Raw genomic sequence first — 57671 nt, 5'->3', positions numbered from 1 at the left:
TCCGGCGACACCACCCGCAGCTCGAAGTTCATCATCGAGTGGTACGTGCCGCACAGCTCGGCGCAGCGGCCGACGAAGGCGCCCTCCTGGTCCAGGCTGCTGACCTGGAACACGTTGCGGACGTTGCCCGGGAAGACGTCACGCTTGAACAGCAGCTCCGGGACCCAGAACGAGTGGATGACGTCCCTGCTGGTCTCCTCGATCCGGATGCTCCGCCCGGTCGGCAGGACCAGGATCGGGATCACCTCGGTGGTGCCCAGCGTCGAGGCGATCGTGGTCGCGTCCACGCCCGGCCGGTCCCGGTAGTTGAACTGCCAGTTCCACTTGAAGCCGACCACCTCGACGGTGACGTCGGGGTTGTCCGTGACCTTGTTGACCCCGGTCTGGACGATCGCGGTGTAGTAGAAGAGCACCGAGACGACCAGGATCGGCGCGATGGTGTAGAGGAACTCCATCGGCATGTTGAACCGGGTCTGCACCGGCAGCGCCTCGCCCCGCTTCCGGTAGCGGATCACGCACCAGAAGATCAGGCCCCAGACGAAGACGCCGACCGCGAGCGCGGCGATGACGGAGCCGATCCACAGGTCGTACATCCGGTGGGACTCCGGGCTGATGCCGCCCTGGGGCCAGCCGAACCCGTCGAACGTCTGTCCGACGTCACAGCCGGTCAGCAGGACGAGCAGTGCGGCACCGCCGGCTCCGAGCCCGGCCAGCCGGCCGAGCGAGCGACGCTGGCCCCGTCCCCGGGAATCCCGGGAACTGCTCTGCCGTACGACCGACGGCGGTACCTCCGAACCCCTTGCGACCACCTGGTCCTGCCTCCCTAGCGCGCCGCACGCTGTCCGCTTTGTCGACACCGGCGGCAAAGGCGTCACCGACGGTCGCAGATTACTCGACCTGAGTCGGCTGGACGGCCTTGGGGTCCGCGTCCCCACTCCCCCGGGGGATCTTGCCCGGTCCACACCCGGGTTACCGTTCCCTGGTGAACGTGCCTCCGGCGTACTTCGACGCGGCCGCCGCCGCACCGTTACACCCCGTAGCCCGCCAGGCGATGCTCGCGGCGCTGGAGGACGGCTGGGCGGATCCGGCGAAGCTCTACACGCAGGCCCGCCGGGCCCGTCAACTGCTCGACGCGGCGCGGGCGGCCACCGCCGAAGTCCTCCGGGTACGCCCCGACGAGCTCTCCTTCACCCCGAGCGGTACGGCCGCCGCGCATGCCGCCGTGCTGGGAGGTCTGGCCGGACGTCGGCGGGTCGGCGCAACGCTGGTGCACTCGGCGATCGAACACTCCGCGGTGCTGCACGCGGCGGAGCGGCACGTCGGCGCGGGCGGCTCGGCGCGGCCGGTACCGGTGGACCGGTCCGGCCGGCTCGATCTCGACGCCTGGTCGAGCGCGGTCAGCGCGCCCGGCGTGGCGCTGGCCGCGCTGATCAGCGCCAGTCACGAGGTGGGCACCACACAGCCGGTGACCGAGGCGGCCCGGGCCTGCGGCACGGCCGGGGTGCCGCTCTACGTCGACGCCGCGCAGTCGGTCGGCCGGGTACCGGTCGCCGAGGGCTGGTCGGTGCTGTCGGCCAGCGCACACAAGTGGGGCGGGCCGCCCGGCGTCGGTCTCCTGGTGGTGCGCAAGGGCAGCCGGTGGGAGTCGCCGTATCCGGCGGACGACCGGGAGTCGGGTCGTACCCCGGGGGTGCCGAACCTGCCGGCGATCGTGGCGGCGGCGGCCGCGCTGCGGGCGGTGCACGCCGAGGCGGCCGACGAGGCGGCCCGACTCGCCCCGCTGGTGGACCGAATCCGGGCCACCGTTGCGGAGACCGTGCCCGACGTGGAGGTGGTCGGTGATCCCGTCGACCGGCTGCCCCACCTGGTCACCTTCTCCTGCCTGTACGTCGACGGCGAGGCACTGCTGCACGCGCTGGACCGGCGGGGTTTCGCGGTCTCCTCCGGCTCGTCCTGCACCTCCTCCACCCTGCGTCCGTCCCACGTGCTGGAGGCGATGGGCGTGCTCTCCCACGGCAACGTCCGGATCTCGTTGCACCGGGAGAGCACCGTGGCCGAGGTGGAGCGCTTCCTCACCGAGTTGCCGGGGATCGTCGCCGAGCTGCGTACCCAGGCCGGGGTGGTCGGCCTCTGACCGGAGCCCAAAAAACTTGACAGTCGCTTTCAGTTGGCATCTACTCTCATAAAGGGAGTCGCTGCCGAATAGATTGGCGCTGTCATGACGGAGACGGGTACCCGGAAGTGGTGGGCGCTCGGCGCGCTCTCCGCCAGCGGACTGGTGATCGGCCTGGACATCACCGTCCTCAACGTGGCCCTACCAGCCTGGCCACGGCGCTGCCAGCCAGCACCAGCGACCTGCAGTGGGTCGCGAACTCGTACAACCTGGTCTTCGCCGCGATGCTGCTCCCGGCCGGCCTGCTGGGCGACCGGCTCGGCCGCAAGCGGCTGCTGCTCGTCGCGCTGGCCCTGTTCGGGGTGGCCTCGCTGGCCTGCGCGTACGCCTCCTCGGCGGAGTGGCTGATCGGCGCCCGCGCGCTGCTCGGCCTGGGTGCCGCCTTCGTGGTGCCGCTGTGCATGTCCGTGCTGCCGGTGCTGTTCACTCCGCAGGAGCGGGGACAGGCGATCGGGCTCTGGGTGACCGCGAACGCCGTCGGCCTCCCACTCGGTCCGATCGTCGGCGGCTGGTTGCTGGACCACTACTGGTGGGGATCGGTCTTCCTGATCAACATCCCGGTCATCGCGATCGCCCTGATCGCGGTCCTGCTGTTGATGCCCGAGTCGCGCAGCAGCCAACGTCTCCGGCTCGACCTGGTCGGAATCCTCGTCTCCTGCGCCGGACTGGCCTGCCTGACCTGGGGCGTCATCGAGCTCGGCGATCGGGGCGTCGGCAACGGCACCCGGTCGCCGCCGTGGGCATCGGCGTCGCCCTGCTCGGCGCCTTCGTCGTCGGGGAACGCCGGGTCGGCCGGCGCCCCGACATCCGTCCCCTGATCGACCTCGCCCTGTTCCGCTCGGCCAGCTTCACCTAGGCGACCGTGCTGGCCACCGTGGTGACCTTCGCGCTGCTGGGCGCGCTGTTCGCTCTCCCCCAGTACTTCCAGGCCGTGCTTGACGCCGACGCCCTCGGGACCGGCCTACGGCTGCTCCCGTTGATCGGCGGCGTACTGCTCGGCGCCCGGCTCGGCGCCCGGCTGGTGCCCCGGCTCGGCGCCAGGGTGCCGGTCGCCATCGGGTTCCTGGTGCTGGCCGCCGGCCTGTTCGCGGGCACCGCGACCGGCACCGGCACCGGGTACGCGTTCGTCGCCGGCTGGCTCACCGCCGTGGGCCTGGGGATGGGACTCGTCCTGCCCATCGCCTCGGACATCGCCCTCGGCACCCTCTCCGTGGAGCGCAGCGGCGCCGGTTCCGCACTCATCCAGGCGTTGCGCCAGGTTGGCGGAACGATCGGGGTGGCGACCCTGGGTAGCGTGCTCAACGCCGTATACCGCGACCGGCTGGACCCGGCCGGACTGCCGGCACCGGCCGCGGAGGCGGCCCGGGACAGCGCCCCGGCCGGCGTACTGGTCGCCCGCCAACTGGACGCGCCGGCGTTGCTGGACTCCGTCCGGGATGCCTTCGTCGACGCGCTGGCCGCCATGCTCTGGGTGTGCGGTGGGCTCGGGCTGCTCGGCGCCGTACTGGCGATCGCCTTTCTCCCCCGGCGAACCGGGCCGGTCACCGCCGCGCCGGTTGGCCGGCCGGCCCCGGAGACCGGAGAATCGGGGCAGGTGACCGTCGGCTGAACAGGAGTACCCGAAGTGCCCGGGCTACGCGAACGCAACAAGGCCAGGACGAGGGCGGAGATTCGGCGCCAGGCCCTGCGTCTGTTCCGCGACCAGGGGTACGCCGCCACCACCGTGGAACAGATCGCGGCGGCGGCCGAGGTGTCGCAGAGCACCTTCTTCCGCTACTTCCCCAGCAAGGAGGACGTGGTGCTGCGGGACGACCTGGACCCGCTGGTCTACGAGGCCTTCGTCGCCGCCCCGGCCGAGCTGACCCCGATCCAGGCGTTCCGGTCGGCCATCCGCACGGTCTACCTGGGCCTGTCTCCCGAACAGCGCGCCGAGGAGTGGGCGCGGCACCGGCTGACCCAGTCCGTGCCGGAGCTGCGGGCCCGCAACCTGGACTCGCTGCTGCAGGCGATGGGACTGTTCACCGAGGCGGTGGCCCGGCGGGTCGGTCGGCAACCCGACGACCTCGCCGTACGGGCGTTCGTCGGTGCCCTGGTCGGAGTCGGACTCGCCGTGCTGCTCAACGCCGACCAGGACCCGTCCGGTTATCTCGAGTTGTTCGACGAGGGGCTCGCCCAACTTGAGGCGGGGCTTCCGCTGTGAGCGCCCCCGACGCCGTCGTCGACTGTCTCGGCCAGCGCTGTCCGCTGCCGGTGATCGCGGCGGCCCGACGGCTGCCCGAGCTGCCGGTCGGTGCGGTCCTCCGGGTGCTCGCCGACGACCCGGCGGCCGCGATCGACATTCCGGCCTGGTGCCGGATGCGTGGGCAGGAGTTCGTCGGCGCCTCGACGGTGGCCGGCTCTCCGGCCTACGACGTACGCCGCGCCCACTGACCCTCGTCGGCCGGGTCAGGGCCCCCACCGGCACGGCGGCCGCCGGCCGGAGCACTCCCACCACGGTCAGGGCGTCGGCGCCGGCCCGGCCGGACCGGCGCTCCTCCCCGGTGGCGCCGGGCTCCGACCGGTAGGGCCGGCCCGGCACCCCACCCGACTCGCCGGAGCACCGGCGGCGACGGTGTCAGCCGAGGTACGGCCGGACGTCCTCGGCGGCCTCGTCCCCGTACGACTCGGCGAGCCGCTTCACGAACAGGTCGGTACGGACCTCGTACTCCTGGGGGCCGACCGTCTCCAGCACCAGGGTGGCGAGCAGCGAGCCGACCTGGGCGGCCCGCTCCAGGCTGAGTCCCCAGGAGATGGCGGCGAAGAAACCGGCCCGGAAGCCGTCGCCGACGCCGGTCGGGTCGGCGATGTGCAGTTCGCGGGCGATCGGCACCCGGAACGGCGTGATGTCGCGGCCGGCGATCTCCACACCGTCCTTGCCGAGCGTGGTCACCCGGATCTTGACCCGTTCCAGCAGCTGGTCGTCGGTCAGGCCGGCCTTGCTCTGCAGCAGGGACTTCTCGTAGTCGTTGGTCAGCAGGTAGTCCGCGCCGTCGATCAGGCCGATCACGTCGCTTCCGTCCATCCGGGCGAGCTGCTGGGACGGGTCGGCGGCGAAGGCGTACCCGCGCTGGCGGCACTCCTCGGAGTGCCGCAGCATGGCCGCCGGGTCGTTGGCGCTGACGATGACGAGGTCGAGCCCGCCGACCCGGTTCGCGACCGGCGCGAGTTCGATGTTGCGGGCCTCGCTCATCGCCCCGGCGTAGAAGGAGGCGATCTGGCACATCTCGGTGTCGGTGGTGCAGACGAACCGTGCCGTGTGGGCCACCTCGCTGACGTGCAACGAGTCACAGTCGACGCCGTGCCGCTCCAGCCACGAGCGGTAGTCGTCGAAGTCGGCGCCGACGGCACCGAGCAGTACGGGACGCAGCCCGAGCTGGGCCATGCCGAACGCGATGTTGGCGGCCACCCCGCCCCGCCGGAGCACCAGCTCGTCGACGAGGAAGGAGAGTGAGACCTTGTGCAACTGGTCGGCGATGAACTGATCCGCGAACCGACCCGGGAAATGCATCAGGTGGTCGGTCGCGATCGAGCCGGTAACGGCGATCTTCATGTCGGCCCTCAGGATCGGGAGATGGAACCGCGGCCGGGTCAGCCTACCGGTCCGTCTCCTCCCCGCCCCCTATCGATCGGGTACCGGCCACCGGCATGTCACCAGGTCGTCGCCCGGAGTCACCGCGCCGGATCCACCGGAACGACCGGCCCGGGTCACGGAAACGAGAAACGGGCCGTCCGTACGCGGGTGGCGTGACGGAATTGTTCCGTCGTGCCACCCGCGCGGGACGGCCCGCTCAGGCAGAACCGTGGGTGAATCGGTGTGCGACGCCGATCAGTGGAACGAGTCACCGCACGCGCAGGAGTTCTGCGCGTTCGGGTTGTCGATGGTGAAGCCCTGGGCGTCGATCCGGTCGGCGAAGTCGATGGTCGCACCGCTCAGGTAGGGCGCGCTCATCCGGTCGACGACAACCTCGACACCGCCGAAGTCGTTGACGATGTCACCGTCGAGCGAACGCTCGTCGAAGAAGAGCTGGTAACGCAGGCCCGAGCAGCCGCCCGGCTGCACGGCGACCCGCAGCCGCAGGTCGTCCCGGCCCTCCTGCTCGATCAGGGCCTTCACCTTCTGCGCCGCCACGTCGGTGAGGACGATAGTGCTCGGGGTGGTTGCCGCGGTCGACTCGGTCTGCGCTGGCGTTGTCACGTGAAAATCTCCCCTGCGCCGGTGCGATGATTATCCGTAAGGGCCAACGCTAGTCGGATGGCCGATGATTCCCGATCCGGGTTCTCTTTGATTGTAGGTGTGCGCGCGGCAGGTCACCCGGCCTCGCGCAACTAAGCGGGTGTGGGCAGGACCACCGGTCGCAGAGTCTCCGCCAGCACCGCCCGCTGGGTCGGCCGGGCTTCGGCGTGTCGTTCCCGGCCCGCCTCGGTCAACGTGACGAACACCCCACGCCGGTCCTGCTCGCACAGCGCCCGACAGACGAGTCCGTCACGTTCGAGCCGGGCCACCGCCCGACTGAGCGCGCTCTGGCTGAGGTGGACCCCCTCGGCCAGCTCCTGCATCCGGAGCTTGCGTCCCGGGACGTCGGCCAGCCGGTCGATGACCTCGAACTCGCTCATGCCCAGGCCGTGTCGCTCCTGCAGCCCACGCTCGAGCGCGCAGGAGGTCGCCGCGTAGCAGCTTGCCAACTCCCGCCAGGCGGTGGCGAGTACCTGGTCCTCGGACACGCTCGGCAGCTTACCACATGCACAGGAAATAGCTGCACGAGCATTAGTTGCTTGCACATTAGATGCACATGCACGTAGGTTCGCCGGCATGGCTTCTTCCGCTCCACCCGTCACCGATCCGCCAACGCCCCGGTCCGAGGCCGTCGCCCCGGCGTACGACACCTCGACCGGCCCCCGGATGACCGCCCGTCTCTGGGGCGCGTTGATCGTGCTCTGTGGCGCGCTGTTCCTCGACGGCCTCGACGTCTCGATGGTCGGCGTGGCCCTCCCCTCCATCCAGGCCGACCTGGGGCTGTCCAACTCGTCGCTGCAGTGGATCGTCAGCGGCTACGTCCTCGGGTACGGCGGCCTGCTGCTGCTCGGTGGACGTACCGCCGACCTGCTCGGTCGACGCCGGGTGTTCCTCTGGGCGATCGCCGTCTTCGGCGTCGCGTCCCTGCTCGGCGGACTGGTCGACGATCCGAACCTGCTCATCGCCACCCGGTTCGCCAAGGGCGTGGCCGCCGCCTTCACCGCCCCGGCCGGGCTCTCCATCATCACCACGACCTTCCCCGAGGGGCCGGCCCGCAACCGCGCGCTCAGCTTCTACACCGCCTGCGGGGCCAGCGGCTTCTCCCTCGGACTGGTCTTCGGCGGGCTGCTGACCGAGGCCGGCTGGCGCTGGACCTTCCTGCTGCCCGCCCCGATCGCGCTCGCCGTACTGGCCGCCGGCAGCCGGCTCATCCCGGCCGAACGTCACCAGCGGCCGGCCGGCGGCTACGACCTCGGTGGTGCCGCCACCTCGACCGGTGCCCTGCTGCTCCTGGTGTACGCCGTCGTCTCCGCCCCGGAGGCCGGCTGGCTGTCGGCCCGTACGCTCGGCGCCTTCGCCCTGGTCGCGGCCCTGCTCGTGGCGTTCGTCGCAATCGAACGGCGGGTGGCCCACCCGCTGGTCCCGCTCGGCGTGCTGGCCCGGCGGAGCCTGGTCGGCGCCAACCTCGCCGCGCTGGCGGTGACCGGTTCGTACATCGGGTTCCAGTTCATCGGCACCCTCTACACCCAGATCGTGCTCCAGTGGTCGCCGCTGGAGATGGCGCTCGCCTTCCTGCCCGGCGGGCTGGTGGTGGCGTTCGGTGGGCCACGGGTCGGTGCCCTGGTCAACCGGTTCGGTACCGCCCGGGTGGTGGCCGCCGGCTTCGTCGCCTTCCTCGCCGCGTACCTGCTCTTCCTCCGGATCGACGGCGAACCGCGCTACCTCGGCGTGATCCTGCCCACCATGCTGCTGGTCGGCCTCGGCTTCGCCCTCGCCTTCCCGTCGCTCAACATCCAGGCCACCGCCGGGGTCGCCGACCACGAGCAGGGCCTGGCCTCCGGCCTGGTGCAGACCGCGTTCCAGATCGGCGGGGCGATCGTGCTCGCCGGGGTGACCGCGATCCTCGCCACCGACCAGGCGGCGCCCGGCCGGGTGCCCGACTCCTTCTACCCGGCGCTGGGTCTGGTCACCGGGGTCGCCGTGCTCGGGCTGCTCGTCGCGCTGATCTCCGGCGCCACCTCCCGCCAACCCCGCTGACGGTGCAAGGAAGGGCGCCCCTCCTATCGTTTTCTGTATAGGAGGGGGCCCTTCCTAACCACCCGTTGGCGACGGCCCGCGCGGCGGCTTCAGCGGCTCCACTGGCCGGCCAGCCGGGCGGCGATGGCCCGCAGCCCCTCCGCCGGCCGGGCCATCGCCCGTTCGACACCGCCGTGCGGCTCCCCGCCGAAGTGGTCTACCAGGCTGTGCGCCTCGGTCACCCCGACCGAGGCCGACTCCCGGCGGCCCGCGCTGACCCGGCCGGCGAGCACCACGCAGGGCAGACCCCGGTCCCGGGCCGCCCCCGCCACCCCGGCCACCACCTTGCCGCGCAGCGACTGGTGGTCGAACGAGCCCTCCCCGGTGATCACCAGATCGGCCCGGTCGAGCGCGTCCTCCAGCCCGGTCAACCGGGTGACCAGGTCGATACCGGATTCGCACCGCCCACCGAGCGCCAGCACGGCCGCGCCGAGCCCACCGGCCGCGCCGGCGCCGGGCAGCCGGGCCAGCCCGGCGGGGCAGCCGGGCAGGTCCCGTTCCAGTACCTCCGCGAAGCGCTCCAGCGCGGCGTCGAGCAGCAGCACGTCCTCCCGGGAGGCACCCTTCTGCGGCCCGAACACGTTCGAGGCGCCGGTCAGCCCGGTCAGCGGGTTGTCCACGTCGGTCGCGGCGACCAGTTCCACGCCCCGGGTCTGCGCCCGTCCGACCAGCCCGGCCACGGCCGCCAGCGCGGCGCCGCCGTACGGGAGGGCTGTCCCGGCGACATCCACCGGCACGGCGTTCAACGCGGCCAGCAGGCCCGCTCCCCCGTCGTTGACGGCCGAGCCGCCCAACCCGATCACCACCCGCCGGACGCCGCACTCGGCGGCCGTCGCGATCAGCGCGCCGAGGCCGTACGAGGTGGTGAGCTTCGGGTCCCGCTCGTCCGGGGCCAGCAGGTGCAGGCCGCAGGCCTGGGCGCTCTCCAGGTACGCGGTGCCGCCGTCGGCGGTGATCAGGATCTCCCCGTCGACCGGGCGTCCGAGCGGGTCGACGGTCGACACCGGCACCCGGCGACCGGGTACGGACGCGGCGAGCACCTCGACGAAGCCCGGTCCACCGTCGGCGAGCGGCCGGACCTCGATCTCGTCCGTCGGGGCGCTCTCCCGCCACCCGTCGACGATCGCGGCGGCCGCCTCGGGCGCGGTCAGGGTGCCGGCGAACTTGTCCGGACAGATCAGGATCCGCATGGTCGGCAAGTGTGGCAGCCCACATCCGTACGGGCGGAAAGCGGGCCCCGCTGTGGAAACATGGAGATCGTGACTTCGACGTGGGTAGAGCCGTCCAGCACCGCAACCGCCCTGCTGCTCCTGGGCCGGGGCGCCGACCCGTCCAGCGAGCGCGGCGTGGACTGTCCGGGGGAGCTTCCCCCGCCGAGTGACCCGAACCTGGTCGCCCGGGCGACGGCGGCGAAGGCCGCGCTGGGTCAGCGGGTGTTTGTCCTCGGTCATCACTACCAGCGCGACGAGGTGATCCAGTTCGCCGATGTGACCGGCGACTCGTTCAAGCTCGCCCGCGAGGCGGCGGCCCGGCCGGACGCCGAGTACATCGTCTTCTGCGGCGTGCACTTCATGGCCGAGAGCGCGGACATCCTCACCACCGAGGCGCAACGGGTGGTCCTGCCCGACCTGGCCGCCGGTTGCTCGATGGCGGACATGGCGGCGCTGCCGCAGGTCGAGGCGGCCTGGGAGACGCTGGCGGAGCTGGGCGTCGCCGACTCGACGGTGCCGGTGACGTACATGAACTCCTCGGCCGACATCAAGGGCTTTGTCGGACGCAACGGTGGTGTGGTCTGCACCTCGTCGAACGCGGAGCGGGCGCTGCGCTGGGCGTTCGAGCGCGGCCAGCGGGTGCTCTTCCTGCCCGACCAGCACCTGGGCCGGAACACGGCGGTGTTGGAGATGGGCTTCGACGCCGACGACTGCGTGCTCTACGACCCGCACAAGCCGGGTGGCGGGCTCACCGCCCAGCAGCTGCGGGAAGCCAAAATGATCCTGTGGCGCGGGCACTGCTCGGTGCACGGACGGTTCACGAAGAGCAGCGTCGACGAGGTCCGGATGCGGGTCCCCGGAGTGAACGTGCTGGTCCACCCGGAATGCCGCTACGACGTGGTGACCGCGGCCGACCACGTCGGCTCGACCGAACACATCATCAGGACCATCGAAGCGGCGCCGGCCGGTACGGCGTGGGCGATCGGCACCGAGCTCAACCTGGTACGCCGGCTCGCCAACGCCCACCCGGACAAGCAGATCATGTTCCTCGACCGGACCGTCTGCTACTGCTCCACCATGAACCGGATCGACCTGCCCCACCTGGTCTGGGCGCTGGAGGAACTCGTCGCCGGCCGGGTGCCGAACCAGATCACCGTCGATCCGGACACCGCGCACCACGCCCGGGTGGCGCTGGACCAGATGCTCGCGCTCCCCTGACCGATCCACTACTGACAGTAACTTTTGGGGTGCGGATTCCTGCCTCCGTCCCCGTTTCGTGCCATCCGTACGCTCTGAGCGCTGCCGCTTCCGTGACCGAGCGCTATGCTGCCGGGGCCGCGACAGACCCATGCCGCGACAGGGCCCCGCCGGGTACGGCCGTGCGCGAGACGGCGGTGTTGACCGGATGGCCCACCCTCGCTGGCAGCTTGACGTAGAGCAGCATTGACCCCGCTGGAGGTTGCGTTGACCGACGACGTCCTGGTCGTACACGGAGGTACGCCCCTGAACGGGCAGATCCGGGTGCGTGGCGCCAAGAATCTCGTCTCCAAGGCGATGGTCGCCGCCCTGCTCGGCGACAGCCCGAGCCGACTCTTCGACGTACCGCGGATCCGCGACGTCGAGGTGGTCCGGGGCCTGCTCGAACTGCACGGCGTCAAGGTCACCGACGGCGCCGAAGACGGTGAGCTGGTCTTCGACCCGGCCAACGTGGAGAGCGCGAGCACCGACGAGATCAACGTGCACGCCGGTTCGAGCCGGATCCCGATCCTGTTCTGCGGACCGCTGCTGCACCGGCTCGGCCACGCGTTCATCCCGGACCTGGGTGGCTGCCACATCGGTCCCCGGCCGATCGACTTCCACATCCAGGCACTGCGCCAGTTCGGCGCGGTGGTGGACAAGACCCCCGAGGGCATGCACCTCACCGCACCGACCGGGCTGCACGGTACGAAGTTCGAGCTGCCGTACCCGAGCGTCGGCGCGACCGAGCAGGTGCTGCTGACGGCGGTGCTGGCCGAGGGGGTCACCGAACTGCGCAACGCGGCGGTGGAGCCGGAGATCATCGACCTGATCTGCGTACTGCAGAAGATGGGCGCGATCATCAAGGTGCACACCGACCGGGTGATCGAGATCCAGGGCGTGGCGCGACTCAGCGGCTACACGCACCGGCCGATCCCGGACCGGATCGAGGCGGCGAGCTGGGCCGCCGCCGCGCTGGCCACCGGTGGTCGGGTCGAGGTGCTCGGCGCCGAGCAGGCCGACATGATGACCTTCCTGAACGTGTTCCGCTCGGTCGGCGGGGCGTACGAGGTCACCGACACCCGGCCGCCCCGGGTCGACAGCCCCGGCCAGGAGGGCGGCATCCGGTTCTGGCACCCGGGCGGCGAGCTGCGGGCGGTGGCACTGGAGACCGACGTACACCCGGGTTTCATGACCGACTGGCAGCAGCCGCTGGTGGTGGCGCTGACCCAGGCCCGGGGCCTGTCGATCGTGCACGAGACGGTGTACGAGCAGCGGCTCGGCTACACCGACGCGCTGAACAAGATGGGCGCGACCATCCAGGTCTACCGGGACTGCCTCGGCGGCACCCCCTGCCGGTTCGGCCGGCGCAACTTCAAGCACTCGGCGGTGATCGCCGGCCCGGCCAAGCTGCACGCCGCCGATCTGGTGATCCCGGACCTGCGGGCCGGCTTCAGCCACCTGATCGCCGCGCTGGCCGCCGAGGGCACCTCCCGGGTCTACGGGGTGGACCTGATCAACCGTGGCTACGAGGACTTCGAGGCGAAGCTCTCCGCGCTCGGCGCGCACGTCGAGCGGCCGTAAGACTCGTCACGTACCGCCGCACGGGCCCCCTCCGGCACCGCCTCCGGTGCGAGGGGGCCCGTCCGCGTAGGCGGTCGTGCACCGCGAGGTGCGGGGGCGGACCGGGGTTGGCTACCCTTCAACCCGTGCCGTCGCTCTTTCGCCGCAAGCCCGCCAACCTCGTCGAGGATGCCGTCACCGAGGTGACTCCCGAGACGCCCGCCACCCGTCCCCGGGGTTACACCCCGAGCAAGAAGGAGTTGGGGAAGCAGACCCCGAAGCGGCCCACCGCGGGACGGCGTCCGGCAGCGGACACCAAACCGCTCAGCAAGCAGGAACAGCGGGAGCGGCGGCGGCAGATCCGGGCCGAGGCGGCGGCCGAGTTCCGGCGCGAGGGCGGCCCCCGCGACCGGGCCCCGGAGCGTGGCCTGGCCCGGGACGTGGTCGACTCCCGGCGTACGGTCGGCACCTGGTTCTTCGGCGGCGCCCTGATCGTGCTGATCGGTTCGGCGAACACCATGCCGCCGGTGGTCCGGCTCGTCTCCAACCTGCTCTGGGGCGCGCTGGCCATCGCCCTGGTGATCGACTCGGTGCTGATCTCCCGGAAGATCAAGAAGCTGATCCGGCAGCGTTTCCCCAAGACCGACCAGCGGATGGGTTCGCTCTACCTCTACGCGATCATGCGGTCGATCACCTTCCGTCGGATGCGCGCTCCCGCGCCCCGGGTCAACCTCGGCGACAAGATCTGAGCTGACCGGCGGCCCTCGGCGATCGGGCGACGGAAGAGCAACAGCCGCGCGGTCGGGAGGTCAGGGGCAGCCCGACCATCCGGATCCTCAGGGGATGCCGAGCAGACGCAGCAGGGCTGTCGTAGCGGCCGCCGCCACGACAACCGCCGCGAACGGTGCCCGCCACCAGGCGAGCGCGGCGCCGACCAGCACACCGGCCGGCCGGGCGAACCCGGCGAACGCCCCGGCCTCGGTCAGCGCGGCGGTGGCCGCCAGTGCCGCGAGCAACGCGGTGGCCGCGACCGGCAGCAGCCGGGTCGCCCGGTCGGGAAGGGTGAGCCGCTCCCCGAGCACCACCCCGGAGAGCCGGAAGGCGTACGTGCCGAGGGCCAGGGCGAGGATCGTCGCGATCAGCACGCCGGCTCCCGACGTCGCCTGGGCAGCAGGAGTACGGCGAGGCCGGTCAGCGCGAGCAGCACCGGCAGACCGGCCGGCAGCAGCGGTGTCGCCAGCACCGCGACGGCGGCCCCGACCAGCGCCACCCGACGAGTCTCGGGTTTCCGCAGGGACGGCAGCAGCAGGGCGAGCAGCCCGGCCGGGAACGCGGCGTCGACGCCGAGCCGTAGCGGGTCGCCGACCTGGCTGGCGAGCAGTACGCCGACCACGGTGCCGAGGTTCCAGGCGACGAACAGCAGGACGCCGGCCAGCCAGAAGGCCCGGCGTCGCCCGGCCGGGTCGGGCTGGGCGAGGGCGAACGCGGTGACCTCGTCGGTCATCAGGTGACTGCCGAGCAGCCGGTCACGCCACCGTCGGCCCAGTGTGTCGCCGAGGGCCAGCCCGAAGGGCAGGTGTCGGGCGTTGAGCAGCAGTCCGGCGGCGACCGCCGCCAGCGGGCTGCCGGCCACGACCAGTCCGACGGCCATGAACTGGGCGCCACCGGCGTACACCAGGGTGGACATCGCGACGACCGCCGGTACCGGCAGGCCCGCGGTCAGGGCGATGGCGCCGAAGGACGCGCCCACCGCGACGACGGCGACACCGATCGCGCCGATGTCGCGCAGCAACGTCCGCCTCGCTGTTCGCTCTGCCGTACGCATGGTTCAGAATGATGAACGCGTGACAAGTGTTCGTCAAGTCGAACGGATTGGCCGATGGATCGAACGACCAGACCGGAAGGTTCACCGGTGGCCGTCATCGCCGCCGCCCTGCGACGGGAGCGGGACCGGGCCGGGATCTCCCTCGGGGAGCTGGCCCGCCGGGCCGGCATCGCCAAGTCGACCCTCTCCCAACTGGAGGCGGGAACCGGCAACCCGAGCGTGGAGACGGTCTGGGCGCTCGGGGTGGCGTTGGGCGTCCCGTTCAGCCGGCTGGTGGGCGAGGCGACGCCGACGGTCCGGGTGATCAGGGCGGGGGAAGGCCCCCAGGTCCGCTCCCAGCAGGCCGACTTCACCGGTACCCTGCTCGCCGCCGGCGCCCCGCAGGTCCGCCAGGACATCTACCTGATCGAACTGGAGCCGGGCACGGTCCGTACCGCGGAGCCGCACATCCCCGGCAGCGTCGAGCACCTGGTGGTGAGCGCCGGCCGGTTACGTACCGGGCCGGTCGACGAACCCGTCGTCCTCGAACCAGGCGACTACGTCGCGTTTCCCGGCGACGTGCCGCACCGGTACGAGGCGCTCGCGCCGCACACCTGCGCCGTCCTGGTGATGGAGCACCCGTGAACCGAGCACCCAGCCGACCGAGCGTGCAGGCCGGCCCGGCACCCGGCCGACCGGGATTCCGCCGTCGTCCGACGGCTCGGGCGTCCGTGGCCCGGGGGCTCAGTCCGGCTCCGCGCCGACCCGCGGATCATCGGCGACCGCCTCCCGGTAGAGCCGGGTGACCACGTCCTCGATGTCCGGCTCCACGATGGCGATGTCCCGGAGCGCGACCAGCCCGGCGAGTCGTGCCACCACCTCGGAGGCGGTCGCCGACTCGCAGGCGAAGACCAGCCGTCGCCCGTCGGCCTCGGTCCGCAGCAGCGGAGCACCGGCCAGCGTCGGCGGCACGGACGTCGGCTCCTCCAGGTCCGCCACCACCAGCCGACGCGAGCCGTACCGGGCGTGCAGCGCCTCGATCGAGCCGTCGTGCACCACCCGACCGTGGTCGATCACCACCAGCCGACGGCAGAGGCGTTCGATGTCGGCCAGGTCGTGTGTGGTCAGCACCAGCGTGGTGTCACCGGCCCGGCCGAGTTCGGCGAGGAAGGCCCGGACCGCCTGCTTGCTGACCACGTCGAGCCCGATCGTCGGCTCGTCGAGGAAGAGCACCTCCGGCCCGTGCAGCAGTGCCGCGGTCAGCTCGCCGCGCATCCGCTGGCCGAGGGAGAGCTGCCGGACCGGGATGTCGAGGAAGTCGTCGAGGTCGAGCAGTTCCCGGCAGCGGCGCAGCCGGGCCGCGTGCGCGGCGGCCGGCACCCGGTAGACGTGCCGGAGAAGGTCGAACGAGTCCCGTAGCGGCAGGTCCCACCAGAGCTGTGAACGCTGCCCGAAGACCACCCCGATCCGCAGCGCCAGCCGGGTCCGCTGGGCCACCGGCGCCAGGCCACAGACCCGCACCTCGCCGGCCGAGGGCATCAGCACCCCGGTGAGCATCTTCAGCGTGGTGGACTTCCCGGCGCCGTTCGGCCCGATGTAGCCGATCATCTCGCCCCGGCGGATGGTCAGGTCGATCCCGTCGACGGCGGTCACCAGCCGTCTCGTCCGGCGGAACCGGCCGGCCCGGACCCGGACCACGAATTCCTTGCGCAGGCCGGCCAGCTCGATCACCGGTTCGTCCGGCGGGGTCGCCGTCATGAGCCGGTGCTCCGGTAGTGCCGTACCCCGGTCCGCCAGAAGAGACCGGCGACGACCACGGCCGGCAACGCGACGCCGGGCGCGGCCCACCCCACCCAGTCCGGCAGGCCGAGCGGGTCGGCGCGGCCGAGCAACGCCAGCGTCGGGTAGTAGGCGACGAAACCGAAACCCAGCCCGTACGTGAAGACGGTTCGGAACCAGCCACTGTAGACAGTCATTGGATACGTGGTGAAGTCCCTTCCCCCGTAGGTGAACGCCGCACCGATCTCGCCGGAGTCGATCCACCAGAAGGCGAGGCTGGCGGTGGCCACGAAGATCGAGCCGAAGAAGACCACTCCGGCGAGCGGAGCGGCCACGACCAGGACGGCCCGCGCCGGGGTCCAGTCGATCCCGGCGGTCGCCACGGCGACGACCAGCACGGCGACACCGAACAACGCCCGGAGTGTCTTGCGCAGCGGAAGTTCCATCAGCAACAGTTGCGGCAGCGCGCTGAGCGGTCGGACCAGCACCGCGTCCAGTAGTCCGGTGCGGACGTACTGCCGGAGCCGCTCGATGTTGCCGACGGCCAGGTCGGCGGCGGCGAAGGCGGCGGCGGAGATGCCCACCATGACCATCGCTTCCCTCCGGTCGAACCCGCCCAGGGTCCCGGTGACCCGGAACAGCACCAGCACGGTGACCACGTCGAAGACGGTGGCCCCGACGTTTCCGAGGAGGTCGACGACAAACGACGCCCGGTAGGACGCCTGCGAGCGGGCCTGTCCGCGCAGCAGCGCCAGATAGGCCGGCAGCACCCCGGTCCGCTCAGCCACCCTGCACCACCAGCCGCCGCTCGGCCCGGCGCTGCACGACCTGACAGGCGAGCAGGATGAGGGCAGCCCAGGCCAACTGCACGACGACCAGGGCCGCCTGGACCGGCTGTGGGTCCCGCTCGACGACCACGTCCAGCGGCGTCTGGAGCAGGCTGGGAAACGGGGTGGCCAGCCAGAGCGGGACCGTCACCCAGTCCGGCAGGAAGCGCAGCGGAAAGTAGAGGCCGGCCAGTACTCCGGAGCCGAGCGTCCACAGGATCATCGGCCCGCGTACGTCGTACAGCCAGTACGCCGTCGCGTTGACCAGGTACCGGCAGCCGAAGCAGATCACCACCGCGAGTACGACGGAGAGCACGAAGAGCGGCAGCGTCGGCCACCGGGTCGGCAGCGCGAGGTCGAAGAAGACCAGCCCGGTCAGCACCGGCGGCAGGAAGCGGGTCAGCAGCGCGTATCCGGCTCGGCCCAGGTCGACGGCGAGGTAGCTGACCACCGGGTGGACCGGGCGCAGCAGATCGCTGGCCACGTCGCCGGTGCGGATCCGGTCGGCCAGATCGGTCCATCCCCAGAGGAGCACCACGGCGAGCAGACCCTGTCCGACCCAGACGAACGTGGCCAACTGGGCCGGCGTGTAGCCCGCGGCGACGCCGCCGGCGCCCCCCGCCACGGCGAGCAACACATAACAACGAAGAAAGCCGAAGACGGTGTTGGTGAAGGCGCCGGCAAGAGTAGCTTGCCGGTAGGTAGAGTACCGACGGAACCCTGATCCGGTTATGGCAGTAAATGTCCGGAACGATGTGGTGATGTTTCGGCCGATGGGTGGTGGCACAGTGGCGGTGACTGAGCCCACGCCGTTACCCTCCTTCCGCGACCACGCTGCCTCGAGCCGGGTGACTTTATCCGGTGCACCCGGCTGCCCAGCGAGAATTTTCGACGAGGTGACACCCCGTGAGTAAGCGACGCGAGCCGGCCTCCCCGGCCGCGTTGCGCGCGGCTCGCCACCCCGACACCGCCGTGGTCGCCCTGCGGACCGGGTCCGACAGCCAACTCGGCCCCATAGCTCATGACAACGCCGAGCGCAGCGAGGTGGTGTCGTGAGCGAGCGCAGCGAGCGAACCAGCCAACTCGGCCCCATAGCTCATGACAACGCCGAGCGCAGCGAGGTGGTGTCGTGAGCGAGCGCAGCGAGCGAACCAGCCAACTCGGCCCCATAGCTCATGACAACGCCGAGCGCAGCGAGGTGGTGTCATGAGCGAGCGGTACCCGAACCGGTGGGGTGAGTCCGCGGAACCGTCCTGGGTGGTCGAACCGACGGCCGAGTGGCGTCCGCAGTTCCCCGGGCAGCGCTATCCGGGCGACATCGGGCACCAGCGGCGTCGGCCGGCCCGGCCGAGCGGTCGGGCCTCGGTGCCGACCGGCCGGGCGAGCGTGCCGCCGCCGAACGGGCAGCCGGGCCAGCCGGGCGACGCCTACCCGTCGCACCGACCCGACGGTCCGGCGCAGCGGGACAGCCGGCTAGGCGACGGCCGGGTAACTCCCGCACCCCGGCGACACGACACCCAGGAGGGCTGGTACGACCCTCCGGACGGTTGGCACGACGGCCCCGACGGCTGGGACGACGCACCGGACTGGGATCGGCCGTCCAACGGTCGGAGTCGGCCACCGGTCGACCGCCGCGCCGACGGACCGGTGCCGATCGGCCGGGACGAGCGCCGCGCGCCCGGTCCGGTCGAGTCTGGGCGTCGTGGCGATTCCGCCGACGGCGTCGACCACCCACGGAATCGGCCGGAGCGTGCTCCCCACCCGGCCGCGGAGGAGCGGCCCCGGGCGGCCCGCTCCGGGCCACCGGAGTTCCCCGACCGGCTCCCGCCGGAGCGGCGGGGACGGTGGCTGACCGGACCGCCCCCGGAGGAGACCCAGCCGCTGCCCGACCGGCGACCGGGGCCCGCCGAACGCCGCCCTGGACCGGCCGGAGGCCGGGGACGACCCGGGCCGGGCGACCGAGGCGTACCCCATGCTCCGGCGGCGTTCGACGGACCGACCGGTCCGGACCGCGGCGACGGCTGGGGCGTTCGGCCCGGCGGCACCGCCCCACGTTCACCGGGCCACGAGCCGCCTCCCGGTCGGGTCCCGCCACGGACCAGGCCGGACCGGCCCGGTTCGGACTTCACACCGCCGCCACCGCCGAGCCGGCGGCCCGGATCCGGACCGCCGCCCACTCCCGGCTGGTCGGCACCGCGTGGCCCGGTACCCGGTCAGGAGCCGCCTCGCGACAGCCGCCGGTTCCCGGACCTGGGATCCGGTCGGCCACCCGGGCGCGACCCACGGACCGCACCGGACCAGGCCGCCCGCTCCGGCCCGATGCCGCCGCCGCCCGAGCGTCCGGGACGGCCGGCCCCGTTCGGGTACGACCGCCCGGGGAACGACGCGCCGCCGCCGAGCCGTCGGGCCGAACCGAACCGCCCGGACCGGATCCCCGCTCCGGGTGCCGAACGGAACGTGCCCCGTCCGCCGGAGCCCGACGACCTGACCGGTCGGCGGGACCCGGTCTCCCCCGGAGCGATCGGTCCGGTCGCCGGCCCGCGCGGGGTGCCCACCGGGCAACCCCGGCCCGGCGAGCCGCCCCGTGCCGCCGAACAACCACGGCCGGTCGAACCGGTTCGGCGGATCGAGCCGAGTCGGCCGATCGAACCCGTTCGCAAGGTCGAGCAGTCCCGGCCGGTGGACGCCCGTCCGGTCGACCCTGCCCGCGCCGGGCAACCGCCCCGCCCGGTCGAGCCCACCCGGCCGGCACCGCCGACGGAACCCGCCCGGCCGACCGAGCCCGCCCGACCCGCCGCCGCCGTGCCGCCGACCGGGCCGACCCGCCCCACCCCACCAACGGAACCACCACGCCCGGCACCGACCCACCCGGCCGAACCCACCCGACCGGCCGCCGCCGTGCCGCCGACCGGGCCGACCCGCCCGACCCCACCGGCGGACGCCGGCAGCGACGCCCGTACCGGCGAACAGGTGCGCGAACGGCCGACCGGCTGGCTGACCCCGGCATCGCCGGGCGAGCCCACGGCCCCGCCACCGGCGCGGCCCTCCGGCACCGACCAGCCTGTGCCGCGTCCGGCGCCGCCACCCACCCGGGGCCTGCGGCTGGAGTTCCTGCCCGCGCCGACCCCCGCCCCGTCCGGAACCACGCCGGTGGTGCCGGACCCCGTCCCGTCCCCCGGACCGGCCCCGTCGGTCCCCTCCACACCCGTCCCACCGACGGACGTGGCACCATCGGCCACTCCCGTCATCGAACCCGCCTCGCCCGCACCCTCGTCCGGGCCTCCGATCGAACCGGCATCCGCCGGTCCCCGACCGGAATCCGGCGAAGCGGCCGATCCAAGTGAGACTTCCGTACCCTTCATGCCAACCACCGGACCTGTCGCTGACCACGCCCAACCCGGGCCGCTGGCCGACGCCGCCCCCGCCACGCCACCACTGCCGGAGACCGGGCAGACATCCGGGCCAGCCCTGGCCGAGGAGGATGCCGCCGGTACGGCGGACCCCCCGGCCGGCGAACCGCCGGAACCGACCGCCGAGCCGGCGGCCCGGACCCGGCCGCCCGCCGCCGAACCGACCGCCGACACACCGCCGGCCGGCGAAGGTCTGACGTCCGAAACCCCGTCGACCGGTCAATCAGCCGGCGGGACGGCGTCTGCCGGGCCGGTCGACGACACGGCGACGACCGGGCAGGCCCCGGCTGCCCCGACTGCCGACACGGCAGCGCCGCCGACCACCGCCGCCGCCGCCGACACGACAGCCTCGGCGACCACCGGTACGCCTCCGGCACCGTCCGACGGCACCGCCGCCAGCTCGGCACCACCGCCCGAAGACCCCGGCCCGACCCCCGTTCCGGCACCTCCGGCCACCGACTCCGGCTCCGCCGACGGACCCGTCTCCGGGCCGCCGCTGGACACCTCGCCGCCGGATTCACCGGTCGCCGAGGCCAGTCCGGACACCGTGCTTCCGGCCGGTCCGGCCGCCGGCGCGGCAACGGCGCTGAGCGCTCCCACCATGCTCACCCCGATCATCCGGCCGCGAGCCGGACGGGAGGCCGAGCCGGAGCCCGAGGAGAGCACACCGGAACCGGCCACCGCCGATCCGGAACAGGTGCTCGCCTCGTACGAGTGGCGGTTCCACCACGAGACGCTTCGTGAGCTGGTCGAGAACCCGGACGAGCTGCGGGCCATCCGGGACCGGCTGTCCGAGAAGCTCGAACCGGCCAAGGACAACGGGACCCGGGCCCGACTGCTGAGCCTGCGGGCGGTCGTCTCCCGCATCCTCGGCGACCTGGGCAAGGCGCTGGCCGACGGCAAACTGGCGCTGGCGCACGCCGAGGCGACCGGCCAGTTGCGACGAATCGCGATCGCGCAGGCCCGGTTGGCGCACGTACTCCAGTGGCGTGGGGACTTCGCCGAGGCCGACCGGCTCTTCGGTGAGGCGAACTCCCCCGAGCTGCCGGACCGGCTCCGGGCCACCATGCACGAGCACGCCGGCCGGTCCTGCTACGACCAGGGCCGCTACATGGAGGCCTGCAACCACTTCGAGAAGGCGCTGGAACTGCGCAAGGTCGAGGATCCGGACCTGATCGCCCGTACCGAACTGGCGCTGGACGCGGTCTTCAACAAGGTCGCCCAGAACGGCTGGGGCCCGTACCCCCGGGACCGTGACGAGATCCTCCAGGTGCACAAGCCACCGGTGCCCACGTTCAGCGAGAAGGTGCAGCGCTGGGGGTACGCCGACCCGGACGGGCAGCTGGCGATCGCCCCGAGTTACGCCGACGTGCAGCCGTTCCGGGACGGGGCGGCCTGGGTCCGCCGCCCGGAGACCCCGACCTGGGAGCTGATCGACGAGTCCGGTGCGCTGCTCGTCGAGGCCACGGCCGGATACCTGGCGGTCAGCTCCTTCTCCGACGGGCTCGCCTGGGTGTCCCGGGACGGCACCGGTGGGTGGATCGCGATCGACAAGGCCAACAAGGTGGTCATCCCGACCGGCTTCGAGGACGTACGCCCGTTCCGGCGGGGTGTCGCCGCGGTCCGTCGCGGCGGTTGGGGCGCGGTCGACCGCACCGGCAAGGTCTTCCTGCCGACCCGGTACACCGGTTTCGCGACGGCACTGACCGACGGCCGGTACGTCGACGGCTTCACCGACGAGGGCCTGGCCATCGTCGACGCCAGCGGACGCAAGGGTGTGGTCGACAAGTCCGGGCAGGTCATCGTTCCGCCGGCCCACCCGGCCATGGTCATCCACCCGGTCGCCTTCCTGATCGGCGACGGTGCCGGCCGGTGGGGCGCGCTCGACCGGCGTGGCGAGCCATTGATCGACGTACTGCACCCCAGCCGGTCCGACGTGATCGAGGAGATCGACAGACTCCTGGCGGACACCAAGCCCGTACTGTGACCTGTGGCCGCCCCGGCCGGGCGACCTGATCCACTTCCCGGGGAAAGGGCTAGGGTCGAGGTATGGAATTCCGTCACCTTGGCCGTTCCGGCCTGCTCATCAGCGAGATCTCGTACGGCAACTGGCTCACCCACGGCTCACAGGTCGAGGAGGAGGCCGCTCTCTCCTGCGTTCGCGCGGCTCTGGACGTCGGCATCACCACGTTCGACACCGCCGACGTGTACGCGGGCACCAAGGCGGAGGCCGTGCTGGGCCGGGCCCTGAAGGGCGAGCGCCGCGAGGGCCTGGAAATCTTCACGAAGGTCTACTGGCCGACCGGGCCGGGCCGCAACGACCGTGGCCTGTCCCGCAAGCACATCATGGAGTCGATCAACGGCTCGCTGAAGCGGCTGCAGACCGACTACGTCGACCTCTACCAGGCGCACCGGTACGACTACGAGACGCCGCTGGAGGAGACGATGGAGGCGTTCGCCGACGTCGTGCACTCCGGCAAGGCGCACTACATCGGCGTCTCGGAGTGGAAGGCCTCCGAGATCCGGGCCGCGCACGCGCTGGCCCGGGAGCTGAAGATCCAGCTCGTCTCCAGCCAGCCGCAGTACTCGATGCTCTGGCGGGTCATCGAGTCCGAGGTCGTACCGACCAGCGAGGAGCTGGGCATCGGACAGATCGTCTGGTCGCCGATCGCCCAGGGCGTGCTGACCGGCAAGTACCTGCCCGGTCAGGAGCCGCCGGCCGGTTCCCGGGCCACCGACTCGTCCGGTGGCGCCAACATGATCTCGCGCTTCATGAACGACGAGGTGCTGACCCGGGTGCAGCGGCTGAAGCCGCTGGCCGAGCAGGCCGGCCTGAGCATGGCCCAGCTGGCCGTGGCGTGGGTGCTGCAGAACCCGAACGTCTCGTCGGCGATCGTCGGGGCGTCCCGCCCCGAGCAGGTGCACGACAACGTGAAGGCCGCCGGGGTCAAGCTCGACGCCGAGCTGCTCAAGGCGATCGACGAGGTCATCGACCCGATCGTCGAGCGGGACCCGGCCAAGACCCAGAGCCCGGCCACCCGGCCGTAACGGTCCGACCCGGGGTGGCGGTCGGCGAACCTGCCGGCCGCCGCCCCGGCTCCCGCCGGCCCCGGCCCGGCACCGTGACGGCCGACACCCGGCCCGTACCGGCTCGGCGCCGCCACGGCAGTCCCCTCGGCCACCGCGGTCGTCGACGGCGCGGGCGATCTCGTCGCGGATCCGGCCCGACGCGGCACGGCAGCCCACTCGGCCACCGGCCCGCCGCAGGGTCGGGCCGGCAGCTCAGTGCGGTGACAGGACGGCGGTGGCCATCCGGCTGGTGGTCAACAACTCGGGCAGGGTGCCGGGGAAGTTGTCGACCAGGTCCAGGGCCAGCAGCCAACCGTCGAGGTTCTCGCCGAGCACCTCCCGGCACAGGCCGGGTAGCGGATCGTCCGCCGTCCGCCACCATCCGGCCTTGCCACCGGCCCGCAGCAGCGCGCTGACCGGCGCGGCCGTCGTCGCCAGGTCGGCCAGTGGGACCGTACCGGCGGCGACCGCCCGGGGCGCCCAGGTCGCCCAGTCGGTCCAATCGACGCTTCCGTCCGGAGTCGTCGGCGGGACGACAGGTCCGTCGGACCCGTCGGTCGACGGCGGCCCGGCGGCCACCTCCGCGACCAGTTCCGCCGGACATCCCGGCAGCTTCCCGAGATACACCAGCACGCCGTACGGGAACGGCTCCCGCCGGTGCTCGGCGAGCAGCAGCGTCCAGTCGGTCACGTGCTGCTCGGCCTCGAGGATGTGCAGGTCACCCGCCATCGGATCGGCCCGGCGCAACCGGCCCAGCCACTTGTCCGGCGTACTCTCCCGGTCGACCAGGGCCTGCACCGCCCGTACGGCCGCGGCCTCGTCCGGACCGTCGAGCGCCCCGGCCGCCGCCTTTCGGACCGCGACCAGCCACGGATTGCCCTGGTACGCGCGCCGGGTCAGGTCCACCTCGAACAGCGCCCGGGCGGCCGGTACGCCCTCCCGACGGGCGACCGCCAGCACCATCCGCAGTTGGAGCAGACCGGTGGGTACCCGGGTACGACGCATCAGCTCCACGGCCAGCTCGGTCAGCCCCGACTCGATCCAGGGCAGCATGAACCGACGCTCGGCGGGCTCCAGCAGGTGCGCCCGGAGCCGGTCACCGAGCGGGAGCCGGTCCGTCCCGCCCGGCCAGGCTTCGTCGTGGCGCAGCCCGGCGAGGATCCGGCGTCGTACCGCCGGGGTGGCGTGCGGGCTCTGGTACAGGCCGGTGTTGATCTCGGTGTCGTCGTAGGCCAGCAGCGCGTCGAACGTGTCCGCTGGAAGGTCCCGGTTTCCGGCGAGAAGACGCAGGTGTGCCAGGTTGTTCGTGTCGATCAGGGCCGCCACCAGCTCGGGACCGACCGTGCCACGGTGCAGCAGGTCGTAGGTGGCCCGCCCGTCGAGCACCGGCAGGATCGCCATGACGGTCTCGGTCGGGCAGCAGAGCAGCAGGTCGCGGAATGCCCGGCGGGAGCGTGTCCAGGCGGGCGGTTTGCCGTCCAGCGCGGGTGCCGGTCTGGCGTTCGCCCACCGGCGCACCTCCCCGGCGGTGGCGGTCGCCGCCGCCAGCAGCTCCGGCAGGCTGCCCGGCCAACTGGACAGGTGCTTCCAGAGGGCCCGCCAGGCACCGGGGTCGGTGCCGACCGTGGCACCGACCAGTTCCCCGACCGCCGTCCTGAGCGGCTCCGCCATGACGGCGACACCCGGCAGGCAGCCGACCGGCGCCAGCCGCTCCACCACCTGCGCGGCGGTCACCGTCCCCTGCTCCAGCGCCTCCGCCACCTTCTCGCCGAGCAGCCGGGTACCGGTGACCACGGCGTTGCCGTTCGCCAGCTCCTCGGCGCAGGCCAGCATCACGGGCAGGCCGACCGGCCCCGGGAACCAGTTCAGGACGTCCACCCCGAACCGGTGCACGAAGCTGGTCCGCAGCGCGTCGGGGCAGTCGGCACGCTCGCCCAGGGCCTTGGCCGCCGCGGCGCCGTACGGCTGCTCCGCGTCCCCGGCGACCACCGCCGACCAGTCCACCAGCTGATCCGGGGCGAGTTCGGCGGTGCCCCGGTCGACCGCCCGCAGCAGCCGGGCCACGCCGGCCGCCGTTTCCAGCTCGTGTGTCGCCCGTTCCAGGGCGGCCACCCCGTCCTCGGCGCCCAGCGCGTCGGCCAGTGACTCGGCGACCAGCGGATCGAACTGGGCGGTGGGGTAGCCGGCCACCGCGTCGCGCCCGGCCCGCCGCCAGACGTGCGCCAGCACCTCCAGCTCCCGGCGCGCCGTACGCGCCCGGTCCAGGGAGAGGAAGACGTGGTCGATCTCCTCGAACGGTGTCGTACCGGCCAGGTCGGTGATCATCTGCCACTCGTACCTCGCCCGGTCGACGAGGGTCGGGACGAACCCGCCCGGCCGCCGCCACCAGGGATCAGCCGGATCGACAACGGCCAACACCTCGGCGCGCAGTTTCGCGTCGCCGTGCCGGAGCAGCGCCGCGGCGATCGGCGCGGTCGCGGTGGCGGCCAGTTCGGCGGCCGCCTCCGGGTGGCTGGCCGGGAAAGCCCGGTTGCCGGCCAGCGCCAGACGCAGACCGTCGTCCCCCGAGTCGAGCACCGCCCGCACCAGCGTCGCGCCCAGCACCGACGCGTGCCGGAGCACCTCCTCAGCGGCCTGGCGGCGCCGGGTCAGGACGTCGGGCAACACTTTCGGCTCGCAGCACTCCAGCAGCACCTGGACAGCGGTCACGTCGGCCACGGCGTGGCCCCCCTCCCGATCGGACGACCGGCAGGATACGGAACGGCACCGACAGCCCGGACGGCGGTCAGCCCTGCCAGAACCGGATCAGGCGCAGCCCCTCGACGTAGAGGTAGTCGGGGAGCCCGATCAGGTCACCGACCGCGAAGACGCCGTCGAAGAACCAGCCGCCCACCCGGGGATTCCAGAGCAGCGCGAAGAGCAGGATGAAGCCGAACGGCGCCATCAGGTCGTAGCCCCGCCGCCACTGCGGGTTCAGCCAGGGCTGGACGACGTTGCCGCCGTCCAGTCCCGGCACCGGCAGCAGGTTGAGCACGCTGGCGGTCAGTTGCAGGAAGGCGAGCAGCGCGACCCCGGCCCAGAACGCCGGCGCGGCGTTGACGTCCACGCCGATCGCGAACGGCACCACCAGCAGCAGCGCGAAGATCACGTTGGTCGCCGGGCCGGCGAGGCTGACCAGCGAGTGCCGGAGCCGCCCGGGAATCTCGTGCCGGTCGACCCAGACCGCCCCGCCGGGCAGACCGATGCCGCCGAGCAGCACGACCACCACCGGCAGGATGATCGACAGCAGCGGGTGGCTGTACTTGAGCGGGTTGAGGGTCAGGTAACCGCGGTGCGCGACACCCCGGTCACCGGCCCGGAACGCCACGATGGCGTGCGCGTACTCGTGCAGGCACAGGGACACCAGCCAGCCGGAGACGACAAAGAGGAAAACGTCGAACCGGACGTTGCCGTACTCGTTCCACGCCATCACACCACTGGTCACGAAGAGCGCGACCAGGGCCAGGAAGATCGGACTCGGCCGGAAGGCCGCCGCCGGGACGCCGAGCACGAGCCGGTCCCGGCCCCGCTGGTCGAAGGCCATCACCCGGTCACTCGGCCGTGGGCTGCAGGCTCATCCGGTACTCCACCCGGTCGTCCTCGACCAGGAGCACCGTGGCGACGCCCGAGGCGGCCAGTTCCCGCCAGGTCTGTCCGATCCAGGACTCGGCGTCGGCCTGGCTGCTGAACGCCTCGGCCGGTCCGCTCACCGGAGCACCGTCCGCGCCCTCGTACCGCCAGCTCCACGGCATGTCGCGTCTCCCCTCGCCGATCTTCCGCGCCGACAACCTCCGCCAGCCTAGTCGGCCGATCCGGACCAACCAGCCGGAGCGGTCCGCCGAGCACCCCGACCCGTACGTCCGGGGGCGCCGAGCCGCACCTCACAGCGGGATGTACAACCGAGCGCTCTAAGGTACGGGCATGTCCGTAGACGGGTGGAGCAGGATCCTGGTGCTGGGCGGGATCCGGTCCGGCAAGTCCGAATTCGCCGAATCGCTGGTCCGGGAGGCGCCCCGGGTCCGGTACGTCGCCACCGCGACGGCCAGCCCCGACGACCCCGAGTGGGCGGCCCGGATCGAGACGCACCGGCTGCGCCGGCCGGCGGGCTGGGCGACCGAGGAGGCGGGCACGGACCCGGGCCGGCTGCTGGAGCTGATCAGAACGGCCGCACCGGACGAGACGCTGCTCGTCGACGACCTCGGCGGATGGGTGACCGTGCTGCTCGACCCGGCGCACCAGCCGGCGGACGATGTCGCCACCGTCGCCGAGCTCGGCGCGGCGGTCCGGGACTGCGCCGCCCGCCTGGTGCTGGTCAGCCCCGAGGTCGGACTCTCGATGGTGCCGGTCACCCCGCTCGGCCGGGCCTTCGCCGACGCGCTCGGCAGCACCAACCAGACGGTGGCGGACGCCTGCGACACCGTCGTCCTGGTGATCGCCGGACAGCCGACCCGGCTCAAGGAGTCCGGCCCGGCGGGCGCGGCGTCCCCGCAGCGGGCGAGCGTACCGGCGCAGCCCGGCGCGGACCGCAACGCCGAGGCCACCGGTTGGCCGGGCGTGACCTCGGCGGCCGACGCCGGTACGACACCGTCGGCCTGGACCGGGGTCCTCGGCGCCATGCCGGAGGTCCTCCGGCCGACCGTCGACACACCGCGGCGGTCCGGCACCGACCCGGCGGCCGGGACGGCCTGGACCGCGCCGACCATGGCCCTGCCGATGGTCGCCACCGGCCTGGTGATCCAGCCCGGGATGGAACTGCCGATGCCGGACGAGCACACCGGCCGGGCCGCGCTCGACCGGCTGGCCACCCTCGACCTGCCCGGCCCCGGACTCGGCAACCTGGCCCGGGTCGTCGAGTTCGCCGCGGCCACCCAGCGGACCGCGACACCGACGCCGTGGCGCTCGGTACGGGTGCTGCTGCTGCACGGCGACCACGCGGGCGGCGCCTCGGCCGGCGCGGTGCCCGGCGAGTCCGCCCGACGGGCGGCGCAGGCCCGGGCCGGCTCCGGTCCGCTCGCCCGGCTGGCCGCCGAGGCCGGCGCCACCCTCCAGGTCGTCGAGGTCCCGGCGTCCGGGCCGATGGAGCAGGAGCCGGCGCTCTCCACCGACGACGTCGAGGCGGCCCTGCGGTACGGGTGGCGGCTCGCCGAGGACGCGGTGGACGCGGGTGTGGAACTGCTCGTGCTGGCCGCCTGCGGCGCCGGTACGGACGCGGCGGCGGCCGCCGTGCTCGCGGCGACCGCCGGCGCCGAACCGGCGGCGGTGCTCGGCCGGGTGGTCACCCCGGGCGGGCAGGTGGACGACCCGGCCTGGATGGCCCGGTGTTCGGCGGTCCGGGACGCGCTGCAGCGGACCCGGCGCAGCCCCCGGGACGCGAAGGACGTGCTGGCCGAACTCGGCGGCGGCGACATCGCGGTCGCCACCGGAATCCTGCTCGGCGCCACCGCGCGCCGTACCCCGGTGCTGCTGGACGGGCCGGTCGGCGTGGCGGCCGGCCTGGTCAGCCGGGATCTCGCCGGCCAGGCCCGGCACTGGTGCCTGCTGCCGGACCACGGCGACCACCCGGCCGTCCGGCTCGCCGCCGACGTACTCGACCTGAGCCCGCTGCTCGACCTGCGGCTCGGCCTCGGTGAGGGCACCGCCGCGCTGGCCGCGCTGCCGCTGCTGCGCTCCGGGCTGACCCTGGCCGGTGGACTGCCGACCCATCCGACGCTGACCTCGGACGGGGAGCCGACCGGTTCCGGCCCGACGGACGCCCCGGAGGGCACCGGGCCGGGTGCGGCACCGGCCGACGAGCCGACGGAGTCGGACCGGGAGTGGGTCGAGGCGGACGACGACAGCGAGTTCGTCGAGCCCCGGCCGGCCGGACCCGGACCGACCGCCGTACCGGACGGCCCGACGACAGCCGACGACCCGACGGAACCGGACAGCGTGGCGGCGCCGGACACCAGTGCCGCGGCCGACGGCGGCACGGCTGTCGACAACGCGGCGTCGACCAGCACCCGCGGTGCCTGACGGACGGTTCGTCGCCGGCGGTCGGCTGGCCCTGACCACCTTCACCGTCGCCCCGCTACGGGTCGCCCGGGTGGACCGGGCCGCCGCCGGTACCGCGATGGCGCTGGCCCCGCTGGTCGGCGCCGTGCTCGGTCTGCTGCTCGCCGCCGTGCTCGGCGGGCTCGCCGCGCTCGCCCCGCCCCTGGTCGCCGCTGGGGTCACCGTCGCCGTGGCGGCGCTGCTCACCCGGGGGCTGCACCTGGACGGGCTGGCCGACACGATCGACGCGCTCGGCTCCTACCGGTCCGGGCCGGCCGCCCTGCAGATCATGCGTCAGCCGGACGTCGGCCCGTTCGGCGTCGCCGCGCTGGTCCTCGTACTCCTGATCCAGGCGGCGTGCCTCGCGGCGCTGGCGGGCCGGCCGTGGCCGGCGCTGGTCGCGACGCTGGTGGCCGGGACGGCGACCGGTCGACTCGCGGTGAGCTGGGCCTGTCGGCGTGGCCTGCCGGCGGCCCGGCCGGACGGACTCGGCGCGCTGGTCGCCGGCACGGTCGGCCCGGGAGCACTCGCCGTCGGCACGGCCGCCGTCGCACTGGCCGCGGTCACCGCCGTGCCGGGCCGGCCGTGGCAGGGGCCGCTCGCCGTCGTCGGCGCGCTCACCGTCGCCCTGCTGGCCGTGCGCCACGCGGTACGCCGGTTCGGCGGCGTCACCGGTGACGTGCTCGGCGCCGCCGTCGAGGTCGGCACCACGGTCTGCTACCTGGGTCTGGTGCTGACCCGCTGAACGGCTGACCGGATCCGCGTCCACGGGTGGCGAAACACGGGTAGCGTTCGCAAAAACGAACACCGGTCGGTCGAGCGGGGGGACGAATGTTGATCACGGATGATTTCCTGCCCGTTCCGGTTCCGGAGACGCTGACCGCCACCTACCTGGTGCCGACCTCCGGTCAGTCCGGCCCGCTGCCCGCCGAGGTGGTGGCGGGGCTCGGCGGACGCATCTCCGGGCCGGTGCACGACCTCGCCCGGCAGATGCTGTCCAGCCCGCTGATGAGCGTCGACACCCGGCCGATCAGCGAGTTCCCGCACCTGCCGCCGGACCTGCTCAGCGCCTTCGGTGCCACCGATGCCCAACTCGCCCGGCTGGCCGCCGCCACCGACCTGGTGGTCGTACAGGCGAGTTACCGACCCGGCTGGCCGCCGGCACACGAGTGGGCGGCCCGTACCGTCGCCGCCGCGCTCGCCGAGCGGCTCGACGCCGACGTGGTGGACGTCTTCGCCCTGCAGTTCCTCGATCCGGCGACCGCGCTGCGCTCCCTGCCGGACGGCGAGGGACGGGTACGCCTGATCGACTGGGTGCTGGTGCCGTACTCGTCGGACGACAGCGGGCTCTGGTTCACCACGAAGGGGCTGCGCCGCTTCGGACTGCTGGAACTGCAGGCACAGGGGGTGCCGACGCACCTCACCCGGGCCTGGGGCGCGGTGATGACCGGGGTGGCCCGCCGACTGCTGCGGGCCTGGACCGACGGGCTCACCGACAACGAGGTGCCGGCCTTCGTCCCGCTTCCGGTGATCACCTCGGTCACCGGTCACGACATCGCGGTTGCGTACGGCAACCCGCAACAGCACGACAGCACCCGGCCGGCGGCGCTGCGCCTGGAACTGGACCCGGCGACCGACCCCGACGCGGACTCGTTCCTGACCCTGCTCCCCCCGGCCGGCCACCCCGGCCCGGCCGGGCGGTACTTCGCCGCGGTCTGTGCCGCCCTGTTCGGTGCCGCGCAGTCCGACGTCCGGTACGCCCGCCCGGACGACGCGATGGCGAAGGCGATCACGACCGCCCGCGACGGCCTGCCGGGAATCCGGGAACGGTTCCTGGCCGGCAAGCTGCCCGAGGGCGTGCAACTGCTGGTCAAGTACGCGCTGCCGACCGACGAGGGGCCGGAGTACGTCTGGGCCGGGGTGACCTCCTGGGCCGCTCCGGAGCGGATCCTGGGCGCCAGCGCCAGCGACGCGGCCGCCGACCCGGCGGTCCGGGTCGGCCGGCCCGTCGTGGTGGACGTCGTCGACGTGGTCGACTGGGCGGTACTCGACGGCAGCGGCGTGGTGGAGGGCGGCTGGACCCAGGCCGTACTCGACGCCGGCGACCGCTCGCAGCGCTGAGCGGGCCCGGCCGGGTCGGCTACTTCACGGACGGCTGGACGAACGGCGGCCGGACCACCCGCATCGGCGTACGACGGCCCCGGATGTCGACCTCCACCTGGTCGCCCTGGGTCAGCCCGGCGGCCGTGTCGAGCAGTGCCAGGGCGATGCCGAGTTTGCGGGTCGGCGAGAACGTCCCACTGGTGATCGTGCCCACCACGGTGTCGCCGACGTGGGCCGTCATCCCGGCGCGGGGGATGCCCCGGCCCTCCGCCTCCAACCCCCAGAGGGCACGTCGGGCGCCGGCCGCCTTCTCCGCCAGCAGCGCCTCCCGCCCCCAGAACGTCGGCTTGTCCCAGCCGACCGCCCAGCCCAGCCGGGCCTGCACCGGGGTGATCTCCGGTGACAGGTCCTGGCCGTGCAGCGGGTAGCCCATCTCGGTCCGCAGGGTGTCCCGGGCGCCGAGCCCGCAGGCGCGGATGCCGTCCGGGCCACCCGCGGAGAGCAGCGCGTCCCAGACCCCGACCGCCGCCTCCGCCGGAACGACCAGTTCGTAACCGTGCTCCCCGGTGTACCCGGTACGGCAGACGACGAGCGGAGCAGCGTCGAGGTCGGCGGCGGCGAAGCTCATGTAGCCGTGCCCGGTCGGCAACCCCAGCGCGCCGAGCACCTCCGCCGAACGCGGCCCCTGCACCGCCAGTACGGCGTACGCCTCGTGCTCGTCGGTGACAGTGATCCCGGCCGGGGCGGCGGCCCGCAGCCGGCGGACCACCTCCGCGGTGTTGGCCGCGTTCGGGATCAGGAAGACGTGGTCGTCGCCGTGCAGGTAGGCGATGATGTCGTCCACCACCCCGCCGGTGGTGTCGTCGCAGCAGAGCGTGTACTGCGCCCGGCCGGGCCCGATCCGACCCAGGTCGTTGCTGAGGCAGGCGTTGACGAAGTCGGTCGCCCCCGGTCCGGTGACCCGGGCCTTGCCCAGATGCGAGACGTCGAACACACCCACCCCGGCACGTACCGCGGTGTGCTCGGCGAGGACCCCGCCACCGGCGTACTCCAGGGGCATGGACCAGCCGCCGAAGGCGGCGAACTTGGCGCCCAGCGCGACGTGCCGCTCGTGCAGCGGCGAGCGGCGGAGCTGGTCGGGGGAAGGTTCCGGGGTCGGGCCGGACACCTGGGTTGCGTCGGTCATGGGTCGCAACCTACCTGCGCAGGGACGCCTGGTTAGCATCGGCGGGACCCCTCCGGCGGACCGTCGGCGGGACAGCCCATTCTTCCGGCGGGTAGGTTTCGCCGGAGACCATCTTCGCCGACCGCACACCAGGCGGCCGGCCGTGCCCGTACCGGAGCCGCCGAGTGACATCGCCCAGCACCACCCTCAGCCTGGTCGACACCGACCCCGCCGAACTCGCCGTCGACGCCATCGTGATCGGCCTGCACAGCCAGACCACGGACGCGACGACGACCGGGCGGACGACCGGCTTCGCCGACACTCTGCTGCTGGCCAGCGGCGCGGAGAGCATTGCCGCGGCGTTCGACGGTCGACTGACCGAGACCCTGGCACTGCTGGGTGCCACCGGCGGTCCCGGCGAGGTGATCAAGCTTGCCACCCTCGGCACGATCACCGCGCCGCTGGTGGTCGCGGTCGGTCTCGGGGCCGAGCCGTCGGGCGCGGCGCCGGCCCCGGAGACGCTGCGTCGCGCCGCCGCGTCGGCGGTCCGGGCGCTCGCCGGCGCCGAGCGCGTCGCGCTGACCCTGCCGGTGCCGGACGACGAGGACGCCCCGGCCGCGCTCCGGGCCACCGCCGAGGGTGCGCTGCTGGGCGCCTACCGGTTCGCCGGCTACAAGACCCGGCCGCAGCCGAACCGCCGCCCGGTCGTCTCCTCGATCGCCGTGCACGTGCCGGACGCCGCCGACGAGCGGGCCCAGGCGGAGATCACCCGGGCCACGGTGGTGGCCCGCGCGGTCAGCCGGACCCGGGACTGGGTCAACACCCCGCCGAACGAGCTGCGCCCGCCGTCGTTCGCCGACTCGGTCGCGGCCGCCGCCCGGGAGGCCGGTCTCGGCGTGGAGGTCCTCGACGAGCAGGCCCTCGCCGCCGGCGGCTACGGCGGCATCCTCGCCGTCGGCCAGGGCTCGGAGGCCCCGCCCCGGCTGGTGAAGCTGACCTACGACCCGGCCACCGCCGGCGCCGGGGCGGCGACGAAGCGGGTCGCGCTGGTCGGAAAGGGCATCACCTTCGACACCGGCGGCGTCTCGATCAAGCCGGCCCAGGGCATGTGGGAGATGAAGTCCGACATGGCCGGCGCGGCGGCCGTCGCCGCCAGCCTGCTCGCGATCGCCGAGCTGAAGCCGACGGTCGCGGTGACCGGGTACCTGCCGATGGCGGAGAACATGCCGTCGGGCAGCGCGTACCGGCCCGGCGACGTGGTCACCATGTACAACGGCAAGCGGGTCGAGGTGCTGAACACCGACGCCGAGGGCCGGATGGTCCTCGGTGACGCGATGGCCCGGGCCTGCGAGGACGGCTGCGACTACCTGATCGAGACCTCGACGCTGACCGGTGGCCAGGTGGTGGCGCTGGGCAAGCGGGTGGCGGGCGTGATGGGCACCTCCGAGTTCTGCCAGCGGGTCCAGGTGGCCGGCGACGCCACCGGGGAGCCGACCTGGCCGATGCCGCTGCCGGACGACGTACGCAAGGGCATGGAGTCGGAGGTTGCGGACATCTCCCAGGTCAACGCGGGGATGGACCGTGCCGGGCACATGCTGCAGGGCGGCGTCTTCCTGCGCGAGTTCGTCACCGAGGACGTGCCGTGGGCGCACATCGACATCGCGGGTCCGAGCTACCACTCGGGTGAGCCGACCGGGTACTGGAGCAAGGGCGGCACCGGTGTGCCGGTGCGGACCCTGCTGGAGCTGGTCGACGACATCGCCGCGAACGGCTGATCCACGCGTGACCCGGGCCGGTGCGGCGCTGTTCGCGGCGCGCCGGCCCGGGGCTCGTTCGTGGGGGCGGGCGGGCTCGTCGGTGTGGGTGGAGCGGGCTCGTCGGTGGGGGTGGGGCCGGGTGACCCACTCTGGGCGGTCAGGCTTGATCCCGTCGTGGGTCACCCGGCCCCACCCGTGGCTCACCCGGGCCGCCTGGCGTGGGTTCCAGGGCCGACCGGCGTGGGTCGCCGGGGGCAACCAGCCGTGGGTACCGGGGCCGCAACTGTGGTTCACCCGGGCCCGGGAGTCGTGGGTCGGTCGGACCAACAGCCGGGGCTCACCCGGGCCGGGAGGCGAGGGTGAGCTGGCGACGTCCGTGGGTCGTCAGGGGTCAACTGGTCATGCGCTTGCGGCGTTCGTTGTAGTCCCGCATCCGCTGCGGATAGCCGACCAGCCGGACGTCATAGACCGGGATCGCCATCTTGTGGGCGAACCGACGGGCACCCTCCGGGCCGTCGATGCGGCGCCGGGTCCACTCGCCGTCGTGCGCGATCAGCATCACGGTGGTTTCGGTCACTGTCGTCCGAGGCTCGATGAACGCCTCGACGCCCCGTCTCGATCGGACGAACTGTTCGAGATGTTCAAGATCGGCGCGGTTGGCCGGGCGATCCCCCGCCGTGACAACCGCCTTCTTGCGCCGGCGAAACCAGGCCACCCGATCTCTCCTCCCCACCACGTCGGCCCCGTGGTGTAACTGGCGACTCGAGCAAGCGTACGTCCCGACGACGTGTCCTTGGGCACCTCGGTACGCGGCCCGCGTACACAAGTGACAAGATGACCGAGGTGGGCGCTCACCGGTACGCACGGACAGACCGGCGAAAGTCCACGCCCCTCCGGCCCGAGGACCTCGGCCGGAGGCGGCGGTATGTCCGGTTGCCCGGCATCCCCCTCGTAGCAGCGACGCGACCTGGGAGTTAACTGTGACCGAGCCGAACGGCGGAACCTTCGATGTCGTCATCCTCGGGGGTGGCAGCGGCGGGTACGCTGCCGCGCTGCGCGCCGCGCAACTGGACCTGTCGGTCGCGCTGATCGAGAAGGGCAAGCTCGGCGGGACCTGCCTGCACAACGGCTGCATCCCCACGAAGGCGCTGCTGCACGCGGCGGAGATCGCCGACCAGACCCGGGAGTCCGAGCAGTTCGGCGTCAAGGCCGAACTCGTCGGCATCGACATGTCCGGGGTCAACAGCTACAAGGACGGCGTGATCTCCCGGCTCTACAAGGGCCTGCAGGGTCTGCTCAAGAACCCGAAGATCACCACCGTCGAGGGCACCGGCAAGCTGGTCTCCCAGGACACCGTCGAGGTCAACGGCCAGCGCTACACCGGCCGCAACGTCATCCTGGCCACCGGCTCGTACGCGCGTACGCTGCCCGGGCTGGAGATCGACGGCGAGCGGGTGATCAGCAGCGACCACGCGCTCACCCTGGACCGGGTGCCGACGTCGGCGATCGTGCTCGGCGGCGGCGTCATCGGCGTCGAGTTCGCCAGCGTCTGGAAGTCGTTCGGTGTCGACGTGACGATCATCGAGGCGCTGCCCCGGCTGGTGGCCGCCGAGGACGAGGAGTCGTCCAAGGCGCTGGAGCGGGCGTTCCGCAAGCGCGGCATCAAGTTCAAGACCGGCAAGCGTTTTGAGAAGGTGGAGCACACCGACTCCGGGGTCAAGGTGAGCATCGAGGGCGGCGAGACCTTCGAGGCCGAGCTGCTGCTGGTCGCCGTCGGTCGCGGCCCGACCACCGCCAACCTCGGGTACGAGGAGCAGGGCGTCAAGATCGACCGCGGTTTTGTGCTGACCAACGAGCGGCTGCACACCGGGGTGGGGAACATCTACGCCGTCGGTGACATCGTGCCCGGCCTGCAGCTCGCCCACCGCGGCTTCCAGCAGGGCATCTTCGTGGTGGAGGAGATCGCCGGCCGCAACCCGGCCGTGATCGACGAGAACGGCATCCCCCGGGTCACCTACTCCGACCCGGAGCTGGCCTCCGTCGGGCTCACCGAGGCCCGGGCCAAGGAGCAGTACGGCGCGGACAAGATCAAGACGTACAACTACAACCTCGGTGGCAACGGCAAGAGCCAGATCCTCAAGACCGCCGGATTTGTCAAACTGGTTCGGGTCGAGGACGGTCCGGTCGTCGGCGTGCACATGGTCGGTGCCCGGGTCGGCGAGCTGGTCGGCGAGGCGCAGCTGATCTTCAACTGGGAGGCGTACCCGGCCGAGGTGGCGCAGCTCATCCACGCCCACCCCACCCAGAGCGAGGCGCTCGGCGAGGCTCACCTGGCCCTGGCCGGCAAGCCGCTGCACGCACACGCCTGACCACAGTTTTCCCGCGGCGCCCGGCGGCAACCGGGCCAGGATCGACAGGCCACGAAGGAGTCTTGAAAGATGCCGGTATCGGTCACCATGCCCCGGCTCGGCGAGAGCGTCACCGAGGGCACCGTCACCCGCTGGTTGAAGCAGGAGGGTGAGCGGGTCGAGGTCGACGAGCCCCTGCTTGAGGTTTCCACCGACAAGGTCGACACCGAGATCCCCTCGCCGGCCGCCGGGGTGCTGGCCCGGATCGTGGTGGGCGAGGACGAGACCGCCGAGGTCGGTAGCGAACTCGCGGTGATCGACGGGGACGGTGAGTCGGCCGGGCAGGCCGAGCAGGCCGCCCCGGCGCAGGCCGAGGCCGCCGCGCCGGAGGCCGCCGAGGAGCCCGAGCCGGCGGCACAGCCCGAGCCGGAGCAGCCGGCCGAGCCGGAGACCGTCGAGGCGCAGACCGCGCCGGCCGGCGGCGAGGGCACGGTCGTGAAGATGCCGGCGCTCGGCGAGAGCGTCACCGAGGGCACGGTCACCCGCTGGCTGAAGGAGGTCGGCGACACCGTCGAGGTCGACGAGCCGCTGGTCGAGGTCTCCACCGACAAGGTCGACACCGAGATTCCCTCCCCGGTCGCCGGGACGCTGCTGGAGATCCGGGTTCCGCAGGACGAGACCGCTCCGGTCGGTGGCGATCTGGCGGTGATCGGTGCCGCCGGTGGCAAGCCGGCCGAGCAGCCGAAGCCCGCCCCGGCGCCGGAGCAGCCGAAGCCCGCCGCCGAGCAACCGAAGCCCGCCGCGGAGCAGCCGAAGCCGGCCGCCGCCCAGCCGGCCCCGGCCGGTGCGTCGTACCAGAGCCCGGCGCCGGAGACGGAGCGCGCCGCGGAGCCGGCCCGCGCCGAGCAGGCGGCTCAGCCGGCCGCCAAGCCGACCCCGGCCGCGGCTGCCCCGGCCGGCGGCGAGAACGGTGCCGGGTACGTCACCCCACTGGTCCGCAAGCTCGCCGCCGAGCAGGGTGTCGAGCTCGGCACGCTGACCGGCACCGGTGTCGGTGGCCGGATCCGCAAGCAGGACGTGCTCGAGGCGGCGGAACGGGCCCGGGCGGCCAAGGCCGCCAAGCCCGCGGCACCGGCCGCACCGGCCGAGGCGGCCCCGAAGGCGGAGCCGAGCCCGCTGCGCGGCAGCACCCAGAAGCTGCCCCGGATCCGCGCGGTCATCGCCAAGCGGATGCAGGAGTCGCTGCACGAGATGGCACAGCTCACCACCGTCGTCGAGGTCGACGTCACGAAGGTGGCCAAGCTGCGGGCCCGGGCCAAGGACGGCTTCCTGCAGCGGCACGGCGTGAAGCTGTCGTTCCTGCCGTTCTTCGCGCTGGCCGCGGTCGAGGCGCTGCAGACGTACCCGGTGGTCAACGCCCGGATGGACCTGGACGGCGGGACGATCACCTACCCGGACGCGGAGCACCTGGGCGTCGCGGTCGACACCGAGCGGGGCCTGATGGTGCCGGTCATCCACAACGCCGGCGACCTGAACCTGGCCGGCCTGGCCCGGCGGATCGCCGACCTGGCCGACCGGACCCGGACCAACAAGATCAGCCCGGACGAGATCGCCGGGGCCACCTTCACGCTGACCAACACCGGCAGCCGGGGGGCGCTCTTCGACACCCCGATCGTGCCGTCGCCGCAGTCGGCGATGCTCGGCACCGGCGCGGTGGTGAAGCGTCCGGTCGTGGTCACCGACCCCCAGCTCGGTGAGGTGATCGTGCCCCGCTCGATGGTCTACCTCGCGCTCTCCTACGACCACCGGCTGATCGACGGCGCGGACGCCGCCCGGTTCCTGTCGGCGGTCAAGGAGCGGCTCGAGGCGGGCCAGTTCGAGGCGGAACTCGGTCTCTCCTGATCTGACAATCCCGCGAGGGGCGTCCGGCCGTCGGCCGGGCGCCCCTCGGCGTTTCCCCGGCCCACGCGCGACCGGGGTCGCGCGCCGTACGGAAGCGGGTGGGGCCGGGCGTCCCGCTGCGGCGCGGTCGGGCGTGCTCCGGACGCGGGGGCGCCGGCCCAGTCCCCCTCGACCCACCCGGGCCGCGCCCGTCGACGACAACCGGGGGTACGGGCCCGGCCTACGGCGGGTCGGGCCCGGGTGGGCGAAAATACCAGCATGCGTATCGCTGTCGCCGGCTCGTCCGGCTTCCTCGGCACCCGGTTGACCGATCGGCTCCGGACAGAGGGCCACGAGATCGTCCGGCTGGTCCGGCGCCCGGTCCGTGCCCCGGACGAGATCCGATGGGACCCGGCCGCCGGGCAGCTGGACCCGGCGACACTCTCCGACGTCGACGCCGTGATCAACCTCGCCGGTACGAACATCAGCGACCGACGGTGGAACGGCGAGTTCAAGGACCTGCTGCGGGCCAGTCGGGTGGACACCACCGCGACGCTGGCCCGGTCGATCGCCGCGCTGCCGGCAGACCAACGACCGCGGGTGCTCCTGAACGGCTCGGCGATCGGCTGGTACGGCGACACCGGTGACCGGCCGGTCGAGGAGGACGCGCCGGCCGGGGACGGCTTCATGGCGGACCTGTGCCGGGTCTGGGAGGCGGCGACCGCCCCCGCCGAGCAGGCCGGGATCCGGGTGGTACGACTGCGCATCGGCCTGCCGCTGGACCGGACCGGAGGTTTCCTCAAGCCGCAGTTGCTGCCGTACCGGCTCGGTATCGCCGGGAAGTTCGGTGACGGCCGGCAGTGGATCCCCTGGATCTCGATGGCCGACTGCCTGTCCGCGCTGAGTTTCCTGCTGGCCAACGACGAGATCGCCGGGCCGGTCAACGTCGTCGGTCCGGCACCGGCGACCAACGCCGAGTTCACCCGGGCGCTGGGGCGGGAGTTGCACCGGCCGACCGTCATGCCGGTCCCCGGGATCGCGCTGCGGATCCTGCTCGGCGAGATGTCGATCGAGGCGATGCGCAGTCTGCGGGTGCTGCCCGGGGTGCTGGGCCGGGCCGGCTTCCACTACGAGCATCCCGATCTGGTGAGCGCGCTGCGCGCCGCCCTGGACTGATCGGGAGCGGCCGGGCGCCGGGTCGCGGAACCCCCACGGAGAGCGGTCCGCGACCCGGCGCCGTGCCGTCGGACGGTCGCTCAGCAGCCGATCACCCAGTTGCCGGGGGCGGTCTGCCGGAGTTCGGTGGTGAGGAAGATGTTGTACAGGCCCATCAGCTGGCCGGAGCCCGCCGCGTAGGCGTAGCCGAGGGACTGGTACGCCCGGCCGGCCTGGACGTGTGCGTAGTTGCTCGCGGTGACACAGACCGGGTCCTCGCCCGGGTCACCCGGATCACCGGGGTCGCCGGGGTCACCCGGGTCACCTGGGGTGCCGCCGGAGTCGAGGCCGAAGAAGAGCGCGTCGCGGTACGCCGAGCAGATGGTGTCCAGGAAGTACGCCGCCGTACTGCCGCACTGGTCGGCGCCGGAGCCCGGGTCGACCGGCGTACCGTGGCCCATCCCGGCAACCCGGTACACCCGTACCTGGTCGGCGCCGTACGTCTGCAGGGTGGTGCCGCCGGGCAGGCTGGTGGTGCCGGTCGGGGTCGCTGAGACACCGAGCACATTGGTCCACTGGTCCCGGGACTCGTCCGCGTTCGCCGTCGCCACCGTGTAGTCGGCGGTGCCGTGCCAGATCGCGACCCTCGGCCGGGCCCCGGTGTAGCCCGGGTAGGCGTTGCGGACCAGGTCCCCCCACTGGGCGGGGGTACGGTTCACGCCCGGGTTCATGCAGCTGAACGCGTTGACCATGGTGGTGGCGCAGCGGTACGGGATGCCGGCCACGACGGAACCGCCGGCGAAGGTGTCCGGATAGGTGGCCAGCATCGCGGCGGCCATCGCACCGCCGCCGGAGAGTCCGCTGACGTAGACCCGGTCGGCGGCGACACCGAAGTTTCCTCGGGCGTGGTCGACCATCTGCCGGATCGACAGTGCCTCGCCCTGACCCCGGCTGGTGTCACCGGTCTCGAACCAGTTGAAGCAGGACGTGGAGTTGTTCGCCGTCTTCTGCTCCGGCACGATCAGCGCGAATCCCCACTGGTCGGCGTACTTGCGCCAGCCGGAGTTGCTGAAGTAGCCGTTGGCGTTCTGCGCGCAGCCGTGCAGCAGTACGACGGCCGGGGCGCCACTGCCCAGGCCGTCGGGGCGGTAGGCGTACATGGTGAGGTTTCCGGGGTTGGAGCCGAAGCCGGTGACCTGGGTGAGGGTGGCGGCGTGTGCGGGCGCGGCGACGGTGAGCACGGTCGCGGCGGCCAGGACGGGGACGAGGGCAGCCCGCGCGAGGCGGGCCAGGAGGGCGGGGTTGCGGCGCATGGTCGGTGCCTCCGGACGGGGTGTGGGCTTGGCTGGCCGGTCGGCCGGCAGCCCGGGCGGGCACTCCAAAGTTGCCGAGACGCTACGACCGAACGACGAACCGGCGACATGGCGCGGAGTCACACATTTGCCGGTATCGAGGTGATGTCGGGCACCATGGACCCGGCGGGCCGGCCGGCCCGCCCCCCAGGCCGCACGGGCCAGGGTGCACAGGCCGGGCCGGGACGAAGCGCACGGAGCGGGACGAGAGCGCACCAGGCCGGGTCGGGCCGAGGCGCACCAGGTCGGGGCGGGCCGCACCAGGCCGGGCCGAGGCGGGGGCGCACCGGCTGCCCCGAAAGGGCGGTATTCCGTTCGTTGGCCCACCGGCGACCGGCGGGTGTCACGAGGATGGGTTCATGTTTCGTCCCGGACGGAAGCCAGACCGGAACCGCGGCCGTGAGGACCGGATCCCCGGCCACCTTGCACGAGCAGGCGGTCGTGATGCTGCCCGCAACCGCAGTTGTGCTGTTCGGAGCCGCGGTGGTGGCCGCCGGGCGCTGGTCGCCGGCGTCGGTGGGCGTGTCCGGGGCCGTTGGGCCAGCCGCCGGACTGCCGGCGGTGTCCTGGTCGGAGTGTTGCTCGGTGCGCTGCTGACGGCGATCGTGGTCACCGATTCGGCGACCGCGTCGGGCGACCGGCCGTACGCGCGACCCGGTCCGCTGCCCATCGCCGCGCCCGCCTCGCAGGATCCCGGCACGGTGACCTTCGAGGTGCTGCCGCGTCCGACCGCACCGCCGACCGCGCCACCGACCCCCGGGCCCACTCCGACCGGCCACCTGCCGGTCACCGAGGGCGCTCCGCCGCCGGGGTGGCTGCCCCTGCTCGGTCTCGCGCTGCTGCTGACCGGCACGGTGGCCCTACTCGTCGCCCGGCGCCGGCCACGCCGGGACTGAGGCGCCGACCAGGCCGGGGTGGAGGGCCAGGGCGGGCCGGACGGGCCCCTTCCGGCGGCCGGAAGAGGCCCGTCGCCGCTCAGCAGTCGCGCAGTTCCGGCGACTGGTTGCGCAGCTGGGCCAGCGGGGAGACGAACCGCCGGTACGTCTCCCCGCCCACCGCGGCGGGCCTGAACGCGGCCACCCGGTGGCAGTTCTGGAACGCGAGCCGGACACCGAAGTGCCGTTCCAGGCCACCCCGGATGGCGTCGCTGGCCAGCGCCCTGAGCAGCTGTCCACGCTCGGCCTCGCTCGGCGGCGGCACCGCGTGGTCGGCGTAGTCGGCCGTGGTGGTGTGCACCCGGGCGGCCACGTCGGAGACCACCGTCCAGGCGTACGGGAGGGACTGCCGGACGCAGTCGACGAACTCGTCGTCGTCGACCTGACCGGCTTCGGCCCGCTCCAGCAGAGCGGTGGGTACGTCGAGGGACATGTTGACTCCTTCTGTGTGTGGGTGTGCGGGTCCGGTCCGGCCGTACCGGCGACGATCGGGACGGGCCGGTGCGGCCGTGCCCGGACCGACGCCGGTACGGGTCAGTGGACCGGGAGTTGCGGCCCGGGGACGTACTCCGGGTCGACCTGGCCGGCGAGGTCCTCGCCGACCCGTTCGTTGGCCCAGGCGACGGCGTTGCGCAGGTGGAACTCGACGGCGTGCCGGTGGTACGTCGTCCAGTCCCTGACCTGGGCGTCGACGGTCGCCCGGAGCAGTTCCAGTGCCGCCCGGTTGGCCGGCTCCAGGGTGTCCAGCGGCTCCGGGGCGCCCCGTTCCGCGCCCTTCACGTGACGCGACCGGGTCAGCCAGGTGAGCAGGTCGGCCCCGACGTGCTGGCGCAGGAAGTCGACGTCGTCGTCGTCCTCGACCTTGTTGCCGACGACGTGCACCCGGATGCCGAAGGAGCGGGCGTGGCCGACGTACTGCCGGTAGACGGCGACGCTGCGCACTGTCGGCTCGCAGACCAGGAAGGTGGCGTCGAACCGGGTGAAGAGCCCGGAGGCGAAGGAGTCGGCGCCGGCTGTCATGTCCACCACGACGTACTCGCCCGGGCCGTCGACGAGGTGGTTGAGCAGCAGTTCCACCGCGCCGACCTTGGCGTGGTAACAGGCGACACCGAGGTCCTCCGTGCCGAACGGGCCGGTCACCGCGAGTCGTACCCCGCCGACGTCACGGACCAGGCGGTCGTAGATCGGGTTGACGCCGTCGACGGTGAGCAGCCGCGAACCACGCCCGGGCGGGGTGGTCTTGACCATCGCCGCTGCCGAGGTGATCCGGGGGTTGTCGCCGCGCAGGTACTCCTTGATCTCGGCCAGATGGTCACCGAGCGCGGGCAGCCGGGCGGCCTCGGGTTCGGTCGCGCCGAGTGCGACCGCGAGGTGCTGGTTGATGTCCGCGTCGATGGCGAGCAGTGGCGGCCGCCCGGTCGCACCGACCGGACCGCCCGGATCTCGCGCGCCGGTCGCGGCGGGCGGGTCGGCCACCGCGAGGTGCCGGGTGAAGAGCGCCGCGAGGGTGGTCTTGCCGCTACCACCCTTGCCGACGAAGGAAACTTTCACGTTCGGCGTCCTTTCGTCCACCATGCGTCATTAATACAATTGGAAATCATTTCCATTGGTGCCGTCAAGCGGACCGGCTTCCTCGGCGTGTCGGCTCCAGGTTGGTAACCTCCGGCCCGTGCCGCTCTCCCCGCCCGCGCTCGCCGGGCCGACCCCGCAGCCCTCACCCGCCGCCGCTTCCGACCGACCGGGACGGCGCCGGGCGGACCTGATCGCCGTGGTGATCGCGGTCGCCGGAGCACTCTGGGTGACGAGTGGCCTCTGGCTCGACCCGAACGGACGGGCGATCACCGTCAACGCCAGCGACCAGGCACTCTTCGAGTGGCTGCTGGCGTACGGCGGCCACGCGCTCAGCCACGGCCAGAACCCGTTCTTCACCGACCTGATGAACGTGCCGGACGGGGTCAACCTCGCGGTCAACACCTCGATCACCGTGTACGCGGTGGTCTTCGCCCCGCTGACCTGGCTGGTCGGGCCGCCGGCGACCTTCCTGGTGATCCTCACCCTCAACCTCGCCGGCAGCGTCCTCGCCTGGTACTGGCTGCTCTCCCGACACCTGGTCCGGAGCACCCCGGCCGCCCTGCTCGGCGGGGTGTTCATCGGCTTCGCGCCCGGTATCGTCGCGCACGCCAACGCCCACCTGAACTGGAGTGCCGGCTGGATCGCCCCGGTGCTGGTCTGGGGAGTGCTCCGGCTGCGCCGCCCCGGCCACTGGCTGCCGGGCGGCATCCTGCTCGGGGTGCTGGTGGCGGTCGCCTTCTCCATCGCCGCCGAGGGACTCTTCTTCACCGCTCTCGCCTGCGGCGTCTTCCTCGGCACCTGGACGGCACACCGGTCCCGCCGGGCCGAGGCCCGCGCCGCGCTGCCGGACTTCCTGCGCGGCCTCGGGGTCACCGCCGTGGTGGCGTTCGCGCTGCTGGCGTACCCGTTGTGGCTGCACTTCATGGGGCCGCAGGGATTCCACGGCACCGGCTTCGACCCGGTCATCCACGCCGAGGACATCGCCGCTTACGGCGCATACCCGCAGCGGACGCTGGCCGGGGAGGCCGGCCTCGGCACGTCGCTGGCACCGAACCCGACCGAGGAGAACTCCTTCCTCGGGCTTCCGCTGCTGATCCTGACGGTGGTCTGCTTCACCGTGCTGTGGCGGCGCGCCGATCCGGCCCGCCGGGCCACCCTGCGGGCGCTCGGGGTGACCGCACTCGTCTTCACCGTGCTCTCCTGGGGCCCTCGGGTGAAGATCTTCGAGGTACGCACCGACGTGCCGCTGCCGTACGCGCTGCTCGGGCACCTGCCGGTGTTCAACGCCGCGCTGCCGTCCCGGCTCGCCCTGGTGGTGGCCCCGCTGGTCGGGCTGCTGCTGGCGCACACCGTCGACGCGCTACGGACCCGGCCACTGTCCCGGCGGGCCCGGTACGGCTGGTTCGCCGGCTTCGCGGTGGCGCTGCTGCCGCTCGTCCCGATCCCCCTGCTGACCGTGCAGCGGGAGCCGCTGCCCGAGTTCATCACCTCCGGCACCTGGCGGCAGTACGTCTCCCCCGGCGGCGTGCTCACCCCGGTACCGCTCACCATCGACCTGACCCCGGACGGACAGCGTTGGCAGGCGTACGCGTTGGCGCACCGGCAGGGCGAGTTCGCCATCCCGTCCGGGTTCTTCCTCGGGCCGGGCGGTCCGGACGGCCGCGGCCGGATCGGGCCGGTGCCGCGCCCCACCGACGCACTGCTCGCCGAGGTGGCCAAGACCGGGAACGTGCCGACCATCACCGACGCCGACCGGGCCGCCGCCCGGGCCGACCTGCGGTACTGGCGGGCCGAGGTGGTGGTGCTCGACCCGCAGATGCACGGCACGAAGTTCCGGCTGCACCCGGAGGCGGTCCTCGACGCCACCACCCAACTGCTCGGCCCACCCGAAAAGGTCTCCGACGTCTGGCTCTGGCGGGTGCCGACCACCTGACACTCCTGGCGCACGGCACGGCTGACGGGGCCACCGCGCAGGGCTGACGGAGGCACCGCGCACGGCTGACAGGCCACCGCGCACGGCTGACGGGGACGCGCACCCGACGGAGGCCACCGCGCACGGCTGACGGGGACACACCCCCTGCACCGGACGCGCGCCGCCGGTGACCCCGGCCACGTACCGGCCCGACCGGTCAGTAGCGAACTAAGCTGGGCTGGTGAGCAGCACAATTGCCGAGCTGACCAGCATCCGCCTCGGGACGGTCGACTATCTGGCCGCCTGGGACGAGCAGCGCCGGGTGCACGAGGCGGTCGTCAACGGTGAACGACCGGACACCGTCCTCCTGCTCGAACACCCGAACGTCTACACCGCGGGCAAGCGCACCGAGCCGTGGGACCGGCCGATGGACGGCACCCCGGTGATCGACGTCGACCGCGGCGGCAAGATCACCTGGCACGGTCCCGGGCAACTGGTCGGCTATCCGATCATCAAGCTCCCCGGCGCGGACACCGGGCTGCCCGTGGACGTCGTCGCGTTCGTCCGGCGTACCGAGCAGATGATGGTCGACGTCTGCCACGAGCTGGGACTGACCACCGCGCAGCGGATCGACATCAAGGGCCGCAGCGGTGTCTGGGTGCCGGCCGACGAGCGTGGCCCGGACCGCAAGGTCGCCGCCCTGGGCCTGCGGGTCTCCCGGGGCGTGACCCAGCACGGTTTCTCGATCAACTGCGACTGTGACCTCTCCGCCTACGACCGGATCGTGCCGTGCGGCATCCGGGACGCCGGCACCACCTCGCTCAGCGCCGAACTGGGCCGCCAGGTGACCGTCGCCGAGGTACTGCCCGTCGTCGAGCGACACCTACCGACCCTGCTCGCCTGACCTGTCAGGAAGGGCCCCCTCCTATCGTTTCTTGGATAGGAGGGGGCCCTTCCTTTCACGGGGTGAGGCGGTGCAGGTCGCGGGGGAAGGCGGCGACCTCGCGGACGTTGCCGGCGCCGACCAGCCGGGCCACCATCCGTTCCAGGCCTATCGCGAAACCGCCGTGCGGCGGCATGCCGTGCCGGAAGGTGTCCAGGTAGGAGGCGTACGGCGTCGGGTCCTCCCGGCGGGCGGCGAGCGCGGCCAGATAGTCGGCGTGCCGGTGCAGCCGCTGGCCGCCGGTGACCAGTTCGACACCCCGGAAGAGCAGGTCAAAACCGTTCGAGTACGCCTCGCGCGGCCCGCCGCCCGGCGCGTCCGTGGTCGCCGGGTGGGTGTAGAAGGGGCGCTTGGCCATCGGGTAGCCGGTGACGAAGAGGAAGTCGGAGCCGTGTTCGGCCTGCGCCCACTCCCCCAGCGCCCGCTCGTGCGCCGGCGCGAGGTCCGGTTCGTCGGCCGGTGCCCCGGCGATCGCCAGCGCCTCGGCGAAGTGCACCGCCGGGATCTCGGCCGGCACCTTCGGCACCGTGACCCCGAGGGTCGCGAGCGCGCCCGCGGCCCGGTCCGGCAGGCCGTCGAGCATGCCGGCCAGTACCTCGCGCAGCATCCGCATCACGTCCCGGTGGTCGGCCACGAAGCCGAACTCGACGTCGAGCGAGGTGTACTGGGCCAGGTGCCGGGTGGTGTCGTGCGGCTCGGCCCGGAACACCGGCCCGACCTCGTAGACCCGTTCCAGCACCCCGACCAGCATCTGCTTGTAGAACTGGGGTGACTGGGCCAGGTAGCCGGGCCGGCCGAAGTAGTCGATGGCGAAGACGTTCGCCCCGCTCTCCGTGGCCGAGGCCACGATCTTGGGGGTGTGCACCTCGACGAAGCCGTGCCCCTCCAGGGTGGACCGGAAGCCGGCCACCAGGGCGGCGGAGATTCGCAGCGCGGCGGAGCGGGTGGGATGGCGCAACGCCACCGCCGCGTGGTCGAGCTGGGTGGGCAGGGACGCGGTCAGCTCCGGGCGGTAGACGTCGAACGGCGGCGGTACGGCGGGCACGCCGAGCGGGCGTACCGTCGGCGCGACCAGCTCGACCCCGGCCGGCGCGGCGGGGTTGCCGACCACCTCGCCGGTGACCTCGACCACCGACTCCTCGGTCAGTTCGGCCAGCCGGGCCCGCAGGTCGGCGTCGGCGACCACCACCTGGGCCAGCCCGGCGGCGTCCCGCACGATCAGGAACGTCACGGATTTCAGTTGCCGGCGGCGGTGCACCCAGCCGGCGATGGTCACGGTCGCACCGACCCGCTCGGGCAGGGTCGTGGAGAGGACACGTGGCACGGGGACTCCTCGAATCTTCGCGACGTCCCACGAACGGCCCTCCGTGCGCGGTACGTCGACCGGACCCCGGGGGGTGTGGGCGAGCGGGAACTCGCGGTGCCACCACACCTTCGCCGTCGGACCGACGGCCTCGTTCACGGCCCGTGACGTGGGCCGTACGGCGGATTCTACTGGACGCCGTGGCGTCGTTCTTCCCGCAGCTCAGGAGGGTCTTCCCAGCCCCGGCCGGAGATCACCTCACAGCGACTGGTGACTCTCTCGACTCCGGTGTACGAGGTGGTACTCGGCTCCGTCATCGCTCTGTGCAGGAGGGTAGCCCAGCCTGTCGGAGCACCGGCAACCGATTTCCGGTGACCGCGTGAGTGGCATCACCCGGTTCGGTACGTGAGTCCGGTCGCCTCTGGTCGATCGGCCGACCCGGTACGCGTACGCTCGGATTCGTGACCATCGAGTACTCCGCGCCTCCCGCCGCCACCGCTGCCGGTCGGGGAAGCGTCGCCACCGCACCGGAGAACCGCGCCAGCTCGCCCGTCGCGCCCGAGGGGCGTCGACTGCTCCGGGTGGAGGCGCGCAACGCCGCCACGCCGATCGAGCGCAAGCCGTCGTGGATCAAGGTCAAGGCGAAGATGGGCCCGGAGTACACCGATCTGCGGGGCCTGGTCTCCCGGGAGGGGCTGCACACGGTCTGTCAGGAGGCCGGCTGCCCGAACATCTACGAGTGCTGGGAAGACCGCGAGGCGACCTTCCTGATCGGCGGCGACCAGTGCACCCGCCGGTGCGACTTCTGCCAGATCGACACCGGCAAGCCGGCCGACTTCGACGCGGACGAGCCGCGCCGGGTCGCCGAGTCGGTGGCCACGATGGGGCTGCGCTACGCCACGATCACCGGTGTCGCCCGCGACGACCTGCCTGACGGGGGCGCCTGGCTGTACGCCGAGACGGTCCGGCAGATCCACGCCCTGACCCGGCGTGACGGCGACGCCCCGACCGACGGCGGTGCGCTGGAGCAGTTGCCGAGCTGCGGGGTGGAGCTGCTGATCCCCGACTTCAACGGCAACCCGGCTCAGCTGGCCGAGGTCTTCGGGTCCCGCCCGGAGGTGCTCGCGCACAACGTCGAGACGGTGCCCCGGATCTTCAAGCGGATCCGGCCCGGCTTCCGCTACGAGCGTTCGCTGGACGTGCTGACCCAGGCCCGCAACGCCGGCCTGGTGACCAAGTCGAACCTGATCCTCGGGCTCGGCGAGGAACGTGCCGAGGTCTCGCAGGCCCTGCGCGACCTGCACGCCGCCGGCTGCGAACTCGTCACCATCACCCAGTACCTGCGCCCGACGCCCCGACACCACCCGGTCGAGCGCTGGGTCCGGCCGGAGGAGTTCGTCGAGCTGCGCGAGGAGGCCGAGCAGATCGGCTTCGCCGGGGTGATGAGCGGGCCGCTGGTCCGGTCGTCGTACCGGGCGGGGCGGCTCTACCAGCAGGCCGTCGAGGCCCGCGCGGTGCCGGCCCCGACCGCCGGGTAACCACCCGCCGACCCGGGCCCGCACACTCCACCCGGCGGGCCCGGCCTCACACACTTCATCCGGCGGATCGTTCCGCCGCGCCGACCGGTCACCACCTCGCCGCGCGACTCGTCGCCGGCCAGCCGCTCACCCAGCGCGACGCGTGATTCACCCGGCGTGTCGGATACGCCGGGCCAGCCAGCTCCGCACCCGGTGTGCCGGGCTCGGCGACGCGCCCGGTCCTACGCCTTCGACCGTGCTAGATTCCGGCCGTCTTCTGCCGGATACTTGTCGGCAACACGTCGAAGGTGATGAATAGAAGCATGACGGCGCCCCACACCATAATCATCGGAGCCGGCCCGGCGGGCCTGACCGCAGCGTACGAGCTGACCAAGCGCAACGCCACGGTCGAGGTGGTCGAGGCCGACGAGGTGGTAGGCGGGATCAGCCGCACGGTCGAGCGTGACGGTTGGCGCTTCGACATCGGCGGCCATCGCTTCTTCACGAAGGTGCCACAGGTCGAGGCGCTGTGGCACGAGATCCTGGCCGACGAGGACTTCCTGCTCCGGCCCCGGATGAGCCGGATCTACTACCGGGGCAAGCTCTACGACTATCCGCTGAAGGCGAGCAACGCGCTACGCAACCTGGGGCTGCTCGAGGCGGTCCGCTGCGTCGGTTCGTACCTCTGGGCCAAGGTCTCCCCGCCGAGGGACCAGTCCCACCTCGCCGGCTGGGTCACCGCCCGGTTCGGCCGACGGCTCTTCAACCACTTCTTCAAGACGTACAACGAGAAGCTCTGGGGGGTTCCCGCGACGGAACTCTCCGCCGACTGGGCCGCACAGCGGATCAAGAACCTCTCGCTCTCCAGCGCGGTGCTGAACGCCCTGCTGCCCAAGCGCAACCAGAAGGACATCACCAGCCTGATCGAGGAGTTCAACTACCCGAAGTACGGCCCCGGGATGATGTGGGAGCACTGCGCCGCACACGTGGAGAAGCGCGGCGGCACAGTCAGCCTGAACACCCGGGTCGGCACCGTGCACCGGACGGCGGGCCGGGCGGTCGCTGTCACCGTCGTCGGGCCGGACGGCGAACGGCGGGTCGAGGCCGACCACATCATCTCCTCGATGCCGATCTCACACCTGGTGCTGGCGATGGACCCGCCCGCCCCTGCACCGGTGGTCGCCGCCGCCGAGGGCCTCTACTACCGGGACTTCCTGACCGTCGCACTGGTGGTCCCCGAGGAGTTCAGCTTCCCGGACAACTGGATCTACATCCACGCGCCGGAGGTCAAGGTCGGCCGGATCCAGAACTTCGGCTCCTGGTCGCCGTACCTGGTGAAGAACGGTCGTACCTGTCTGGGGCTGGAGTACTTCCTCAGCATCGGCGACGAACTGTGGAACAGCCCGGACGACAAACTGGTCGCCCTCGGCACCGCCGAACTCGAACGACTCGGCCTGGTCCGGCCCGGCTCGGTCGAGACCGGGTACGTGGTCCGGATGCCCCGGGCCTACCCGTTCTACGACTTCGCCTACCGGGACAACGTCGCCACCATCCGGGACTGGCTGGCGGCCGAGGTGCCGAACGTGCACCCGGTCGGCCGCAACGGCATGCACCGCTACAACAACGCCGACCATTCCATGATGACCGCGCTGCTGTCGGTGTCGAACATCCTCGACGGCACCACGCACGACGTGTGGGAGGTCAACGTCGAGGAGGAGTACCACGAGGAGAAGACCCCCGGTGACCACGGCACCGGCCGGGCCGCTCCGGTACTGCCCCGCGCCTCCGGGCCGGCCGGCGCGACCTCCGTCTCACCCGCCGGTGAGCGACTGTCCTGACTGGTCCTCCAGCAGCCCGAGGCGGTGCGCGACCGCCGCCGCCTCGATCCGGTTCGCGACGTCCAGTTTGGCGATGATCCGCGAGACGTGCACACTCGCGGTCTTCGGGGAGATGTAGAGCAGCTGGGCGATCCGGCTGTTGCTGTGGCCCTCCGCGACCAGCCGCAGCACCTCCCGCTCGCGCGCGGTGAGCAGTTCCGGGCCGGGCACCGTCCCGGCTCCGGCCCGCAGCCCCAGCCGCCGGCCCAGCGTCGCCACCTGCTCCGCCAGCGGTACGGCGGCCAGCTCCGCCGCGATCCGGGCCGCCTCCTCCAGTGCGCCGGCGGCCTGGCCCCGGTCCCCCGCCCCGGCCGCCTCCTCGGCCAGCCCGACCAACGCCCGGGCCAACGGGTACGGCTGCCCGTCCGCCCGCCAGGCCGCCACCGCCTCCTGCCAACGGGTCAACGCGGTGCCCGCCCCGGCCGCCCCGCCCCGGGCGGCGGCCTCGGCGAAGCCGGCGACAGTGGCGGTCACCTCGGCGGCGCAGGCCAGCTCGGCGGGATAGCGGGCGGTGAGCCGGTGCGCCGCCGCGGGTATCCGCTCCCGGAGTTCCGGGTCGTCGGTGGCCCGGGCGACCCGGACGGCGGCAGCCAGGGCCGGCCAGCCGTACCGGGGATAGCTGTCGAGCGGACGGTCGAGCAGCACGTGCGCGGCGGCCACCGCCGACGGCAGGTCACCGGAGCGCAGTGCCGCCTCGACCCGCAGCTCGTACAGCGGCAACTCCAGGGCGAAGTACGGCCGACGCAGGAACGCCAGCGCCCGGTCGACCAGTTCCTCGGCGTCCGCCTGCCCCCGGGCCAGGTGCAGCCAGGCCCGCAGCTGCAGCCAGTGGTGACCGGTGATGCCGGGCAGGTCGAGTCGGGCGGCCTCGCCGCAGAGGTCGTCGGCCTCGTCCCAGCGGCCCAGCGCGATCAGCGCCTCGGCCTGGTTGGAGAGCAGGAACGCCCCGGTCGAGCGGCTGATCCCCACCCGCCGCGCCTCGACGAAACCGGTCGCCGCCGCCTCCGCCGCCTCGGCGTACCGGCCGATCTCGCAGAGCCCGTCGGAGAGGGCCACCAGGGCGGTGACCAGTGTCTGCGAGTCGCCCGTCGCCCGGGCGAGCTGTTCGGCCCGACGCAGGTCGGCCAGCGACTCCTCGGCGGAGACCCGCAGGCTGCAGGCCCAACCGGTGGCGAGGATGGCGGCGGTCACCGCGTCGTCCCGCCCCGAGGCCCTGGCCGCCGCCATCGCCTCCTCGGCGATCCGGGCCGCCTCGTTCCGGTCCACCTTGGCCACCTGGAAGGCGATGTCGGCGAGCAGCCGGGCCTGGCCCGGATCGTCGGACACCTCCGCCGCCAGGACGTACGCCTGCCGCAGGTCGTCGACGCCGTCCGCCTTGCCGAGGGTGCGCAACAGCCGACCCCGGAGCAGCAGTACCCGGGCGGCCCGCATCGGTTCCGCCGTCTGGTCCAGTTCGGCGAGGGTGGCCCGGGTCAGGGTCAGCGCCCGGCTGTAGTCACCGGCGGTCGAGGTCGCCGCCAGAGTCGCCTCCAGCACGGTGACGTGGTCCATACCCAACCGTCGGGCGGCGTCCGGGACCTGCTCCCAGAGTTCGAGCACCCGCTCGAGCAGCCGCCCCTGCTCCGCGTACGCGTACCGGGAGCCGGCTGCCTCGGCGGCGGCCCAGGTGGCGGTCAACGCCCGGGGGAAGTCGTGTGCCGCGTACCAGTGGTGGGCCAGCTCGGCCGGGGCCCGACCGTCGGCGACCAGCTGCGGCTGCGCCTCGATGGCGGCCGCGTACCGGGCGTGCAGCCGGGCGTGCTCACCGGGCAGCAGGTCCTCGTGCACGGCCTCCCGGACGAGTGCGTGCCGGAACTCGTAGCCGCCGTCCGGGTCGGCGACGACAAGCTGCGCGGCGACCGCGGCCCGCAGCGCCGCCTCCAGTTCCACCTCGGGCACTCCGGCGACCTCGGCGAGCAGCGTGTGGGCGATCCGGGTGCCGCCGGCACCGGCGATCCGCAGCACCCGCTGGGCCGGCTCGGGCAGCCGGTCCACCCGGGCGAGCAACAGGTCGCGCAGGGTGTCCGGCAGGTCGGCGCAGCCGTGCGGGTCGCCGGCGGCGGCGAGTTCCTCGATGAAGAATGGGTTGCCCTGGGTCCGGTCGTGGATGGTGTCGACGGCCCGGACGGTGGGTTCGGCACCGAGCAGGTCGGCCAGGATCTGGCCGGTACCCTCCCGGTCCAGCCGGTTCAGTTCGAACCGTTCGACGCCCCGGGCCCGGTCGAGTTCGGCGAGGAACGGCCGCAGCGGGTGCCCCCGGTGCAGCTCGTCGGAGCGGTAGGTGCAGATCAGCAGCACCTGGGCCGGTCGCACCACCCGGGACAGGAAGGCGATCAGGTCCCGCGTGGACCGGTCGGCCCAGTGCAGGTCCTCGATCACCAGGACCAGCGGCCGCTCGGCGGCGAGCCGGGTGAAGAGCCCGGCGACCAACTCGAACAGGTAGCCCCGGTGCGAGTCCAGCGCCAGGCCCGGGCCGGCCTGGCCCGGCCGGTCACCGTCGACCGGCCCGGTCGTGGCCAGTCGCCCCAGCTCCGGAAGGAGTCGGGCGAACTCCCGCTCGTAGCCGTCGAACGCGGCCGGCCCGTCGTCACGCAGCACCTGCCGCAGCGCGGCGGCGAACGGCGCGAAGGGCAGCCCCTCCTCGCCGAGTTCCAGGCACTGGCCGAGCAGGAGACTGCTCCCCTCGGCGACCGCGTGCCGGCCGAACTCCTCGATCAGCCGGGTCTTGCCGACCCCGGCCTCCCCGCCGACCAGCACGGCCGCCGGCTCGTCGGCCCGGACCCGCTTGAGGGCGTCCCGCAGCAGGGCGAGTTCGGGCTGACGGCCGACGAGGACGGTGCTGGCGGCGCGGAGGGTCACGAGGTCGAGCATGCCACGGCGTTGCGACGCCGCCCCGCCCGGAAGCCGACCCGGTCCGGCCATCGCGGACGACGCACGGACCGGGCCAACCGGTCGGCGGCGACATCGGCCCGCAGGTCCCTGGCGTGGTCGTGGTGCAGGGTGAGGAGGAAGTGGGGGTCGGTGCTGAACATCGTGGTCTCCGTTCCGGTGGTTGCCGCTTCCTGATGACTTCGACTCTCCGGTGGAAGGTGGGGTCGGCACATTGGCGTACCGCCCCATCTCGGAGCGCCGGGCCGCCTTAGTCCGGCGTCTGCGGCGGCGTCGTCGGCCGTAAGGTCCTTACGGCGCCCTGGTGGGGCCGGTCCGGCCGGCCGACCCGAGCGGACCCGGCGGCCGGGGGCCAGCCGCCGTGGACCGGGCCACTAGACTCCTTCGCATGGCAAAGGCGCAGGAGAAGGTGTCGTTCGGCCAGCGGCTGAAGCAGATCGGGATGGTGTTCTCGTTCACCGCCAAACGCGACAAGTGGTTCGTGCCGCTCGCCGCCGTCGCGGTGCTCGTCCCGATCGCGCTCACCGTGGTCGCGGTACTGCAGTGGGGTTGGCTGTGGTTGCCGATCGGCATCCTGCTCGCCCTGCTCGCCCTGCTGATCGTGCTGAACCTGCGCTCCAACTCGGCGATGATGAACGCCGCCGAGGGGCAGCCGGGCGCGGCGGCGTCGATCCTGGAGAACATGCGCGGCGGCTGGCGGGTGACGCCCGCCATCAGCTCGACCACCCAGATGGACATGGTGCACCTGGTCATCGGACGTCCCGGCGTGATCCTGCTGGCCGAGGGGAACCCGCAGCGCACCCGCACCATGCTGGGCCAGGAGAAGCGCCGGCTGGCCAAGGTGATCGGGAACGCCCCGCTCTTCGACTACGTCGTCGGCCAGGGCGAGAACGAGCTGTCGATCCGCAAGATGCGGATGACGCTGATGCGGTTGCCCCGCAACCTCAGCCCGAAGGACGTGAACGCACTCGATCGGCGCCTCAAGGCGCTCTCCGCCGCCCGGCCGCAGCTGCCGAAGGGTGCGATCCCCAAGAACATGCGTCCGCCGAAGGGTGCCTTCCGGCAGATGCGGGGCCGGTAGCCGGATCCGGGGCCGCCGGATCCGGGCCTACCGGGACCCGGCGGTCAGGTTCTGCCGCACCGGCGCGTCCGGAACAGGCGGCGAGCAGGTGCCGTTCGGTCGCCCCCACCGCGAGGTGGGGGCTCCGGTGACCGTGGTCTTTCCCGTACGACGTGGGCCGTCGCCCGGTGCAACCGGGTTCAGCGCGCCGGCCTCGCCGTGGGTACCGCCACCACGACCGAACCCACCAGCCGGTCGTGCAGGCCACGACGGCGCTCGTCCATCAGCAGCGGCGGCACCACCAGACAGAGCAGGATCCCCCGGAGCAGGGCACGGGGCACACCGATCCGCCCGCCGTCGTCGTACGCGACACACCGCAGCCGGGACACCCACATCCCCGGGGTCTGCGCGAAGAGGCCGAGGAATACGGCGTACTCGAGGATCAGGACCAGGACCGGTGGCCAGCCGTCGGTGACCGGGTCGGCGAAGAACGAGGCGATCATCGCGCAGAGCGCCCAGTCGACGAGCAGCGCGCCGAACCGACGGGCCAGGCTCGGCGGGAGGAAGTTCCGGTCGGCCGCCGGGGCGACCGGGGCAGTTGGATCGTCGGTCATCGCCACGGGAAACCAGGGTATCCGCACCCGGTGGGGCGGCCGAGGGCAGTGCCACCGACCGCCGAAAGCGCCACAAGACGCGGTGAAGCTGACCAATCGTCCCTTATCAGGTAGCATTTCCCACAGAACCGGGCAGACACCAGGTATGATCACGCTCCGCAGATGACGTAACACGGCGGAAACAACAGAGACATGCTCGGGCAACCGCATGGCCATAGCGTCGCCAGCAGCCTAGCCACCAGTGGACGTGCCAGGAGGACGTGTGTTCGCCAATCCCGAGGAACTCCTGCGATACCTCAAGAATGAGGACGTGAAGTTCGTCGACGTACGTTTTTGTGACCTGCCCGGCGTGATGCAGCACTTCAACCTGCCGGTCGAGTCCTTCGACGAGTCGGTCTTCACCGATGGTCTGGCCTTCGACGGATCGTCGATCCGCGGGTTCCAGGCGATCCACGAGTCGGACATGCTGCTGCTGCCCGACGTCGCGACGGCCTTCGTCGACCCGTTCCGCGCCGAGAAGACGGTCGCGCTGAACTTCTTCATCCACGACCCGTTCACCCGCGAGGCCTACTCCCGGGACCCGCGCAACGTGGCGAAGAAGGCCGAGGCCTACCTGGCGGCCAGCGGCATCGCCGACACGGCGTACTTCGGCGCGGAGGCGGAGTTCTACATCTTCGACTCCATCCGGCACGAGACCTCGGCGCACCAGGCCTTCTACTACATCGACTCGATCGAGGGCGCCTGGAACACCGGCCGCGAGGAAGAGGGCGGCAACCGGGGCTACAAGACGGCGTACAAGGGTGGCTACTTCCCGGTGCCGCCGGTCGACCACTACGCCGACCTGCGTGACCGGATCGTCCGCAAGCTGATCGACACCGGCTTCACCGTGGAACGTTCGCACCACGAGGTGGGCACCGCCGGCCAGGCTGAGATCAACTACAAGTTCTCCACCCTGCTGCACGCCGGCGACCAGCTGCAGCTCTTCAAGTACATCGTCAAGAACACCGCCTGGTCGGCCGGCAAGACCGCGACCTTCATGCCGAAGCCGCTCTTCGGCGACAACGGCTCCGGTATGCACACCCACCAGAGCCTCTGGCTGAACGGCGAGCCGCTGTTCTACGACGAGACCGGCTACGCCGGCCTGTCCGACACCGCCCGCTGGTACATCGGCGGCCTGCTGCACCACGCCCCGTCGCTGCTGGCCTTCACCAACCCGACGGTCAACTCGTACCGCCGGCTGGTGCCGGGCTTCGAGGCGCCGGTCAACCTGGTCTACTCGCAGCGGAACCGGTCGGCCTGCACCCGTATCCCGGTGACCGGCAGCAACGCCAAGGCGAAGCGGGTCGAGTTCCGGGTGCCGGACCCGTCGGCCAACGTCTACCTCGCCTTCTCGGCGATGATGATGGCCGGCCTCGACGGCATCAAGAGCAAGATCGAGCCGCCGGAGCCGATCGACAAGGACCTCTACGACCTCCCGCCGGAGGAGTGGGGCTCGGTCAAGCAGGTCCCCGGCTCGCTGCCGGCGGTGCTCGACTCGCTGGAGGCCGACCACGACTTCCTGCTCGAGGGTGGCGTCTTCACCCCCGACCTGATCTCCACCTGGGTCGACTGGAAGCGCACCAACGAGGTGGACCCGGTCCGGCTGCGGCCGACCCCACACGAGTTCGCGATGTACTTCGACTGCTGACCCCGGTCACGACCACCGGCGAGGGCCGGTCCGCCACGGCGGGCCGGCCCTCGCCGTCTGTGCTGTCCACCA

The 57671-nt window shown here is 72.6% G+C and carries 49 protein-coding genes and 1 pseudogene (1 of these 50 running past the window's edge); 27 read left to right on the top strand and 23 right to left on the bottom strand.

Annotation, left to right across the window (positions count from 1 at the left end; genetic code table 11):
* Positions 1 to 809, bottom strand: partial view of an aa3-type cytochrome oxidase subunit II gene (gene ctaC / locus V1633_RS18720; protein ID WP_331215642.1) — the 5' portion only. 163 nt of this gene lie to the left of the window's left edge; the window shows 809 of its 972 coding nt (coding positions 1-809); it begins with the start codon at positions 807 to 809; its stop codon lies off the left edge, out of view.
* Positions 810 to 982: 173 nt separating this feature from the next.
* On the opposite strand from ctaC, the gene V1633_RS18715 reads away from it, so the two are divergent.
* From V1633_RS18715 to V1633_RS18695, 5 genes are all read left to right on the top strand, one after another.
* Positions 983 to 2134, top strand: coding sequence for a cysteine desulfurase family protein (locus V1633_RS18715; RefSeq protein ID WP_331215641.1), 1152 nt, complete (start codon positions 983 to 985; stop codon positions 2132 to 2134).
* A gap of 107 nt (positions 2135 to 2241) precedes the next feature.
* Positions 2242 to 2991, top strand: coding sequence for an MFS transporter (locus V1633_RS18710; protein ID WP_331215640.1), 750 nt, complete (start codon positions 2242 to 2244; stop codon positions 2989 to 2991).
* A 44-nt stretch (positions 2992 to 3035) separates the two neighbouring features.
* Positions 3036 to 3782: an MFS transporter gene (locus tag V1633_RS18705; RefSeq protein WP_331215639.1), complete on the top strand. Its 747-nt coding sequence runs from the start codon at positions 3036 to 3038 to the stop codon at positions 3780 to 3782.
* Between the two features lie 15 nt (positions 3783 to 3797).
* On the top strand, positions 3798 to 4373 hold the full coding sequence (locus V1633_RS18700; RefSeq protein WP_331215638.1) for an acyl-CoA-like ligand-binding transcription factor: 576 nt from the start codon (positions 3798 to 3800) through the stop codon (positions 4371 to 4373).
* Entirely contained in the window at positions 4370 to 4603 is a 234-nt protein-coding gene (locus V1633_RS18695; protein WP_331215637.1) for a sulfurtransferase TusA family protein, read from the top strand. Before V1633_RS18700 ends, V1633_RS18695 begins: the two co-directional genes overlap by 4 nt.
* A gap of 184 nt (positions 4604 to 4787) precedes the next feature.
* Here the strand turns inward: V1633_RS18695 and V1633_RS18690 are convergent, their stop codons facing one another.
* From V1633_RS18690 to V1633_RS18680, 3 genes are all read right to left on the bottom strand, one after another.
* Positions 4788 to 5762 carry a carbohydrate kinase family protein gene (locus V1633_RS18690; RefSeq protein WP_331215636.1) on the bottom strand — a complete coding sequence of 325 codons (975 nt, stop codon included), beginning with the start codon at positions 5760 to 5762 and terminating at the stop codon, positions 4788 to 4790.
* A 276-nt stretch (positions 5763 to 6038) separates the two neighbouring features.
* A complete protein-coding gene (gene erpA / locus V1633_RS18685; protein WP_331215635.1) occupies positions 6039 to 6407 on the bottom strand; it encodes an iron-sulfur cluster insertion protein ErpA in 369 nt (122 codons plus the stop codon).
* A gap of 131 nt (positions 6408 to 6538) precedes the next feature.
* Complete coding sequence (locus V1633_RS18680; RefSeq protein ID WP_331215634.1) at positions 6539 to 6934, bottom strand: MarR family winged helix-turn-helix transcriptional regulator; 396 nt, start codon at positions 6932 to 6934, stop codon at positions 6539 to 6541.
* 88 nt (positions 6935 to 7022) lie between these two features.
* On the opposite strand from V1633_RS18680, the gene V1633_RS18675 reads away from it, so the two are divergent.
* Entirely contained in the window at positions 7023 to 8483 is a 1461-nt protein-coding gene (locus V1633_RS18675) for an MFS transporter (protein ID WP_331215633.1), read from the top strand.
* Positions 8484 to 8572: 89 nt separating this feature from the next.
* Here the strand turns inward: V1633_RS18675 and V1633_RS18670 are convergent, their stop codons facing one another.
* Positions 8573 to 9712: a glycerate kinase family protein gene (locus V1633_RS18670; protein ID WP_331215632.1), complete on the bottom strand. Its 1140-nt coding sequence runs from the start codon at positions 9710 to 9712 to the stop codon at positions 8573 to 8575.
* Between the two features lie 69 nt (positions 9713 to 9781).
* Here V1633_RS18670 and nadA point away from each other — a divergent pair, with 69 nt between their 5' ends.
* From nadA to V1633_RS18655, 3 genes are all read left to right on the top strand, one after another.
* Positions 9782 to 10951: a quinolinate synthase NadA gene (gene nadA / locus V1633_RS18665; RefSeq protein WP_331215631.1), complete on the top strand. Its 1170-nt coding sequence runs from the start codon at positions 9782 to 9784 to the stop codon at positions 10949 to 10951.
* Positions 10952 to 11197: 246 nt separating this feature from the next.
* On the top strand, positions 11198 to 12553 hold the full coding sequence (murA, locus tag V1633_RS18660) for a UDP-N-acetylglucosamine 1-carboxyvinyltransferase (protein ID WP_331215630.1): 1356 nt from the start codon (positions 11198 to 11200) through the stop codon (positions 12551 to 12553).
* A 125-nt stretch (positions 12554 to 12678) separates the two neighbouring features.
* A complete protein-coding gene (locus V1633_RS18655) occupies positions 12679 to 13281 on the top strand; it encodes a DUF3043 domain-containing protein (protein WP_331215629.1) in 603 nt (200 codons plus the stop codon).
* An 87-nt stretch (positions 13282 to 13368) separates the two neighbouring features.
* On the opposite strand, the gene V1633_RS18650 is transcribed toward V1633_RS18655, so the two are convergent.
* Both V1633_RS18650 and V1633_RS18645 read right to left on the bottom strand, forming a co-directional pair.
* Positions 13369 to 13677 carry an AzlD domain-containing protein gene (locus V1633_RS18650; RefSeq protein ID WP_331215628.1) on the bottom strand — a complete coding sequence of 103 codons (309 nt, stop codon included), beginning with the start codon at positions 13675 to 13677 and terminating at the stop codon, positions 13369 to 13371.
* Complete coding sequence (locus V1633_RS18645) at positions 13671 to 14357, bottom strand: AzlC family ABC transporter permease (RefSeq protein WP_331215627.1); 687 nt, start codon at positions 14355 to 14357, stop codon at positions 13671 to 13673. Before V1633_RS18645 ends, V1633_RS18650 begins: the two co-directional genes overlap by 7 nt.
* A gap of 54 nt (positions 14358 to 14411) precedes the next feature.
* On the opposite strand from V1633_RS18645, the gene V1633_RS18640 reads away from it, so the two are divergent.
* Positions 14412 to 14981 (top strand): helix-turn-helix domain-containing protein, encoded by a 570-nt coding sequence (locus tag V1633_RS18640; protein ID WP_331215626.1) that lies wholly within the window; start codon positions 14412 to 14414, stop codon positions 14979 to 14981.
* Positions 14982 to 15080: 99 nt separating this feature from the next.
* On the opposite strand, the gene V1633_RS18635 is transcribed toward V1633_RS18640, so the two are convergent.
* The 3 genes from V1633_RS18635 to V1633_RS18625 are packed head-to-tail and all read right to left on the bottom strand — an operon-like array spanning position 15081 to position 17750.
* Positions 15081 to 16094 carry an ABC transporter ATP-binding protein gene (locus tag V1633_RS18635; RefSeq protein ID WP_331215623.1) on the bottom strand — a complete coding sequence of 338 codons (1014 nt, stop codon included), beginning with the start codon at positions 16092 to 16094 and terminating at the stop codon, positions 15081 to 15083.
* The gene (locus tag V1633_RS18630; RefSeq protein WP_331215622.1) at positions 16091 to 16903 is read right to left on the bottom strand and encodes an ABC transporter permease; all 813 of its coding nucleotides are present in this window, start codon (positions 16901 to 16903) and stop codon (positions 16091 to 16093) included. The genes V1633_RS18635 and V1633_RS18630 overlap by 4 nt, the downstream gene beginning before the upstream one ends.
* Positions 16896 to 17750 (bottom strand): ABC transporter permease, encoded by an 855-nt coding sequence (locus tag V1633_RS18625; RefSeq protein ID WP_331215621.1) that lies wholly within the window; start codon positions 17748 to 17750, stop codon positions 16896 to 16898. Before V1633_RS18625 ends, V1633_RS18630 begins: the two co-directional genes overlap by 8 nt.
* A gap of 98 nt (positions 17751 to 17848) precedes the next feature.
* Here V1633_RS18625 and V1633_RS18620 point away from each other — a divergent pair, with 98 nt between their 5' ends.
* Complete coding sequence (locus V1633_RS18620) at positions 17849 to 17998, top strand: hypothetical protein (RefSeq protein ID WP_331215620.1); 150 nt, start codon at positions 17849 to 17851, stop codon at positions 17996 to 17998.
* A gap of 1069 nt (positions 17999 to 19067) precedes the next feature.
* Here V1633_RS18620 and V1633_RS18615 read toward each other — a convergent pair.
* Complete coding sequence (locus tag V1633_RS18615; RefSeq protein ID WP_331215619.1) at positions 19068 to 19235, bottom strand: hypothetical protein; 168 nt, start codon at positions 19233 to 19235, stop codon at positions 19068 to 19070.
* Positions 19236 to 20302: 1067 nt separating this feature from the next.
* Between V1633_RS18615 and V1633_RS18610 the strand changes: the two genes are divergently transcribed.
* Both V1633_RS18610 and V1633_RS18605 read left to right on the top strand, forming a co-directional pair.
* On the top strand, positions 20303 to 22339 hold the full coding sequence (locus V1633_RS18610) for a WG repeat-containing protein (RefSeq protein WP_331215618.1): 2037 nt from the start codon (positions 20303 to 20305) through the stop codon (positions 22337 to 22339).
* 62 nt (positions 22340 to 22401) lie between these two features.
* Positions 22402 to 23400: an aldo/keto reductase family protein gene (locus V1633_RS18605; protein ID WP_331215617.1), complete on the top strand. Its 999-nt coding sequence runs from the start codon at positions 22402 to 22404 to the stop codon at positions 23398 to 23400.
* A 234-nt stretch (positions 23401 to 23634) separates the two neighbouring features.
* Here V1633_RS18605 and V1633_RS18600 read toward each other — a convergent pair whose 3' ends face one another.
* The 3 genes from V1633_RS18600 to V1633_RS18590 all read right to left on the bottom strand — a co-directional run bounded on the left by V1633_RS18600 (position 23635) and on the right by V1633_RS18590 (position 27212).
* Positions 23635 to 26130, bottom strand: coding sequence for a hypothetical protein (locus tag V1633_RS18600; RefSeq protein ID WP_331215616.1), 2496 nt, complete (start codon positions 26128 to 26130; stop codon positions 23635 to 23637).
* 76 nt (positions 26131 to 26206) lie between these two features.
* Positions 26207 to 27004: a site-2 protease family protein gene (locus tag V1633_RS18595; protein WP_331215615.1), complete on the bottom strand. Its 798-nt coding sequence runs from the start codon at positions 27002 to 27004 to the stop codon at positions 26207 to 26209.
* Between the two features lie 7 nt (positions 27005 to 27011).
* Complete coding sequence (locus V1633_RS18590) at positions 27012 to 27212, bottom strand: hypothetical protein (protein WP_331215903.1); 201 nt, start codon at positions 27210 to 27212, stop codon at positions 27012 to 27014.
* A 169-nt stretch (positions 27213 to 27381) separates the two neighbouring features.
* Between V1633_RS18590 and V1633_RS18585 the strand changes: the two are divergent.
* From V1633_RS18585 to V1633_RS18575, 3 genes and pseudogenes are all read left to right on the top strand, one after another.
* Positions 27382 to 29367 (top strand): annotated as a pseudogene (locus V1633_RS18585) (bifunctional adenosylcobinamide kinase/adenosylcobinamide-phosphate guanylyltransferase); the annotation flags it as partial.
* Between the two features lie 97 nt (positions 29368 to 29464).
* The gene (locus V1633_RS18580; RefSeq protein WP_331215614.1) at positions 29465 to 30235 is read left to right on the top strand and encodes an adenosylcobinamide-GDP ribazoletransferase; all 771 of its coding nucleotides are present in this window, start codon (positions 29465 to 29467) and stop codon (positions 30233 to 30235) included.
* Between the two features lie 86 nt (positions 30236 to 30321).
* Complete coding sequence (locus V1633_RS18575; protein ID WP_331215613.1) at positions 30322 to 31611, top strand: DUF2314 domain-containing protein; 1290 nt, start codon at positions 30322 to 30324, stop codon at positions 31609 to 31611.
* 19 nt (positions 31612 to 31630) lie between these two features.
* Here V1633_RS18575 and gcvT read toward each other — a convergent pair whose 3' ends face one another.
* The gene (gene gcvT / locus V1633_RS18570) at positions 31631 to 32779 is read right to left on the bottom strand and encodes a glycine cleavage system aminomethyltransferase GcvT (RefSeq protein WP_331215612.1); all 1149 of its coding nucleotides are present in this window, start codon (positions 32777 to 32779) and stop codon (positions 31631 to 31633) included.
* 164 nt (positions 32780 to 32943) lie between these two features.
* On the opposite strand from gcvT, the gene V1633_RS18565 reads away from it, so the two are divergent.
* Complete coding sequence (locus V1633_RS18565) at positions 32944 to 34533, top strand: leucyl aminopeptidase (RefSeq protein ID WP_331215611.1); 1590 nt, start codon at positions 32944 to 32946, stop codon at positions 34531 to 34533.
* A gap of 373 nt (positions 34534 to 34906) precedes the next feature.
* Here V1633_RS18565 and V1633_RS18560 read toward each other — a convergent pair whose 3' ends face one another.
* The gene (locus tag V1633_RS18560; RefSeq protein ID WP_331215610.1) at positions 34907 to 35230 is read right to left on the bottom strand and encodes a hypothetical protein; all 324 of its coding nucleotides are present in this window, start codon (positions 35228 to 35230) and stop codon (positions 34907 to 34909) included.
* Between the two features lie 265 nt (positions 35231 to 35495).
* On the opposite strand from V1633_RS18560, the gene lpdA reads away from it, so the two are divergent.
* The 3 genes from lpdA to V1633_RS18545 all read left to right on the top strand — a co-directional run bounded on the left by lpdA (position 35496) and on the right by V1633_RS18545 (position 39920).
* Complete coding sequence (gene lpdA / locus V1633_RS18555; protein ID WP_331215609.1) at positions 35496 to 36884, top strand: dihydrolipoyl dehydrogenase; 1389 nt, start codon at positions 35496 to 35498, stop codon at positions 36882 to 36884.
* Positions 36885 to 36953: 69 nt separating this feature from the next.
* Complete coding sequence (gene sucB, locus V1633_RS18550) at positions 36954 to 38765, top strand: 2-oxoglutarate dehydrogenase, E2 component, dihydrolipoamide succinyltransferase (RefSeq protein WP_331215608.1); 1812 nt, start codon at positions 36954 to 36956, stop codon at positions 38763 to 38765.
* A 258-nt stretch (positions 38766 to 39023) separates the two neighbouring features.
* Positions 39024 to 39920: a TIGR01777 family oxidoreductase gene (locus tag V1633_RS18545; RefSeq protein ID WP_331215607.1), complete on the top strand. Its 897-nt coding sequence runs from the start codon at positions 39024 to 39026 to the stop codon at positions 39918 to 39920.
* A gap of 80 nt (positions 39921 to 40000) precedes the next feature.
* On the opposite strand, the gene V1633_RS18540 is transcribed toward V1633_RS18545, so the two are convergent.
* Positions 40001 to 41212 carry an extracellular catalytic domain type 1 short-chain-length polyhydroxyalkanoate depolymerase gene (locus V1633_RS18540; RefSeq protein ID WP_331215606.1) on the bottom strand — a complete coding sequence of 404 codons (1212 nt, stop codon included), beginning with the start codon at positions 41210 to 41212 and terminating at the stop codon, positions 40001 to 40003.
* Positions 41213 to 41826: 614 nt separating this feature from the next.
* On the opposite strand from V1633_RS18540, the gene V1633_RS18535 reads away from it, so the two are divergent.
* Positions 41827 to 42147 (top strand): hypothetical protein, encoded by a 321-nt coding sequence (locus tag V1633_RS18535; RefSeq protein ID WP_331215605.1) that lies wholly within the window; start codon positions 41827 to 41829, stop codon positions 42145 to 42147.
* A gap of 79 nt (positions 42148 to 42226) precedes the next feature.
* On the opposite strand, the gene V1633_RS18530 is transcribed toward V1633_RS18535, so the two are convergent.
* Positions 42227 to 42619, bottom strand: a complete 393-nt coding sequence (locus V1633_RS18530) for an SCO5389 family protein (protein WP_331215604.1) — start codon at positions 42617 to 42619, stop codon at positions 42227 to 42229.
* Positions 42620 to 42720: 101 nt separating this feature from the next.
* On the bottom strand, positions 42721 to 43737 hold the full coding sequence (locus tag V1633_RS18525) for an ATP-binding protein (RefSeq protein ID WP_331215603.1): 1017 nt from the start codon (positions 43735 to 43737) through the stop codon (positions 42721 to 42723).
* 118 nt (positions 43738 to 43855) lie between these two features.
* Here V1633_RS18525 and V1633_RS18520 point away from each other — a divergent pair, with 118 nt between their 5' ends.
* Together V1633_RS18520 and lipB are read left to right on the top strand one after the other, a co-directional pair.
* Positions 43856 to 45691 (top strand): DUF2079 domain-containing protein, encoded by a 1836-nt coding sequence (locus V1633_RS18520; protein WP_331215602.1) that lies wholly within the window; start codon positions 43856 to 43858, stop codon positions 45689 to 45691.
* Between the two features lie 220 nt (positions 45692 to 45911).
* Positions 45912 to 46574 carry a lipoyl(octanoyl) transferase LipB gene (lipB, locus tag V1633_RS18515; protein WP_331215601.1) on the top strand — a complete coding sequence of 221 codons (663 nt, stop codon included), beginning with the start codon at positions 45912 to 45914 and terminating at the stop codon, positions 46572 to 46574.
* 55 nt (positions 46575 to 46629) lie between these two features.
* Here lipB and aspS read toward each other — a convergent pair whose 3' ends face one another.
* Positions 46630 to 47937, bottom strand: coding sequence for an aspartate--tRNA(Asn) ligase (aspS, locus tag V1633_RS18510; RefSeq protein ID WP_331215600.1), 1308 nt, complete (start codon positions 47935 to 47937; stop codon positions 46630 to 46632).
* 440 nt (positions 47938 to 48377) lie between these two features.
* On the opposite strand from aspS, the gene lipA reads away from it, so the two are divergent.
* Complete coding sequence (lipA, locus tag V1633_RS18505; RefSeq protein WP_331215599.1) at positions 48378 to 49454, top strand: lipoyl synthase; 1077 nt, start codon at positions 48378 to 48380, stop codon at positions 49452 to 49454.
* A 302-nt stretch (positions 49455 to 49756) separates the two neighbouring features.
* The gene (locus V1633_RS18500; protein WP_331215598.1) at positions 49757 to 51271 is read left to right on the top strand and encodes an NAD(P)/FAD-dependent oxidoreductase; all 1515 of its coding nucleotides are present in this window, start codon (positions 49757 to 49759) and stop codon (positions 51269 to 51271) included.
* Here V1633_RS18500 and V1633_RS18495 read toward each other — a convergent pair.
* Positions 51245 to 54208, bottom strand: coding sequence for a helix-turn-helix transcriptional regulator (locus V1633_RS18495; RefSeq protein WP_331215597.1), 2964 nt, complete (start codon positions 54206 to 54208; stop codon positions 51245 to 51247). The two genes, V1633_RS18500 and V1633_RS18495, sit on opposite strands and share 27 nt — an antisense overlap.
* Positions 54205 to 54381 carry a hypothetical protein gene (locus V1633_RS18490; protein WP_331215596.1) on the bottom strand — a complete coding sequence of 59 codons (177 nt, stop codon included), beginning with the start codon at positions 54379 to 54381 and terminating at the stop codon, positions 54205 to 54207. The genes V1633_RS18495 and V1633_RS18490 overlap by 4 nt, the downstream gene beginning before the upstream one ends.
* Positions 54382 to 54626: 245 nt before the next feature.
* Here V1633_RS18490 and V1633_RS18485 point away from each other — a divergent pair, with 245 nt between their 5' ends.
* Positions 54627 to 55319: a DUF4191 domain-containing protein gene (locus V1633_RS18485; RefSeq protein WP_331215595.1), complete on the top strand. Its 693-nt coding sequence runs from the start codon at positions 54627 to 54629 to the stop codon at positions 55317 to 55319.
* A gap of 179 nt (positions 55320 to 55498) precedes the next feature.
* Here V1633_RS18485 and V1633_RS18480 read toward each other — a convergent pair whose 3' ends face one another.
* The gene (locus V1633_RS18480; RefSeq protein WP_331215902.1) at positions 55499 to 55912 is read right to left on the bottom strand and encodes an RDD family protein; all 414 of its coding nucleotides are present in this window, start codon (positions 55910 to 55912) and stop codon (positions 55499 to 55501) included.
* Positions 55913 to 56174: 262 nt separating this feature from the next.
* On the opposite strand from V1633_RS18480, the gene glnA reads away from it, so the two are divergent.
* Positions 56175 to 57599: a type I glutamate--ammonia ligase gene (gene glnA / locus V1633_RS18475; protein ID WP_331215594.1), complete on the top strand. Its 1425-nt coding sequence runs from the start codon at positions 56175 to 56177 to the stop codon at positions 57597 to 57599.
* The last annotated feature ends 72 nt before the right edge of the window (positions 57600 to 57671 follow it).

The organism is Plantactinospora sonchi (assembly GCF_036422035.1).
Classification (GTDB): Bacteria; Actinomycetota; Actinomycetes; order Mycobacteriales; family Micromonosporaceae; genus Plantactinospora; species Plantactinospora sonchi.
Note: the sequence above shows the minus strand (reverse complement) of the source record. Positions and strands in the feature narration are given on the sequence as shown.

Bases quoted from the DNA above. Each gene is read 5' to 3' on its own strand.
- V1633_RS18590 (WP_331215903.1), bottom strand. From the start codon at position 27,212: ATGCCGTGGAGCTGGCGGTACGAGGGCGCGGACGGTGCTCCGGTGAGC.
- V1633_RS18575 (WP_331215613.1), top strand. From the start codon at position 30,322: ATGTTGATCACGGATGATTTCCTGCCCGTTCCGGTTCCGGAGACGCTG.
- gcvT (WP_331215612.1), bottom strand. From the start codon at position 32,779: ATGACCGACGCAACCCAGGTGTCCGGCCCGACCCCGGAACCTTCCCCC.
- V1633_RS18675 (WP_331215633.1), top strand. From the start codon at position 7,023: ATGGCTTCTTCCGCTCCACCCGTCACCGATCCGCCAACGCCCCGGTCC.
- V1633_RS18640 (WP_331215626.1), top strand. From the start codon at position 14,412: ATGGATCGAACGACCAGACCGGAAGGTTCACCGGTGGCCGTCATCGCC.
- V1633_RS18530 (WP_331215604.1), bottom strand. From the start codon at position 42,619: ATGTCCCTCGACGTACCCACCGCTCTGCTGGAGCGGGCCGAAGCCGGT.
- V1633_RS18490 (WP_331215596.1), bottom strand. From the start codon at position 54,381: ATGTTCAGCACCGACCCCCACTTCCTCCTCACCCTGCACCACGACCAC.
- V1633_RS18480 (WP_331215902.1), bottom strand. From the start codon at position 55,912: ATGACCGACGATCCAACTGCCCCGGTCGCCCCGGCGGCCGACCGGAAC.
- V1633_RS18605 (WP_331215617.1), top strand. From the start codon at position 22,402: ATGGAATTCCGTCACCTTGGCCGTTCCGGCCTGCTCATCAGCGAGATC.
- V1633_RS18690 (WP_331215636.1), bottom strand. From the start codon at position 5,762: ATGAAGATCGCCGTTACCGGCTCGATCGCGACCGACCACCTGATGCAT.
- V1633_RS18540 (WP_331215606.1), bottom strand. From the start codon at position 41,212: ATGCGCCGCAACCCCGCCCTCCTGGCCCGCCTCGCGCGGGCTGCCCTC.
- V1633_RS18485 (WP_331215595.1), top strand. From the start codon at position 54,627: ATGGCAAAGGCGCAGGAGAAGGTGTCGTTCGGCCAGCGGCTGAAGCAG.
- V1633_RS18670 (WP_331215632.1), bottom strand. From the start codon at position 9,712: ATGCGGATCCTGATCTGTCCGGACAAGTTCGCCGGCACCCTGACCGCG.
- V1633_RS18645 (WP_331215627.1), bottom strand. From the start codon at position 14,357: ATGCGTACGGCAGAGCGAACAGCGAGGCGGACGTTGCTGCGCGACATC.
- V1633_RS18595 (WP_331215615.1), bottom strand. From the start codon at position 27,004: ATGGCCTTCGACCAGCGGGGCCGGGACCGGCTCGTGCTCGGCGTCCCG.
- V1633_RS18635 (WP_331215623.1), bottom strand. From the start codon at position 16,094: ATGACGGCGACCCCGCCGGACGAACCGGTGATCGAGCTGGCCGGCCTG.
- V1633_RS18545 (WP_331215607.1), top strand. From the start codon at position 39,024: ATGCGTATCGCTGTCGCCGGCTCGTCCGGCTTCCTCGGCACCCGGTTG.
- V1633_RS18610 (WP_331215618.1), top strand. From the start codon at position 20,303: ATGCCAACCACCGGACCTGTCGCTGACCACGCCCAACCCGGGCCGCTG.
- V1633_RS18500 (WP_331215598.1), top strand. From the start codon at position 49,757: ATGACGGCGCCCCACACCATAATCATCGGAGCCGGCCCGGCGGGCCTG.
- sucB (WP_331215608.1), top strand. From the start codon at position 36,954: ATGCCGGTATCGGTCACCATGCCCCGGCTCGGCGAGAGCGTCACCGAG.